Consider the following 57,671-nt stretch of genomic DNA (forward strand, 5'->3'; position numbering starts at 1 on the left):
GATTTATAGCTTAAAATAAGCAAAATCTTAAAGGTATTTATCATGATTAGAAAAATGAAAGTCACTGTCAGCCCTCTGCAAAAATTAGAATATGCCAAGCTGATGGTCGAACAGGGTTACACAAATAAACAAATCGATGACATGATGTCAGCGATACAATCTAACCTCGTTTCCAAAGGGACTTATCAACGATTAGTTGTTGCAGAAAAACCAAACAAAGTGGCTATTGTTGCCTACATCAGAAAGATGGTTATTAGCTTAAATTCGATGCTAAGAGATGGTGTTTTATGGGAAGCGCCAAAATCTTAAATTAACTATTGACGCCATAGTATCGTATTAATATTACTCTTTAATACGCCAACCTTTTGATTTTATACATGAAGCGTTTGCGCTAAAAAAAGATAAAAGTTGAATACTAGCAAAAGCGACTTCAAGCTCTTCTGAGTTTTCATTTAATGTTGCACTACTAACACCTTGCCTAGCTTCTAACACACAATCACTCGCTTCTTTTCGAAACAGTTCGTTGTCAGCTGACATCTCACCGTATTCGTTATGAACAACAATTGGTGGAGTCGTAGAGCATGAGCAAATCATAGACAATGTAAATGCCAAAGAAAGTATTCTTGTGTTTATAACCATAACTTTTCAACAAATCCTCGTAATGCTAACGTTTCACAGTAAAACACTTCTAGCTTTATCTCTTGCAATCTTACTCCCTCCCCTGAAAAAACTGCAATCCTATTATTAATCAAAAAGATAATCCGAAACAAGACTCTCAAATCAGCTTTTTGAATGCTTAAAATTGATAACTAACTTATTTACTTTGATTATCAAACAATATAACATCGAGAATTACTTGACGATCAAACTATTTTCTTATGAATAAAATTGCCGAAAAATATATCCACCAACACAATTTCACCTCCGTTAACGAGCAAAATGTCAAACGTACTTGGTATGTGCTTATTATCACAGTCATCACCATGGCAATCGAAGTGATAGCGGGTACGATATATGGCTCTATGGCCTTGCTCGCTGATGGCTGGCATATGGGGACTCACGCCGCCGCTTTTTGTATTACGCTATTCACCTATAGCTATGCAAAAAAGCATGCTAATAGTGACCGATTCTCTTTTGGCGTAGGCAAAGTCGGCGTTCTCGGTGGATATACAAGTGCAATCGCATTAGCCATTGTCGCTATTATTATGCTGGTTGAATCTCTACACCGTTTATGGTCACCTATTGAGATCCAATTTAACCAATCAATTCTTGTGGCTATCGTAGGCCTAGTCGTCAACATCGCCAGTATGTTTATATTGGGTCATGAACATCACGGCCATGACCACGGTGACCATAAACATCATAGTCATAAGCATGATGACCACAAACATCATAGCCATGAACATGATGACCACGAGCGTCATAGCCACGAGCATGATGACCACAAACTTCATAGCCACGAGCGTCATAGCCATGAACATGATGACCACGAGCGTCATAGTATCGAACATCATAGTCACGAGCATGATGACCACAAACATCATAGCCACGAGCATGATGACCACGAGCATCATAGCCACGAGCACCATAATGGTAACGACCACAATCTGAAGGCAGCTTACTTCCACGTACTCGCTGACGCATTAACATCGGTGTTAGCAATTTGTGCACTTTTGGTAGGAAAATTCCTTGGATGGTATTGGTTAGATCCCATCATGGGAGTCGTTGGTGCGGTGGTGATTACTAAATGGGCTCTAGGGTTAATGAAGCAAACGAGTCCTATTCTATTAGATGAAAATATCGACGAAGATTACCAATTAGACATTGTTAACACCATTAATGATGAACAAACCAAGGTCACCGATATTCATATTTGGAGAATTAGTGCCGACCACTATTCTGCCTCTATCGCAATCTGCACATCCACAGATACCAACGTTGAATCATTTAAACACTTATTGAATAAGTTTGATAAGCTAAGCCACTTAACTATCGAAGTGAATTACTGCTGAGGCCCTTTATGCATTCTTTGAATAATTTAATCATAGAGTTTTACGACAAACTGTCTTCTTGGGAGCAGTCTGTCGTTAAAGATACCGGTTATTCACTGGCACAAGTGCACACCATTGAGGTGTTAGGCTCTCACGGTTCCATGAGAATGAAAGAGCTAGCAGATAGGCTTGCAATTACCACTGGCACCTTAACGGTTCAGGTAGAGAAACTGGTAAATTTTGGACTCATTACTCGCTCTCCACATGAAGGCGATAGACGTTCAATATTAGTTGGATTAACAAGCGAAGGCATTGCGCTCCATAAGCACCACAATCGCATGCATATACAACTGACAGAAGATATTACTCGTCATTTAGATCAAAATTCGATAGATGTTCTGACCAAGAGTTTTGAAAAAATGAACCGAGAATTCTAATCTTCAAATTATAGAATATGAAGTTACAACGTCAAATGAAGTGCTAATAAGATAACGAATATATCTGTTATACATCAGCACATTGGGTGTAAAAACCAATTTAGCGAGTGCTTGTTTTTGAATCGATGTTAGTGTTAGATACACAAAGTTTGTGTCCAACACTATTTATTGAGTATTAAAATGCATTACTTTCAAGTTGTTGTGGCCAGTGCACCTATTACCCACTACCAACATCCGTTTGAAATATAACCTATTCCAACTTCCACATTAGTGGCTCTCGCAATATAAACGACTGTTGTACGGCTAAAGACAATGACTATGACTATGGTAACTAGCAAAAACCGTTAGTTTTATTGGGCTGAAATCCCACAGCACTCGTACCATATGCAAATAATCATCACTAAGGGTTACACAATGTTTTCATTTTTAAAGCCAGACCCAGTCAAAAAATTACGTAAAAGCTATGATTTAATACTCGAACAAGCCATGCAAGCCCAGCGTAAAGGCGATATTAAAACCTATTCATTACTCACGGCTGAATCAGAACAGGTTTGGGCTAAAATTGCCGCTTTAGAAGCTGCAAAATAAAGGTCATTTGTTTTGCTAACAAGGCGCAACGCCGTTAGCGGAACAAAGATCGGTTTGATAGTCGTTAATATTCTAAGCAGATGTAATTAAGTAATATGTGAACCACACTCAAGATTCGGCCCCCATTTAACGTTATGCTGCGTCAGTCAAGGTCAATTAATACGCTAGTAATACTGGCAATGATGTTATTGACTACGTTACTGATGACATTTGTTATCGCACGTTATTGAGGAGAATGGGTATGTGGTGGCGAGTAACCATTATTAGCTTGGCTTACCTATTATTGGGCGCACATTTCTTACGATTCGATCAGCATATAATGGCTATTATCGCCATTTGTTTGCCATTGCTGATGTTCATTAGACATTCATTTGTGCGTACATTACTCAAACTGGGGTTACTGATCAGCGTGATATTTGTGTGGGCGGTAACAACGTTCAATTTCATCGATATGCGCATTGCACTCGAACAGCCTTGGTTAAGATTGGCCATTATCATGATATCAGTGATGATATTTACCGTGTTTGCGGCATTTTCAACCAACGGCCTCGATCAAAGATTGAGGCGTTAGCCATAGCTTGGGTTATTTTTTCGGCTTCAACCATTTATAAATACTGTCTTTGCGGTAAAACAATAGCACCGCAAATAGCGCAATATAAATGCTAGGTTCAATAATTTCAGACTTTACCGACCAATAAAAGTGGATAGGTGCCAATATTGCAGCCAGATAAATCCAATTGTGCAATGATTGCCAGCGCTTACCCATACTGCGTTTAATCCGGTTCGGAGAAGTTATCGCCAGTAATAAAATGATAATCAAGGTCGCCGCGCCAACTAAAATATAAGGCCGCTTTATGACCTCTTCAAACAATAATCCCCACGCAAACAACAAATCTAAGCTAATAAATGCACTGATGTGCAGCAGCGCATAGGCGCACACATACAAGCCCACCAAACGACGAGTTTGTATCAGCGCTGCTATTTTAAAACGCTTGGCGATGGGCGAAATAAGCAACGTCACTAACAGGCTATTGATCGCGCCCATGCCTGTATAGTGAATAATATACTGCACCGGATCGCCGCCCGCATTGTCTGTTAACACTAGCGCCACGAGATAAAAGGCTGGCAATAAAAAGCTAATATGCAACAACACCTTTAACCAAAACAGACCTCGAGGGCTTATCCGCATTAGTAAAACTTCCTCAAATCGATATTTTTGTATAAATCGGCCACTGAATCGCCATAACCATTGAACATTTGCGTAGGAATACGTTTAGCAGAAAATAAGCCGCCTTCACCAATACTGCGCTCAGATGCTTGCGACCAGCGAGGATGGTCAACTTCTGGGTTTACATTGGCGTAAAAACCATACTCACTCGAGGCCAATTGGTTCCAGCTTGTCGGAGGCTGTTTATCCATCACCCGAATACGCACAATAGACTTAATACTTTTAAAGCCATATTTCCAAGGCACGACTAAGCGGATTGGGGCACCATTTTGTGGCGGCAAGGTTTTACCATATAAGCCTACGGCTAAAAACGATAAATCATTCATTGCCTCGGCAACCGTTAAACCCTCAACATACGGGTAATGGATCCCACCACCCATTAAGCGACTCTTTTGTCCAGGCATTTGGTCCGGGTCAAACAGGGTTTCAAAAGCAATGTGAGTCGCATTACTTTGCACGCCGGCTTGTTTAAGTAAGCTAGCTAACGAAAAACCGACCCATGGAACCACCATCGACCAAGCTTCAACACAGCGTAAGCGATAAGTGCGTTCTTCTAGGGCAAAACGGGTTGTCAGCTCATGTAAATCTAGGGTAATCGGTTTATCGACTAAACCATCGATGGTTAGCGTCCATGGATCAACCTTAAACCCCTGGGCATTATCAACTGGGTCCGATTTGTTGGTACCAAACTCATAGAAATTATTGTGACGAGTCACCTTGTCTTCAGGGGTTTTAGGATTAGGTAACACAAATTTGGCAGGTGTGGCGTATTGCAATCCTTGAGTGACAAAAGGATTTTGTGCTTTTTGCTCGCCAAACAAATCAAAAATACCGGCTTGAACCTGACCAGGTAAACTCGCTCCTAATGCACCTAACCCTAAGGCTTTAATAATGTTACGACGATCATTAAATACCGACTCAGGCGTAACTTGGTTATCAGGAATATGCCAAGAAGCACGTTTTTGTATGCCTTGAGTAAAACGTTTTTTACCGGTCATAAATCACCTCGTTAAAATATTTGTCGACAGCCAAGTGTCACTATAATCTGCCTTACGTCTCTCAATAGACAGGTAAAAAGCTATTTTTATTTCAGCTGATGGTTAAAAACAACTAAAAAACCGCTAACCTTTATCTATTCGCAAAATAGCACACTGAGCATGTCATCATAGTTGTCTGTACGCACCAATATTGCGAGTAGATTTAAATTTAATCATTAACAACAATATTTCATTAAATCCTTAGTTTACCCCTTGCAGCTGCTTATTAGCCGTGCGACCCTTAACCATTATTTTCTATCGGTTTTTGTTATGCCTTTTGCAGTGTCGTTAACTCCTCCTCAAATTGCAGCTGTGATTGCTGTCGCGTTTGTTGCCTTTTTAATTGGCGCCCTAATCAATCAACGATTAACTCGTAAACGATGGGAGCAGCTTAAACTTCAACATGAACAACAAACACTTCAACAGCTCAACGAAGTTCAAATAGAAATGTCGAGATTACAAGATAATCTCGATGATAAAATCGATCACAGCAATCATCTGCAAAGCAAGATAGAAGATTTGATTGGCCAACTTTCCAGCGCAGAAACCAAAGCAGACAGGGTTAACCTCGTCGAGCAACAAATGGTCGACACCCAACATCGTTTAATGGAATCGCAGCTCAACTTAGCCAAGTCAAACGCGGTGCAACAAACGATTTTGGTCAAAGCAGAAACTGAGCAAAAGTCATTACAAGATAAAATCGTGCTACTCGAGTCTGCTGAAGAACGCCTTAAACTACAATTTGAAAACCTGGCTAATCGAATTTTTGAAGAACGCAGTGAAAGCTTTAAACAACAAAATGTCTCGCAAATTGACGGTGTTCTCGGGCCACTGAAACAACAATTAGAAGGTTTCAGACGTCAAATTCAAGAGTCGTATACTCATGAGCAATCTGAACGTAGCGCATTGAAACATCAATTAGATAATTTGCGCGATCTCAACTTAAAAATGAGCCAAGACGCCATTAACCTCACCAAAGCACTTAAAGGTGACAACAAGCAGCAAGGTAATTGGGGCGAAGTTATTTTAGAGCGCGTACTACAAGAAAGTGGTTTACGCGAAGGTCATGAGTACCAAACCCAACAAGATTTAAAAGACGATAACGGCAAGCGTTTTAAGCCCGATGTGATTGTGCATTTACCCGAGCAAAAAGACGTAGTAATCGATGCCAAAATGTCGTTAGTTAGCTATGAACGTTACTTTAATAGCGAAGACAAAGTTATTCGCGACCAAGCCATAAAAGAACATGCATTATCAATTAGGCAGCATATTAAAGGCCTTAGTCAAAAAGATTATCATAAGTTGCATGGCCTTAAAAGCTTGGACTATGTGCTAATGTTCATTCCCATTGAGCCGGCATTTTTACTGGCCATTGAATACGACCCAAGCTTAGTCAATTTCGCTTTAGAGCAAAATATTATGCTGGTGAGTCCGACTAACTTATTAGTGGCTTTGCGTACTATCAATAATATATGGCGTTATGAGTACCAAAATCAAAATGCCCAAAATATCGCCAAACAAGCAAGTCGTATTTACGACAAATTATGCGGCTATTTGGAAGATATGGAAAAACTCGGGCGCGCCCTAGATACGGCAGATAAAAGCTATCAAAGTGCCATGGCAAAATTGTCTTCGGGCAAAGGTAACGTCATTAGACAAGCGCATTACATGCAGCAATTAGGCGTAGACACCAGTAAGCAGTTAGATAAACAATTGCTCAACCGTGCACTTGATGAGTCAGTCGAAAAGCACGCCAGTAATAGTTAATCGATAAAATGAGTGATGATTAATCTTTATTTAAGCAACAAGGTTAATAGTCACTCAAGCCGTAATATATTTATTTACAGCAACACTTATTAGCAATCATTTATCAAACACATACTGATAGCAAACGAAATACAGAGGCGGAGATTGTCATTTAAATGCGTAAAACTTGGGCGAACACTTTAATTACAGGCGCATTATTACTTAGTACATCATTGGCCTTTATTAGCCAAGCTAATGCGCTGACTTCACAACAGCAACGCTATCTTGATGCTCGCCAAGCTCTGGATAAAAAACAGCTCGACAAGTATCAAGCCCTTCGCAACCAACTCGGCGACTATCCATTAACGGTTTACCTTGATTACCACGCAAAAATCGACAGCATAGTGCAATCTCCTGGCGACAAAGCGCTCAATGCCATCAACCAATTTGATACCACGCCACTTTATAACAATGCGCGTTATCGCTACCTGCTCAATGCCGGTAAAAAACAGCGTTGGCAAGACTTTCTTGTGATAGCGCCAGACACTCCTAACGATGTGCGCTTACAGTGTTATTACTACCAGGCTCAACTTGATGCTGGTAACGAAACCATGGCTTACAAAGGCATAGAACGTTTATGGGTTCATGGCTATTCACGTCCCAATGAATGCGATGCGGTGATAAACCAATGGACTAAAGCGGGCTATCGCACCCAGGAGCTCATTTGGGCGCGGATGTTGCTCAGCTTTAATGCTAGTCAATCCAGTTTGCTGAGTTATTTATCGCAAAAAGTCACCCAACACGATAATGAAGCCAAACTACTATTGTCGGTTTATCGCGACCCTAATATTTTACGTCACATGAACAAGTTTTCCAGCTCTAAACCCATAGTGGGCGATATTGTTGATGCCGGCTTACGTAAGCTAGCGCAAAAGGATTTACATCAAGCGATTAAATTGTACGTTAAATATCAAAAAGCCAACCGCTTCAGCGACCTTGAAGCGCGCCAGCTCAATCGCTATTTAGTCCGCCGAGCGCTGATTAAGCAAGACGCCAAACTGGTGGCGCATATTGATACCATGCTGCCATTACTGAAATCGGACGATTTATACGAAATGCGCCTACGTTGGGCTATTCGTGAGCAAGACTTCAGCACAGTAGAAAAGTATTTAGCGTTATTGAGCGATCAAGGTAAGGTCGATTCTCGCTGGCAATATTGGCAAGCTAAAATGACCTCGCGCCATGACAAAAACCGCGCAACCCAATTACAGTCAACCTTAAGTGGTGAGCGTAATTTTTACGGTTTTAATGCGGCTGAAGCGTTAGGCAAACCTCTGGCGATGAACGACGACAATTTAGCCCCTAATCCAGCGTTGCAAGCAACATTAAACCAAGACCCTGGTTTGGCGCGCGTAGTCGAATTAATGGCTTTAGATAAGCAAATCGATGCTCGCAACGAATGGCTGTATTTAATGCGCCGCCACAACAGTGAAATGACCGCCCAATATGGTCTATTTGCCTTAAGCAATGGCTGGCATGCGTTTAGTGTTGAATCCAGTATTCAGGGCAAATTATGGAATTCACTTGTACTGCGTTTTCCTGAGGCGGCTAACGATGAGTTCCTCAAAGCCAGTAAAAAGTTCTCGGTAGACATTGACGAAATCCGCGCTATTTCTCGTCGAGAAAGTGCGTTTTATCTGTATGCCACCTCTGGTGTGGGGGCTAGAGGTTTAATGCAATTAATGCCTGCTACCGCCAAACAAACTGCCAAAAAGAACAAAATACCTTTTAATAACGTAAAAGACCTGTACGACCCTAAAGTGAACATTATGTTAGGCAGCGCCTATTACAGTGAGTTACTTAAACAGTTTGACCAAAACCGCGTGTTGGCAACAGCAGCGTATAATGCTGGTCCTGGCAGCGTGAGACGTTGGTTAAGACAGTCTAATGGCAGCTTAGATGTGATGAGTTTTATTGAAACGATTCCTTACACTGAAACTCGCGAATATGTTCAAGCGGTGTTGAGTTATCGAATGATATTCCAACAGCAAAAATCGTTAAGTGAAGGAATGTTTAGTTCAAAAGAGCTCAGCTACCTTTATTAAGCACGATTAATTGTTAGTTACCTTTTTAGTTGCTAGCAGTTAGTTTTTGTTAGCTGTTGTTATTCGTTTTTATTCGCAATAGCCGCCACGCTGTGGCGGTGTATTTTGTTTCACACCCGTCAGCAAGATAACGTATGCTTTAAATATGGTACAGACTGGCTGATTATTGAAGTCCACTTGTGGGTAAATGCAATAGGCCATATGGATCAGGCAATGCGCAATCGTGGCAATATATCAAAGTTAGAAACCGAAGCGCTAAAACATAACTAGAAATCATAGCGAGAAATGGCTTTAGAATAAAACGACAAACCGTCATTTACAATAAACCCACAACGGTTTATTACTAACAGTTGGAGTTTTCGTGTCGCAATCAACTATTCAAACATTACTTAACCAACTAAGCCAAGTATTGCTCGGTAAACCTGAGCAGATAAAACTTGCCGTCGCTTGTATCCTCGCCAAAGGTCATTTACTGATTGAAGATCTACCCGGCATGGGCAAAACCAGTTTGTCTCAAGGTATTGCCAGCAGTTTAGGCATGAGTTACCAGCGGATCCAATTTACCAGCGACATGCTACCAGCGGACATTCTTGGGGTGTCCATTTACAGCAAAGAACAACAACAATTTATCTTTCATAAAGGCCCAATATTTAATCAAATGTTGTTGGCCGATGAAATTAACCGCGCCAGCCCCAAGACCCAAAGTGCTTTGCTTGAAGCTATGGCTGAACAACAAATAACCATTGATGGCATCACCCATCCGCTGAGTTCACCGTTTTTTGTTATTGCCACCCAAAACCCCGTTGATCAAGCCGGCACCTTCCCGTTACCAGAATCACAACTCGATCGATTTATGATGCGTATTTCTATCGGTTATCCCAGCGCAGAAGCCGAGTTAGCCATGTTAAAATCGCGCACTCAAGCCAATAAACCAGCATCATTATCACAATGCTTAACGCCGCAAGAGCTAATGCTACTGCAACAACAAGTGGCGCAAGTGTCGGCATCGGATGCGGTACTGAATTATTTAATTGCCTTGGTCGATTTTTCTCGGCAACACAATGTCGCTAACGGGTTATCGCCACGAGCCAGTATTGCTTTGCTACAAGCAGCTAAAGCATGGGCTTTTATCAATCAACGCCAGTACGTGGTACCCGAAGATATTCAAGCGGTATTTGCCTCGGTTGCCGAACACCGCATTCGCAGCAGTAGTCAATTTCAAGGCCAAGCGTTGTCTGACACTATTCTCGCCAGCGTCAACCCAATACGTTAACGGCGCAGGCACATGGCTAAATCGACGACAGCAAACAAGCACTCTTCAGCAATCTATGCCAATGGCGCTATTAAGCCGTCTCGGTTACGTCGGTTAATTCCAGCATCGTTAACCCAACGCTGGTCAAGGTGGATAAGTAAGCGCCTGCCACCACAAAAGCAGATTACCCTCAGCCACAAAGGTATTTTTATTCTCCCCAGTGGTTTTGGATTAGTGTGGATTGGGTTGATCGTTTTACTGTATTTGTTTGGCACCAATTATCAAAATAACTTGGTGATTGGCTTAAGCTTATTGCTCGCCAGTGTGTTCCATACTTGCATAATTTACAGCTATAAAAACCTTGCAGGGTTAACATTTAATGCCGTCGCGCCACCGCAAGGTTATGCCCAAGACAGCATGCCATTTCCTATCATGTTAACTGGCCATACACGCCAAAATAATCCCGACACCACCCACCAACAAATTTGTTTGCAATTTAGTTACCAGCGCCATGTTCGGGTTAAACAAATGCACGAGCAAACTATTGCAATTGTGCCGTTTGAACAGCCTAAACGTGGCAAATTAAACCCTGGGCGAATCAAAGTTTCATCCTACTTTCCGTTAGGATTATGCCGCGCATGGTCCTATGTCGACTTAGATATTCATCATGTTATTTTCGCTAAACCAGAAATGTGTGATATCGAATTGGCAAGCCATATTAGCGATAATGATAACCACAATGAACATGGAAAATTGCGCCCAGGTGTTGACGACTACAAAGGCTTACGCAGCTATATTCCCGGTGAATCACTTAAACAAGTGGCGTGGAAAAAATGGGCTCAGGGCAAAGGCATGTTATCCAAAGAATTTGCTGAGCCAGAAGGATTACCCGTTTGGTTAACCTTGGCCAATACATCGGGCAATGACATTGAACACAGGCTCAGTAAACTCGCATGGCAAGTCGATAAGTTAAGCCAAACTCAGCAAATATTTGGCTTAATTCTGGACGACCATATTATTAACCAACAAACAGGCGAAGCCCATCGCGTGGCTTGTCATACCGCTATTGCAACTTATCATGCTCCCACAAATATGAATCCAGATTTTAATCCCAGTAATGTGGCAACATCATCCGTGGGTGAGCCATCATGACCGATAACTTTGATGCCATCATTAGCCGTAATACCTTGTTTTGGTTGTTAATCACCAATGTCGCCATTCTGAGCCCTTTGCATCAACAAGCCACTTTATGGAGCATTGGCATTTGTGCGATTTGCTTTGTTTGGCGAGTGGGAATTTTTCTCGGCAAAGTAGCCGCTCCGCCTAAACTATTGGTAACCACTTTGGCCATTGGCGCCGCAACCACCCTCGCCTTAGTGTCGAGTGAAATCGGTTTGCTCAATGCGTTGGTGAATTTATTAATTTTAGGTTACGCATTAAAATATATTGAAATGCGCGAACTGAGAGATGTTAAAGCCATTGTGTTAGTCGGCTATTTCCTTATCGGCCTGACCTTGCTTGATCAACAAAGCATGCTTAATACCCTGCACTTATTGGCGGTAGCGGTGCTCAATACCGGCGTATTAATCAGTGTTTACCAAGACAAATCGAACAAAGTCGCTAACCTCAGTTTTAGCCTTAAAATAATATTACAAAGTCTTCCGTTAGCCATATTACTGTTTGTGGTGTTTCCCAGATTAGGCCCGCTATGGTTAGTACCTAATATGAAAACGGCCAAGACAGGTTTATCTGATGAAGTGTCATTTGGTGACATTAGTAAGCTCACTCGCTCAGCAGAATTAGCCTTTAGAGTGGGTTTTGATAATCCAGATGGCAGCACCCTAGGACCTGCCAATCAGGATTTGTATTGGCGTACTCTGGTGATGGAAAATTATGACGGCAAAACCTGGCGTCAAGACCCCAGTATTCAACAAATTCAGCGACAAGCATACTTTAACAAGCCCATGCGCCAAACCCCTAATAACGTTGCTAATGCTAATCCTAATCCTAGCAGTAAAAAAATCGACTATGTGGTCATTAGCGAACCCAGTCATCAAAAATGGCTATATGGCTTAGATGAAGCGTTTAGCAGCAATGATCAAGTGGTTGAATTAGCAGATTATCGTTTGTATTCGTTAAGGCCTGTCGATCAGCGAATGAGCTATAGAGTGACCTCATATCCTGAGACGATCATGGGTCTCAAACTCGACTCAAATACCCAACAGCTAAACCTTGCGTTGCCAGCCAATAGCAATCCAAAAACCCGAAAACTCGGTTTGCAGTTCGCCAAAGATTATCCAGATCCACAAGCGCGTATTAATGCGATGATGAATTACTTTGCTGAACAAGCCTATTACTACACCTTGAGCCCGCCTAGTGTTGGCGAGCAACAAATTGATGATTTCCTGTTTGAAAACCGTGCAGGATTTTGTGCTCATTACGCCTCTGCGCTAGTGTTTATGGCACGCGCTAGCGGCATTCCGACTCGTATGGTGACCGGTTATCAGGGCGGCGATTATAATGCCAAAGCGGGTTATTACAGTGTTTATCAATACATGGCCCATGCATGGACCGAAGTGTGGTTTGAAGGCCAAGGTTGGCAGCGTTTTGACCCTACCGCAATGATTGCACCGCAGCGGGTATTAGATGGATTTGACGCCACCTTTGACAGCCAAAGCAGCTACTTACAAGACAGCCCTTTTAGCACGCTGCACATGAAACAATACCCATGGTTAAATGAATTGCGCCAACAATTTGCCAGTATCGATTACTACTGGAGTGTGTGGGTATTAGGTTTTGACGAGCAACGTAAACAGCAAGTGTTAGCAAAATTATTGGGTGATGTTAGCAGCACCAAAATCGCCTTACTAATGATTTTTAGCTTTATCATTATCGCACTGGTTATTGCCTATTACGCCGGTTTGTTCAATGTTGATCGCCACCAAGATCCGCTTAATAAACGCTATCAACTCATTTGCCAACGCTTAGCTAAAAAAGGCATCGCCCGTCAACAAGGTCAAGCAGCGTCTGATTACGCCGCAGCGGTTAACGCACATTTAAGCGCCCTTACCCCTCAAGTGGCAGCGGACTTTACTGCCCTAAGCAGTGCCTATGTAGCACTTAAATATCAACCACTGTCGGAATTACAAATCCAGCAACAGCAGCAACGCTTTAGGCAGTTATATCGCCGATTACGCTTACGGCTGTTACGCAATTGATCTTGCGCACAACATCAGCAATCATCCTGATTATTAACGGTTTTGATTGATGATTTAAGGCAGAGTCCATAGAATGAATTAATCTCAAATTAGCGGGTCGCCCATGCTTACTTTAATTCAATCTAATCAGATGGAAGTGTTATCTGAACAACTGGCCAAACTGTTGGCTATTCGTTTAGATAACGTTAGTTTATTAGCCAGTGAGCATGTGTTAGTTCAAAGCCCGGGGATGTCGACTTGGCTGCGTTTAGAAATCGCTAAACACAATGGTATCGCCGCCGCATTATCGTTCCCGTTACCCTCGAGTTTTACCTGGCAGTTATGCCATGATTTACTGCCCGATGTACCCAAAGATAACGCCTTTACCAAAGCGGCGATGACGTGGAAATTAATGGACTTATTACCAAGTCTGTTAGATAACCCTGACTTTAGCCCACTCAAACAGTACTTATCGCCTCAAGTTGATACCACAACTGATATCGCTGATACCGATGTTCTTGATACAGATGTAAACGCAAATACTGAAACTGATACCGATACTAATACTAATACTAATACTAATACAGCAAACACCCACGCCATATTGCAGCTCAATCAGTCACATGACGCAATTAAACTATTTCAACTGTGTGGCCGCATTGCCGATATTTTTGACCAATACTTAGTCTATCGCCCTGAGTGGATTTTAGCGTGGGAGCAAAACCAGCCATTATCGAGCCTAGACAACCGCTTGGCGTTAGATGAAAACCAGCTATGGCAACCGATCCTGTGGCGAGCATTAATCGATTATAACCAACATCATTTGCACGCCAGCCATTATCATCGCGCCAATTTACATGCCGATTTAATTGCAACCCTGGCTAATCCAGATACCGATTTATCGATGTTGCCCGCGCGGTTATACGTGTTTGGTATTTCATCCATGCCGCCACAAACCCTCGATGTGCTGTACCATTTAGCCAGTCGAATTGATGTCATTATGTTATCTCTCAGCCCTTGCCAGCATTATTGGGGCGATATTATTGAGCCGAAAACCCGCGCCCGCATGGCACTGCAATATGCCAATAAAAAACAACTCGACCAAGACTGGGAAGACAAGCTCGAAGTGGGTAACCCTATACTGGCCAATAATGGTCAAATGGGCCGCGAACTGCTGGATTTATTACTGTCTCTGCCGCCAGAACACACCGACTTTGGTTACGACTGTTATGTTGAGCCTGAGCCGAATAATCTGCTGCACGGGGTGCAATACGATATCTTACAAATGGAAACACTCGGCCAGCCATTAGGGCCAAACGCCAGTTTGTATCAAGACATTCATGCCCGCCGCACCTTATTGCCAAGTGATGACTCAATTACCTTACGCAGTTGCCACAGTGCCCTGCGCGAAGTTGAAACCTTACATGATCACCTTTTAGAATTGTTATCAAGCAACAGCGACTTAAGCCCTAAAGACATCGTGATCATGATGCCCGATGTTGCGGCGTATGCTCCGTATATTGATGCGGTATTTGGCACCGCCAACAGTCAGTATTTTGCCGACAAAAATCCGCAAAAAGGCGATTACTACATTCCCTACGCCATTGCCGACAGGGGCGCAGCGCAAGAGTCGCCGCTGATTAATAGTTTTTTAAGCCTGCTAAATATCAATCAAAGTCGCTTTGGCCTCACTGATATTATCGGTATTTTAGAAGTGCCTGCTATTTTGCGTCGCTTCCAACTCGATGATGACGAATTGTCATTAATCCGCCGCTGGCTAGACGATGCGAATGTCCGTTGGGGCCGCAGTGAGCAAACTCGTAGCCAACTAGGTGTGCAGCCTTTTACGCAAAACTCATGGGCATTTGGTATTAAGCGTTTAATCCTAGGCTACGCTTTTAACGACGATGCCGATATTTATCGCGATACTTTAATGGTACAAGGCATTGAAGGTCAATCATCGCAGGCATTAGGTAAGTTGCTCAACTTTTTAGAAACCATCGACACTTATTTTAACTTATTTGCCAATGACTACAGCACCGCAGAGCGCCTTAAACAATTACAACAGCTACTCGCCGATTACTACGACACCACAGATGATGAGCGTGAACAAATTCAAGCCATTCGAGATGCATTAGTTACCCTAGACACTGAGCTTGAAAGCGCCGGTCATCAAGGCCAAGTCGATATTGAAGTCCTAAAGCAGTGGTTTAATCAGCGCTTAACTGAATCTCGGGTCGGCCAGCTTTACCTTGCTGGTAGTGTGAATTTTTGTACCTTAATGCCAATGCGCTCAATCCCCTTTAAAGTGGTGTGCTTGCTGGGAATGAATGACGGCGTTTACCCGCGAGTTCAACATCCTGTCGGGTTTGATTTAATGGCGCATTTTGGCCCTAAAAAAGGCGATCGCTCGCGTCGATTAGACGACCGCTACTTATTTTTAGAAGCATTACTGTCGGCCAGGGAACAACTTTACATCAGTTATATTGGCCACAGTGAGCGCGATAATGCTGAGCGCATTGCCTCAATGCTAGTGTCTGAATTGGTCGAGTATTGCCAACTCAGCTACCTACCGCAATCCTTACAGCAACAGCTTGAACAACAAGCCGAAATCAACCTTGATGATGCCGATAAAACCGTACTGGCACAGCTTATTCAAGCACAACCTTTGCAGCCTTTTGACGCTAAACTATTTCGAGAAACACCACAATCTGCGCATACCGTGACTAAGCTGCAACACAGTTATAATGCCCAATGGTGCCCGCCACCAGCCAATGCGACCATTAACAATCACTTTTTTGAGCAAGCATTACCCTTGTCGGCTGAACAGGCGGATGAAGTGTTTGCCCATACTCATATTAATAGCGAAGGCATTAAAGTGGTCGAACTCGAATTGTCGGCATTAATCCGTTTTTATCGTAATCCAGCGCAATTCTTTTTCAACCGCAGTTTAAAAGTCGATTTATCACTGGATATTCAAGCCGATGACAATGACGAACCGTTTAGCTTAAATGCACTCGAGCGTTATTTATTGCAATCACGCATGCTCGACAATGCTATTGAACATCAACTCGACAGCCCAGATCTCGAATTACTCAGCAAACTCAAAACCAGCGGTGAATTGCCAATGGCGCCGTTCGACAACTTGTTAATTAATCAATATTTACGCGATATATCGCCGTTGATTAATCGGGTGCAGTTTTTACAAGACCAACAAACCATGCACACGCTGAATGTTGATCTTAACTTTGATTTACCGATGCAGGATTTTCCAGCGCATGCTCTATCTGTGCAGGGTTTACCAGAACAAGCAGATACAACCCATTCGTCCACCGTGCGAGTCAATCTTGTCGGCCGTATTGACGACATTCTGCCTAAAGGCTTAGTCAATTACCGCCCCGGCACTGCCCACGGACGAGATTTTATTCGGGTGTACTTACGTCATTTATGCATCAACGCCATGGCCAATTCGTCCACCTCGGGCATGGGTAAAAATCAATTCAGTTACTTACTCGACATTGGCCATTTTCATGCATTTTCGCCTATTACTGCTGAACAAGCGCAGGCACAACTCATGCGCTTTATCAGTGGTTTTATTCAGGGGCAAACTCAACCCTTGTGCTTTATGCCTAAAACGGCTTTCGCCTATGTTGAAACCGATGGCGACCATGAAGAAAAGCTGCTTAAAGCCCAGCAAAAATGGGATGACGGCCAAAACCAATTCGGCGAAGGGCACGATCCACATAACCAGCGTTTATTCCATTTCCCAGAAGACTTTAGCGAAGCTCGGTTTGGGGCATTAGCCATCCATTTGCTGCAACCCATGTTAAGCCAGTATCACAAAGATAAATTGGCAGAATTAGACACTTTTGTCAGTGGCACCGCGGTCGATATTCAAGCGCAACTCATCGCCAACGCAGCTAAACTAGGAGCGCATTAATGGACGCTATTACCGTGACACCGCTTAATGCCCTCACCTTACCTTTTAGCGGTTCCAGCTTAATTGAAGCCAGTGCTGGTACAGGGAAAACCTATACTATTTCCGGTTTGTATTTACGTTTATTGTTAGGCCATGGTGGTAAAGCACCGTTAAGTTGTGAGCAAATTTTGGTGGTAACCTTCACCAACGCCGCCACCGAAGAACTCAGAGACCGAATTCGTAAACGGATTAACTTAGCGTTTAAACGCTTTTTAGGTTTAGCCGTAAACGATGAGTTTATTGAACAGCTTTACCAAGACATCTCGGAAGATGAACGTCCTATTGCGTTAAGACGCTTAGACTTAGCGTTAAAGTCGTTAGATGAAGCGGCCATTTTTACTATTCACGCCTTTTGCCAACGCGTGTTGTCAGACATGGCATTTGAGTCGTCATTGCTATTTGAGTCCGAATTTACCCTCGACGACAGTGAGTTTTTACACCATGCAGTGCGCGATTTCTGGCGTGAAGTCTGTTATCCATTACCGCCCTTTTTAGCCCAAGCCATTAGTGATGTGTTTGCCGAACCTGACGTGTTAGCGCAAAAGCTGCGACCGTTATTAGGTGCAAGCCAAGCGGTGTTGTCAAAGCAGCCTCTGGCCTTTGAAACCCTGCAACAACAGCTAAGCCAAAGTATCAGCCGCTTTACCTTATTGTGGCAAAGCCTGCACGACAGCACCCTTGAATTATTGCAATCGCTGCCATTAAACGGTCAACGATTTGGTAAAGGCGCCGACGGCTACCCTAAACTTAGCCAACTGTTTGATAGCATTAGTAACTGGGTGAAATTCGGTCAAGGATTACCGCCAATAAAAGCGCTGGAGCAATTGGCATTATCAGAGCTTAAACTCAATAAAGGGGGCGTTATCCCCAGTGCTGCTGAAGCGCCGTTACTTGAGCATATTGAGCGCTTACTTGAGTTGATTAATCAGCTTATTCCGTCATTTTTAGTGCGCGCCCGTGAGGGAATTCGCCAACGCTTTGCTGGCCAAAAACAGCAACGCAATTTAATGACACCCGATGACCTATTGCTCAGCTTAGCCATGGCGCTCAGCCAAAATCCAATCACCCTAGCCCATGCTATTGCTAAGCGTTTTCCGGTCGCATTAATTGATGAGTTCCAAGACACCGATCCACTGCAATTCACCATTTTAAATCAGGTGTATCAACAGCCGTTAGCATCACAGCTGGACTTAGCCGCTGATACCACTGTGCACAGCCAAAATGATGACAGTAAAAGTAATGACGACATTGGTAATGACAACAACGATGATGATGCTAACAAGGGGCGCTTAAGTTTATTAATGATTGGCGATCCTAAGCAGGCTATTTATGCTTTCCGTGGCGCCGATATTTACACTTATATTGCCGCGCGCCAACAAACACAGGCCCATTATAATCTTGACACCAATTACCGCTCATCGACTCAATTGGTCAATGGTGTTAATCAGCTTTTCAGCCAACACCAAGACCCGTTTATTAGCCAAGCTATCCCCTATGATATTGTTAAAACCCCATCATCGGCAGCCAATAAACACCTGAGTGAAGCCACAACCAATCCAGCGGCGTTGCGGATCCGCTTATTAGCCGAAGACGATGTAAATGGCTTAAACAAAACTACCGCAAGACAACGCCTAGCAGCTGATGCTGCCAGTGAAATAAAGCGCTTACTCACCGAAGCGCAACAGGGATTATGCCGAGTTAATACCAGCCTTGAACAGGAAGCTAAACCGCTCATTGCCAAAGACATTGCCATATTGGTGCGCGACCGTAACGAAGCGGCCGTGATGAAAGCGGAATTATCAGCACGTAAAATTGGTGCGGTATTTTTAAGCCGAGACAGTGTATTTAACACCATTGAAGCCCGTGAAATGGCTATTTTATTGTATGCCTTAGCCACGCCTAAAAATGAACGTGCTATCCGCGCCGCGCTGGCCACTGAGCTTGTTGGTTTTAATGCCCAGCGGATCCATCAATTTAACCAAGATGAAGAACAACGTCAGCAGGTATTAGATCAATTCACTCATTGGCATCAGTTGTGGCAACAACGCGGCGTTATGCCTGCGCTGCTTAACTTTGCCAGCGAAACTAAACTGATCCATCGTTATCTGTCGCAATCTGTCACGGCTGACATCAATAGTGTTGATAAACATAACGCTAATGCTCACCGTGATAGCAGCAATAATGACAACAGTTATAGCAGCAATAGTGACAACAGCTTTAATGATGCTGATGACGACAACGCAGCAGATCTTAAAGCCTCAGGAGAAAGACGCTTAACCGACTTTAGGCATTTAGCCGAATTACTGCAGCAAAAGGCCACTGAGCTAGATGGTAGCAGCGCCCTTATCAATTGGTACGAACAACAACTGATTGGTAACAATGGCGGTGATGAGCAGCAATTGCGCTTAGAAAGCGAACAGAACTTGGTGCAAATTGTCACTATTCATAAAAGTAAGGGCTTAGAATATCCGGTCTGTTTTGTGCCGTTTGTCAGCTTAGCCCGCGGCAATAAAAAACGCCCTGCGCCGATGATGTACCATAAAAATGAGCAGCTCATTTGGGATATCGACGCCACCGACGAAGGCTGGGAACAACTCAAACAAGAAACCCTCGCGGAAGATTTACGCTTATTGTATGTGGCGTTAACACGGCCGGTTTACGTGTGTTATTTGTATATTGCCAACCAAAGCCGCCAATTAAAGGCGGGGATCAGCAGTCAATTGCATGAAACAGGTATCGGTTATCTGTTGGGTATTACCGACAAGAAAACCGACTTTGCTCTTATTCAAGCCAAAGTGAATGCCATTGCCACCTTACCAGCGATGAGTGTGGAATGTTTAAGTAATGATGTTGACGATTCAGTGCTCGCCGATATTAACGACAATAATGACATTCTAGCGGCCAAAAAAGTCACTCGAGTACAGAGCCTTGCGTGGCGAGTGGGCAGTTATTCTGGCTTGGTGAAACATCTGCCTCACGAGAGAGTCGCACCCGGTGCCGACGATGAAGACTTCACCGATGAGTTAATCCAATTACAGTTACAAGATGAACTCACCAGCGAACCCGTACTTGATCGCTTTACCTTCGAGCGCGGTGCCAATGCCGGTAGTTTTATGCATTTAGTGTTAGAACTGTTTGATTTTACCCAAGCAGATACTGAACTGACGCCTGCGCTAACAAAAGCCATGAAACAATATGGGTTTGACGAAGCCCTATGGCAACAACCGCTAATGGACTGGTATCAGCAAATATTGGCCGCGCCGCTGTTTATCAAGCCATCGTCAGAGGACACATCACTGATATTAAGCCAATTAGGCATGAAGCAAAAAATGGTCGAAATGGAGTTTTACTTGCCTATTTCAACCTTACAAGCATCGCAATTAAATCATATTTTGCAGCAGCACGGTTATGTCGCCGGACTCGACTTTGATACCTTAAAAGGCATGTTAAAAGGCTTTATCGATTTAACCTTTGAGCACCAGGGCCAATTTTATATTGCCGATTATAAGTCTAACCATTTGGGCGATAACTATAGCGACTACACTCGCTCAGCCATGGCTAAAGCCATTGATGCTCATCGCTATAATTTACAATACATCTTGTATACCTTGGCGTTGCATCGTTACTTATCGCTTAGATTACCAAACTACAATTATCAGCAACATATTGGCGGCTGCTATTACCTGTTTTTACGCGGCATGCATCCTGAGCATCCTGGCGCGGGGGTGTTTTATGACAAACCACCGCAAGCATTAATCGAACAACTCGACCGCTTATTTTCAGGTAATACAGACAATCGTGCGCCGGAGACGTCATCATGCTAATACTCACCCATCCAATCACTGAGTTATTGCACCTTTGGCAAGAACAGCGGCTCATTACAGCACTCGATCGTCATTTTGCTTTAGAGCTGGCCAGTATTGAAACCATCAATAACGATCCCGCAATAAGCGAACAACAGCCGCAACTGTTCTTGCTTGTTTGCGCCATGCTTAGCCAGCAATTGTCGAATCAGCACAGTTGTTTAGTCATCGAGCAAATTGATTTAGCCAATCCCATGGCAGAAGACAACCGCGGCAACGCTGAAATCAATTGTCGGATTGAGCTTAACCATCAACAATTAATTGAACAAATCGCGCTATTTGATGCCGTCGGCCAGCCTGGTGACAATAAACCGATGATTTTTGAACATGGACGCTTATATTTAAATAAGTACCACTTCTTTGAAACTCAAGTGGCGGCTAAGTTGACCCAATTAGCCAATCAACAGATTGAAATCGACCTAGCTAACAGTAATCTGCCGCAACTCATTGAATGTTTATTTACCGCAGAAGACAGCAATAGCAGCCCGTTTAACTGGCAAAAAATAGCCACTGCAACAGCGTTGGCCAAAGCATTAGCGGTGATCACCGGCGGCCCAGGAACCGGTAAAACCACCACAGTAACTAAACTATTATTGTTACTGTTAACCCAATCGCCGCTAACCATCCGTTTAGTCGCGCCCACAGGTAAAGCTGCAGCAAGGCTGAGTGAATCGATCAAGGCGTCTAAACATCGTTTACTGCAACAGCTAACCCAAGTGAGCGACCCTGCATTGGCGAAAGTATTAACTGATTCGCTAAAACAAATACCTGAAGAAGCCTCAACATTGCATCGATTATTGGGGGTTATCCCAAACTCGTATCAATTTAGGCATCATCAGGATAATCCGTTGCGCTTAGATTTACTGGTGGTTGATGAAGCATCGATGGTCGACTTACCCATGATGTATAAATTACTCAGCGCCCTGCCGTCTCATGGCCGTTTGATATTGTTAGGCGACCAAGATCAACTCGCATCAGTAGAAGCTGGCGCAGTGCTGGCGGATATTTGTGTTGGCTTAAAACAAGCTAATCAGCATGAGGCATCGCCATGGTCAATGCGTTACAGCGCAGCACAGGCAAAGCTCATTGAGCAATTAACCCAACAAGATGTCAGTCAGTTTATTCATCAACAGCCTAAAATTGGTGACAGTTTGTGTATGTTGATGCACAGCCATCGTTTTAAAGGTGATGCAGGTATTGGGTTATTAGCCAATGCGGTTAATCAATCAAATGTGCATGCGATTCGTCAAGTATGGCAACATGATCATGCCGAATTGAATTGGTTTGAACATCAGCATAATGCCCAGGGAGATAACACAGGTAAACAAGCGTTATTGGCATTATCGGTACAGGCTTATGGTGAGTATCTAAGTTTGGTACAGGAAAATCAGCAAAGGATAAATCAACAGGCCATTATCGATCAAGCGGATCGACAGGACTGCGCCATAACATTGCCGCATTCTGAACAAACCATCATCGACAGCTTTAACCAATATCGAGTCTTGTGTGCCATGCGAGCAGGTGAATTTGGGGTTGAGGGCATGAATATCGCCATCACCGACAGCCTTAAACACGCCAAACTGATTAATCCTCAAAATGAGTTCTATTTAGGCCGACCAATCATTATTCAAAGTAACGATTACAACTTAGGCTTATTTAATGGCGACATTGGTTTAATCTTGCAAGACAGCACTAAGCCAAGTCGCTTAATGGCCCATTTTGTTATGGCCGATGGCAGCCTGCTTAAAGTATTACCCGCACGCTTACCCAGCCACGACACTTGCTACGCCATGACAGTACACAAAAGCCAAGGCAGCGAGTTTGATAAAGTCAGCTTTGTATTGCCACATAAACCCAGCTCCGCCCAATGGCAGCTACTCAGTAAAGAACTGCTTTACACCGCCATCACCCGCGCTAAAAACCATTTTTATTGTTTAGGCACGAATATGATATTTGAAAAAGCCAGCAAACAAGCCACATCACGCGCATCGGGGCTAGCTTGGAGATTGTGGGGGTGATTGTGTGGCTTATTGTAGAGCTGCTTGCGGAGCTGATTATAAAGATAGTAGTGAGCGCTATTTCAGGGTAAGCAAGTGCTCAATAACAAACAGATAATGACGACATAATATTGATGACAACGGGAAACTCATAGTGCCGATGATTAAGCGAGACGCTGGCGGTTGATTTTCAAAATCAGCTTCCATGTGAGCTTAGCCAAAACATCCATGTTTTGGATACTCGCTAACTCATCGGCATCTATCATTTTATTATCTTCGATTTGGCTTTTTGTGACTAACTTAGGTAATTTGTTATGCTCCTTACAAGCTAGTGTAGCTATCATTAACTTCAACGTTGATATACCTCTGCTTATTATCCAATACAATTGAAATAGTAATAGCATGTAAGCTTAAGCTTTCATCTCGAATTATGCCCTGAAATCTATTGGTGTATTTGTCATAAGTGAAAGAGATATTTTGGGAGTTAAGATAATTCTCAATAGCTTTAGCATCATCTCCAACTTTCAAGCTTTGAACAATATTTCTCTCAACCTGTTCCGAAGTTGATTCAGCTTTTTGTCCACATCCAAATAAAGAAGCGATAAAGAATAAGACGATGTAATAATTACGCAAAGCTTGAGCCTCTCTTTGGCACATAACGTTTTAGCATTTGTGCGATGTGCACTTTGCATGCCGCAAACAGCTTGGTAGACTTGCCCTATGCCGAGTCAAGGTTAACTGATAAGTTTTATACTAAAGGAGTTTTCTTTTTTGACATCGGCTCTGGGCTGAAGAGCAATTTTGAATTGATTACAAGGCTTGATTTGTACGTATTTCATTGAAATCACCTTGCCATTGTGGTGTTCCATCACATCTTTTCTAAATCTAGTTGATTCAATAACTGTAGTTCAATCCATTGAAGTATCATTTTGCTCCGCGCAACAGCTTAGTTCAACACCAAATTATGTTGCTAGTTTGAAGAAACATACATAACCCACGAACCAAGAGCAAAAATACTGCCAGAAATGGTTAGTATTGAACAAATTTTAGCTAAAACTGACCATATTTTTTTCCCTTGATATGTACTCGCAGACTTCCAGACTGCAATACTAATCAAGATAAAATAAACGGACTTTAAACAATCTCCGATAATTAGCGACTCTACCGTTGTTAATTTTGAAACAATTAAACTAATAATTACACTTATTAAAACGAATCCAGCCCAAAAGACATCAACTAATCTAAAACTACCGGAAAATAGTTTTTTAACAAAATGTTGTTTTTCTTCTAATGCAACATCATTCATTTCGAATCTTCCTTTTGCAACAAGGCAAATCTATGCCATTCATTTTAAGACAATTAACATAACTGCTTTTAGCGTTGATTGCGATAGCTTTCTGACTATTCAAATGTACAAATTGAACGCAAATCATCAACAAACTGAGAGATAGTGGGAAATGGTGAGCAATGAGGTAAACCCAACGCAGCACTAGCAGCTTAATTGATATTAAGCGGGAAAAAATATTATTGTTTTAGTGCTAGATCCAACAATTATGAGTGGCCATTCTTTAGTACTCTTATGTCTAAATACACGACGAATTGATTGCTAACCAGCATACGAAGTAGATGGATTTGTTGATTGATTTAAATTTGACTGCAAAAGCAGCCAAATAAGCTAAGCTCGCCTATTGAATGGCGGGAGGCTCATATATGTTATATTTTAATTTACTTTAGTTGCATTAATAACGATTGAACTACAATCACCGGTAACATATGGGCCAAGAACAAACTTTAACGATGAAAAATGATACTCTAAATCACAATGTTCATATATTGATTCCAGCTGTGAATTTTTTGTATAAAACCGTGCAACAATAAGTTTTTCATTTTGTTGAAGAACTAAAGCTGAATTAGACAATAAAGAACTTTTCACATCTTCTTGTTGTGTCCCAACCTTAGGTTTTGGTGCTTTAACAAAAGTGGCAATTAAAGCATCTTTTACCTTTAAAGGGTTACTTTGCTCAGTTTTCATCACGTCTTTGACTTCAGGCTCGCTGATAGATGAACATGCACTGATTAACAATATCAATATCGTCGCCAATCCAACTCTACTTTTTTTCACTGAACGCTCCTTAAAATATAACGTTTTAGTATTTATGCGTTGCGCTGTTTGCAAGACATAAATCGCTTGTTGGACTTGACCGATGACTAGTCCAAGTTAATGGGCATGCTTCATGCTATAGGAATTTGCTTTTTTTGATGCTAACTCTGGGCTACAGAGCAGTTTCGAGTCAATTGATATCGAGTAGTAGATAAGTTTTTCATTGAAATTCCTTTTCATCGTATTTTCATACATCTTTAAGCTTGGCTGGTTCAATGAGGGTTATACACTCAATTGAAGGCTCCGCGCAGCGGCTTAGTTCAACAGTTTTTTGACAAAAATCAATCAAGCCACCCATTTTTATTGCAAATAATCGGGTGGCTTTTTTTGCTTCCATTCTTGATCTGTTATTTAGTGGATAAAGAGTAATATCCCAAGTATTAAGGCTGGTTCAACACTTGGGATAAGGACGCAGCTTAACGCAGCCGATCCCTATTTGTTAGGTTGTTAGGCTGTTAAAATAACCAACCAGTAGGGTTCTCAATTGGTTTTTCCAGTTCAAGTGCTTTCATGCCCTTGAGTGAGCGAATTATTAGCCAAACCGCCCAGAATAAGAGTACAAACCACCCAATGATAACTAAGGATAAAATTGAGCCTAAGAAGATATAAATAGCACCAATCCAAAAAGTCCTAATTTGAAACTGATAATGGGTTTTTAACCACTCAGGGGCATCACCTTTATTGATGTAAGCCATTACTACACCGATTATACCTGTAATACCAAACAGTAAACCTACCATGTAAAGTAAGTAAACTATTTTGGCTTGTTCCTTAGTCGTTGGAACATTTTCTACTACTTCACTCATCTATTTGATCCTTTAATTGTGATGAATTTTATAATTGATTCTTCAATATTTGCTGAACAAGAAACTATGCCTCTCATTTTTAAGACAATTAACATAACTGCTTTTAGCGTTGATTGCGATAGCTTTCTGACTATTCAAATGTAAAAATTGAACGAAAATCATCAACAAACTGAGTGGCATATGGAAAAGTATGCACAATTCGGTAGAGTTAAAGCATTCGCGGCTTGGTTGATATCAAGCACAAAATGAGGTTATTGTTTCAGTCTGAGCTCTAGTTTTAAAGGTTAAGTCTTAAGCACACAACCCGCGTTGGCAGTTCGATGATCCTTGTGCTCGCTTTCGCTCTAGATGTTCGAAATATTCTGTTAAAGCTGGTAATGCCTCGAAAAAAACTTTAAATAATGAGCCAAACTCAGTGGTGATTTTTAGCCCGTTTTAAGCGGAAATATTAAGTCTATTGAGAATGTCTTGGCTACCTGAGCTAATAGCACTGCGCTTATCCTCTCGAATGATACAACCCGTATCTTCCGCCAGTACACTTATCTTCTTTGTTGGCCATTCGTGCAATCTGCTCATTAAAAGAGGGCATAAACCAACTGATATCGACTAGGCGTTGGCGATATAGGGCAATGCAATCATTCACAGTTTTTCATTTCAAATTCGTTAAAGTCTTCACCTTTAATAAACTATAGGATTAAGAGCCTACAGAGATAAGTCTTTGAGGTTGCTGAAGTCTCACTGGCTAGCGGGAATAAACACGTTGCAATATTTAATCAGGGAACCACAAGCATGCTATTAGATTCGTGAGGATCCCTCAGCCTCCAAAGTGAGATATAAACCTACAAACGGAATTACATCTAGTGTTTGTACAATAAACACAAAAATAATTATTTTTAGAAAAATGTTGAATCTTGATACTTTAACAGACTATAGTAATAGTCATAAGTACAATTAGTGGTTGTGATAATTAATCATAGAAAAACACTGTCCAACTGAATATTACTATCAACTGTTTCGATTGGATTTTCAGGATACATGAAACCAAATGGATAAAGCAAAACTAGAATCAGACGGTAATATTCTGTCAGACGTTTACGTAGTAAATAACGAAAAATATTATTCACCATGCTTTACAGATCCTTTTATGGTTTAGCTTGCCAAGATTTATCTGGTCAAAACTTCATGCTGATTTTGATTAATTGAAGAACCAAGAAAATGCCTAAAAAGATAACTTAGTAATTCGTGCTATTTCAATAAAAATAGTTATAGTCACATATACAACATAAAGGAAAGGTCATGATAAAGTCGTTTGTAGGGATACTCATAGTATTAATCACGTTGTTATCATTTAACAGTCAAAGCGCTGAACCAAAATTTGATATAGAGAAAGATTTACTATTATTAAATTTCGACCTAAAAACCGATGTTGATGATGTGCATACCGTTGCAGCATTAGATTTAATATTGAAATCAAAAGCATTTAAAAAACTTAACTATTATGCTATCAGCGGAACCTACGGCATACAATCTGGCGCTTATGTACCTGCTAACGAACTTTTTAATATGGTATTCGACCAACATTGGACTGATGCTCATAATTACAGACAAACATCTATAGATAAAACCATACAAAAAATAAACAAGACATTATCTTTAGGTGGAAATATTTGGATGGCGGAAGTAGGACAAAGCGATTTTACCCAAGAATTATTAGAAGCTCTTAGCAAAAACAATATCTCATTCACGAAAGATCAAATCATTGTAGTTCAACACGCTGATTGGAATGAACAAGAAACCAGCGTGGATGCCTTAAATTATGTAAAACAAGAAACAACTTATATAAGAATTACCGATGGAAATAAAACCGGTAACGGAACTCCTGGTTTCAACGATCAAACTTATTCAACAAAAAATCTTGAAGATAAGCGCTTAATATCGTCAAAAGTATGGGTTGAAGCTAATAAAATATGCACAAAATATAACGGTATTAACGGACGTTACAATAACAAAGCTATTTCAGGTGGCGGTGCAGACTTTTCTGATTTAGTTGAAATAACCTACATTTTAGATATTCAAAACACACCAACAGTCGCTGATTTTTTTACTACATTTAACAAAGCTATTACAGAGAAATAATAATGGAACACCTATCAATTTCATCACTTTTCTATACTGCTTTTATCTCAGCTTGTGTTGTATTCAACGCAGCCGCAGAGACAACTTGGCAAGAAATAGAAACCACAAAATCATTCTCTGTGCGACACGAAGCGGGTTTTGTTAAATTTGAGAATAAAGGCTATTTAATTGGTGGTAGAGGAATAAAAGCCGTTGATACATTTGACCCAAATTTATTAACGTGGCGTCCTCTACAGCAATCGCCTATTGAACTGCATCATTTTCAGCCAGCTGTATGGAAAAACAGAATTGTTATTGCAGGTGCTCTAACGGGTGGTTATCCCACTGAAACACCTGTTCAGAATATCTATTATTTTTACCCCAATGAAAATATATGGGAAAAAGGTCCCGCTATTCCCCAAGCAAGATTAAGAGGTAGCACAGTTACAATTATTAAAAACGACGCGCTTTATCTTATTGGCGGTATTACTAATGGTCACCTAGATGGTAATGTTAACTGGGTAGACCGATACGACTTTATCACCAACACTTGGACTATTTTAAATGATGCACCTCACTCACGTGACCATGCTCAAGGTGTTCTTATCAATAATAATATTTATGTTGCTGGCGGACGAAGAACACTGGGTAAACAAAATAAAGTATTTGAGTTAGTTGAAGGGAAGCTTGATATATTTAACATTGACACTAATCAATGGCAAATTGCAGCACACGAATTGCCGATCCCTAGAGCTGGCATTGCGACTTTCGCTTACCAGAATAATTTTATAGTGGTGGGAGGAGAAAGTGCCAATCCGAATAAAGCTCATGAAGAAGTTCATCTTTATAACACTGAATCAAAGTTATGGTCACAAGCCCCTGCGTTAACTCAAGGTCGACATGGTAGCGGTGTCATCGAAATGAATGGGGTTTTATGGATAGCCTCTGGCTCTGGTATGCAAGGTGGTTCACCAGAATTACATTCTGTTGAGTCTATTCAACTTAACAAGGTATTCGTTCTCAAATAATTGAATATAAAACTTAGCCTGAAAATCAATATTTTAAATGCCATCTGACCTGGTCAACTGAATTCGGTCCCCCGAGTTAAGTTCGTTAAACGACTTCTTTTATCGGCTTATCCATACGTTCAAATTCATTGGGACTTTGGTATTACCCTTGATTGATATCAAGTACAAAATGAGGTTATTGTTTCAGTGTGAACTCTAGTTTTAAAGATTAAGCCTTAAGCACACAACCCGCGTTGGCAGTTTGATGAGCCTTGTGGCCGCTTTCACGCTAGATGCTCACAATATTCTGTTAAGCAGGTAGTTTCCCCCGACAGCACCTTTAGATATTGAGCCAAACTCAGTGGTAATTTTTAGCCAGTGTTCAGCTGAGATGTTTAGTCTATTTAGAAGATAATTTCCCATATATGACCGTAGTTTTTGATTGTTCAGTCTTTATAGCTGATTTGATTTATATCTGGATATTTGTACAGCCTGAAGTTTAAGGAGTTGAAGCTATTCAGGCGCTAAACTCAACCTATTGTTCAAAAGTAGTTGACCACTACAACATAGCCTCTAGCGCTTTAATATATAAACACCTATTGGGGTTTTTAGATGCAAATTCAAACTATCTAATGATTGTATCTTCCATTCAATAATTTCATCACCTGAAGTCACATAAAGGATATTATTATCCCTATAATAACTATAAGCTTTACGACTTTGATTTGAGAAAATTTCGATTATTCTAGTATCTTCAATGACGACAACATTACCACCGTCTAAAAAGTTAGAAATATCATCTTCGTACTGCACTTCGGTTAATTGCCATTTGCCATTAATTTCATCTTTATTCGCCGAAGACTTAGGTATATAGCCCAGAGAAAACATTAAAAACAAAAAAGTAACACTTAACATTTTTAAAATAGATTTCATTTTATAAAAAATCCGTTGAAGTTATTTTAGATGGGGCACTTGCAAGCATTCAACCTAAACCATCAGCCCCTGATAAATAACAGCACACAAGCCTGGACGTTCTGTTTTGAGTAAATAACGCTCCGTTATATGCGTTTAATTCCAACATTCACTGCAATTTCAGCCACAGATTTTAATATTTAACAGTTTTCCAAAAATGGCTAAAGCAAATTTCCTGCATTTTAATAGTTAGTATTATATGAGTTAACAACATAAATCCAAACCAACTGTTTTTGTCCTTGTTTATTGATTCTTAGGTTTTTGTCAGTTCATATGCACGGGAGATAACTAAAGGAAAAAGATCTCCTTCCAAAATAACAGCCCATTGACCATCACCAAAACGTTCAACCCTATTAACATCCATTAATACATTACACAGATCATCAGCAGATGCCGTGGTTATGTTGGACATAATATTCTTTATTTGTCGAGGATCGTAAGCAATTTTTCCCCATGGAGGGCAACAAAGAGCCCTCATAAATTTAGAGATAACTGCTGGATAGTTGGGATAACCACTAGATCTATCAATATCAGGTAATGCCTGTTTGGCTAGCATATAGCCCTCTTCAAGTTTTTCTACATCATTTTTTAAAAACATACTTACTCCATAAAACCTACACCACAGCAACTGGCTAAGTATTCATAGCTAAAATAGTGAGTAACGAATGCTCGCCAAATGTTACTTGTTAACAGTGTATTGATTGACATAAAATTCAGGTAAAAATGACGCTGTAGCAGCGTCAAATAAAAACGTCGACATGGTGGATTAAACATATAAAAGCATACATTTGCAACAAGAGCAGTTTACTGGCCATGAGGTTTTAAAAAGGCAAGTGATTCATTTTTATCACGCCTTAACAGACATTCACTACACTCAATCAATAGGTTGAGTTGGGCGTACTCTCAGGGTTAACTTCACCATAAACTTCTTCAGGATCAACATCATTAATCAGTAATATTTCCCTAACGGTTTCAATGTGATCTAATATTTTTTGGTAGCTGTCACCATACTCATATTTAGTCACTTCAATTGATTTAGGCATATAGGTAAACGCAATTTTCAATGCGTTTAATGCTGATTCACTCATTTTGTCACTCTTAACTTCACTATTTACTTCACTCATAACTTCCCTCATCTGATTACTTATAACTTCCCCCATACAAACAGTCCTTATCTAATTGTTGGAATTAATAACATCTTACTTAACTATTCTGCCATAAGGTAGAGTTGCGATTGATTGTGTCAATAAACACATAAGCAAGGTAGGAGTTCAACTATGCTCCCCTCTTTTATAGCTAATCAACTTAACCTCTTTAGACTCAGATTACGATAGGTTTTATGATTGTTTATTAATGTATTAGTTAATTTAATCATGGTGTTGGGGGTTAATTGCATACAAAACACTCAGAAGCATAGCGGCCAAGCAAACTTATTGCTCTGCAAAACACCAATACTATAGTCACCTTTAAATAACAATAAAATCAGCAGCTTGATTATATGCACATAAAACCTAAACGCTCTTGTAACCAAATTGTAACCGAAGTGTTACTTAACGTTCATTGTAAACCTCTATGTTATGGCCAGGTTCTCAAATAACTTAACTACAACATAGGGTAATATGAATATGCTCAAACAAGGCTTATCAGTGGTTATCGCTAGTATATTGTCATCGGCAACATACGCAGGTTCTGCAACCGCAGCGACAACGACTGACACACAACTCAATAATGCTTGGTATAAAGACGGCCAAGCAACCATCACTGAAAAATTACAACAATCAAGATCAACAAGAGCAAAAAATGTCATCTTGTTTGTTGGCGATGGTATGGGGATTTCTACACTTACCGCAGCTCGGATTTTAAAAGGGCAATTAGCCGGTAATTCTGGTGAAGAAGGTTATTTAAGCTTTGAAACATTTCCTTATTCAGCTTTAGTTAAAACCTACAATGTAGATGCACAAACACCAGATTCAGCAGGCACCATGACAGCCATGATGAGCGGCTTAAAATCAGACGCTGGTGTTCTGGGTGTTGATGAAGACGTCGTTCGTGGTACTTGTGCCTCAGTCAAAGGCAATGAAGTGGTCACGGCCTTGGAGTTAGCCGAAATAAAAGGCTTATCTACGGGTGTGTTATCGACCGCACGTATTACTCATGCTACGCCAGCCGCCACTTATGCAAAGTCAGCAGACCGTAACTGGGAAGATATCTCAGACATGGATATTGACAATAATGCTGAACGTGCAGATTGCGAAGATATCGCATCACAACTGGTTAACTTTGAAAAAAATCTAGAACAACGTTACACCGGAGTTGATGTAGACGGCATTGATGTTGTGATGGGCGGTGGTCGTCGTCATTTTTTACCTAAAGATGCCGCATTTAATAGTGTCGATGCCGTTAGCGCGATTGAAGGTGACCGTACCGATGGCCGCGATTTGACCGCAGAATGGAGTGCTATGTATCCAAATGGTCAATACGTTATTGACCAAACTGGATTTGATGCCATTGATACAGAATCCACTGAACGTGTTTTTGCTTTATTCAATGAGTCGCATATGCAATACGAAGCCGACCGAGCCAATGATATTGCAGGCGAACCCAGCCTGTCTCAAATGACAGAAAAAGCCATTAAAATACTTGATAACAATCCAAAAGGTTATTTCTTAACGATTGAGTCTGGCCGAATTGACCATGGTCATCATGCTGGTAGTGCAAGCACAGCACTAAATGATGCTATTGAGTTTTCCAATGCCGTTCAAGCGGCATTAGATGCAACAAATGATGAAGAAACGCTAATCATTGTCACTGCCGATCACAGCCATGTGTTTACGATTGCTGGCTACCCAAAACGTGGTAACCCTATTTTGGGTAAGGTGGTTGGTATTGGTGCGACTGAGCCTAGCGAAGATTCAGCCGGTAATCCTTACACTACATTAGGTTATAGCAATGGACTTGGTTTCAGAGACTTAGGTGCTGAAACAGATGGCGACGCATCTTATGCTGCTGCAGCTGTCGCAGGCCGTCAAGACATCACCGCAATCGATACAACAACCTCTGGTTATCACCAAGAAGTGACGGTGCCATTAGATAGCGAAACTCACGCGGGAGAAGATGTGGCTATTCATACATCAGGCCCAGGTGCGCACTTAGTTCAAGGTACAGTTGAACAAAGCGTTGTATTCCATTTAATCAATCGTGCTCTTGGTTTAGTTGGTCAATAGACCCTATAAGGTTTTTATGATGAATAAATTTATATTATCAACATTAACAGTTTCTTTGGTTTTGGCATTATCAGCTTGTGGCGATAACGGTGACAATGGCACCGATGGTACTAACGGCATCAATGGATCTGATGGCTCAAATGGCTCAAATGGCACTAATGGTACTAACGGAACCAACGCATTAATTACCCAAACCCCCTTAGCGGTAGGTAATGCTAATTGTCTCAATGGTGGTGTGCAAATCGACTCGGGTATCGATGCAAATGCTGATACCGTTTTAGATGCGTCTGAAATAACATCAACTCAATATGTATGTTCACCTGCTGCGACCACAGTAAATGATACCGAACTATTAACCAGTTTAAATAACTCATGGTTTAAACAAGGCGCTGCCGAAATAGAAACGGCAGACGATGTTTGGAATAAAATTGATAGCCAATTAGCAAACAATGCCAACGTATCGATTGCAACTGCATCTACCGCAGCAGAAATAACCGCACTTAAAGGCTCAGCTAAAAATGTGATTTTATTTGTTGGTGACGGTATGGGTGTTTCAACGGTAACCGCAGCGCGTATTTTAGATGGTCAGAATAAAGGCATGATGGGTGAAGAAAACCAATTAAGCTTTGATAAGTTTCCATTTTCTGGTTTAGCAAAAACCTACAACGTTGATGCACAAACACCAGATTCTGCAGGAACAATGACAGCGATGATGTCGGGCGTTAAAACAGATGCTGGCGTGTTAGGTGTTGACGAAGATGTGGTTCGTGGCAATTGTGCTAGCACTAAAGGCATTGAGATGATCACTGCCTTAGAATTAGCTGAGATTGCAGGTAAATCAACGGGTGTTATCTCAACCGCACGTATTACCCACGCGACACCTGCTGCAACTTATGCAAAGTCAGCAGATCGTAACTGGGAAGATATCTCAGATATGGACATTGCCAACAACCCTGAGCGCGCTAATTGTGAAGATATTGCATTACAGTTAGTCAATTTTGAAGCCAACTTAGAAGCTCGATATGCCGGTGTAGATGTTGATGGTATTGAAGTGGTTATGGGGGGTGGTCGCCGTCATTTTTTACCTAAAGATGTAGCATATAACAGCAATGACGCTGTCAGTACTATTGAAGGTGACCGTACTGATGGCCGTGACTTGACCGCAGAATGGCAAGCGAAGTACGCAACAAGTGCTTATGTATTTGACCAGGCTTCATTTAATGCTATAGACACTGAAACAACACCGCGGGTATTTGGTTTATTTAACGAATCGCACATGCAATACGAAGCTGACCGTAAAAATGATATTGCCGGTGAACCTAGCTTGTCAGAAATGACCGCTACTGCCATTAAGGTGCTTGATAATAACGACAAAGGTTTCTTCTTAACGGTTGAATCTGGTCGAATTGACCATGCTCACCATGCCGGCAATGCTTATAACGCGCTAAATGACGCGATTGAGTTTGCTAAGGCTGTGCAAGTCGCGGTTGATGCAACAAGCCAAGAAGACACCTTAATTATTGTTACTGCTGATCACAGCCATGTATTTACCATAGCAGGCTACCCAAAACGCGGTAACCCAATCTTAGGTAAAGTGGTTGGTATTGGTGCGACTGAGCCAAGTTTAGCCTCAGACGACATGCCTTATACCACAGTAGGTTATACCAACGGCCTTGGCTTTAGAGATTTAGGCACACAAACCGATGCTGATGCCAGTTATGCAGCTGCTGCAGTAACAGGCCGCGTTGACTTAACCGATATTGATACATCAACCGCAGGGTTCCACCAAGAGTCGCTAGTGCCACTCGATAGTGAAACACATGCGGGTGAAGACGTTGGTGTTTTTGCTGTAGGACCTGGCGCTCACTTAATTACAGGAACTAACGAGCAAAGCTTAATATTCCATGTGATGGATTACGCTGGCAATCTTTCTGGTACCCCCCAGTAAAGTCAGCTAAATAACCTGAACGTGAGATAAATAAGTAAAAAGTCATCAATAAAGAATAGGGGCTTGCCCCTATTCTTTAACTTTTAGCTTGCGCCTTGATACTTGACCAGCCAATAAGACAAAACACATGAAAACTCTATTGTTACTAACCGCTATCACTTTCCCGTTATTTGCATCAGCAAGTGACACTTGCCAATCAACTGCCTTCATGGCGACCTATAACATTGAACAAACGACTCACGATGCAGCATCAAACAAACAAAACCAACTGGTATTATTAAGAGCCCAAAATTCTGTATTTCATATCAACAATCAACAAGTCGCAACACAATGGACCACACTGCCACATAATCACATGAAAAAAACCTCATACTTCATCGATGACAAACGCGCCATTGAATATGAAGCAACCAAAACGATATCTAATCAAGCATGGCAATATCATGCACAATTACTCCATCCATTATTTCAAAAGCAGTCAACACTCATTGAAACTACTGGACAAGATTGCGATAAACTAGAACATTATCAACAACAAACAAATACAAAAACGGTTGATATATGGTGGTTTCCAGCAAAAAAACTAGTACAACGCATTAGTACTACATTGTCAGATAAAACTGAATCTGCAGATAAAGCCGTAAATTGGCAATTAACTGAGGTGACTTACGACAACAAAATGATTCAACAACAGCTAGATACATTCTCTGCGTACCAATCTACTGACTTTGCTGATATTGGCGATAATGAATCTGACCCGTTTTTTAGAAAAATGATCAACTTAGGTTTTATTGAACACAGCGCTTCAGGATTTTATGACAGCGAAGGAAATTCATTATCGTCAGCACATCAGCATTAACATTGGCCATCGTACTGATGAACTTATGGGCTTCATTTATCTCCGCCCTCCCCGCTTCTATATAAGATAAACAAAGCAATAGCCATGTTATTTTGTCTCGCCATCACAGGGAAGTGAAGCGTTACCCTTAATGCAGCTGATTCAACGTAACGCTGTAGCAAAGTGATGAGATAAGGCTTACTCACTCACATGTTGACCACATTTTCTAGAAGTTGCGATGTTAATGAACAAGCAAATATGACCCCATCACTGTCTGTGTCTGTGTCTGTGTCTGTGCAATGTTTATCACTGCATAGACATTGTTTTACCCCAAATATATCAACACACTTGATTGCATCTGCTAATACCTTATGGTTTCTACCCAACTTTATCACCTGCCGAAAAATTGAATATTTCTCATTGATAGGTGTAAAATCAGTGAGTTAATGTTATTTTGCTTCGCACAAAGGATTTTCACCGTAAAAGCCAAACCAATTAAAAGGATGTTTCTTAGTATGAAAAACAATAGTACGAAAAACAAAATCATCGCGTTATCTCTGGCACTCGCTATTGCCCCTTCTGTTTCTTATGCCCGCGACGATGTCGGCAGTTATTCGGTAGCAGATGCGCTGAGTACAGAACACGCAAAAAATAAACTTGGCAGCAATGTAGCCTTTTATTTTGGTGATCAAGCTTATTCTGAGCCAGTAAAAATTATCGGTGAATTCAGTGCTAATAAAAAGACTAATGCTTTTAATAAATCTGATATCGAAGCTTGCCATTGGGTATTTCTATCGGCAATGATCGCGCTAAAAGAGCGAGCGATTAAAGAAGGCGGTAATGCTGTTGTTGAAATCAAATCAAATTATAAAAACAATCTTACTAGTAGCAATGACACTTTCCAGTGCGGTGCTGGCAATATTGTTGCAGGCGTAGCACTAACCGGTAAAGTGGTTACGTTATAATTTTCAATAGCCAAGCGCTCATTGAGTTAGCTTGGCAAGTCCAATCTCATGAATATTTGTGCTTTGATAACGTCAACACCGCTAAATTACGGTATCCTTAGCCCAAATGTTCAACTGCAGCCCTTAAATGCCCACCAATATCATTACCATGTTCCCTGAGTCGTCCGATAAATCATCGACTCCCGCATCGATAAGCGCTGTAGAGCAACCAGCAGCTGTGACCTGTTCAAATTGCCAAGCCTGTTGTTGCCGTTTAGAAGTAATGTTAATAACCGAAACCGGTGTGCCTAAAGTGTATATAGCCAAAGATAATTGGGGCGGAGAAGTGATGCGCCGACTTGATGATGGTTGGTGTGCAGCACTAGACCGAGACACTATGATGTGTTCGATTTACGAAGTTCGGCCACTGATTTGCCGTGAATTTGAAATGGCTGAATACGAATGTGTTTCTGAACGCGAAGCCTTTGGTATTTAACCGCCTAAGAATACGATGTTAAATGCAATGCAATGCAATTACATTTAACATCGACAAACTGCTCGATAAAACCAAGCTGCCCCAAAGACTACAATCGTTTAGTTTGATGACTGATAAAATGCATCAGGTAACTTCCAGCTAATGACTTGCTGTTGCCCCTGCCAATTTTCAATGGTTAACCAAGCCTTGTGTTCTGCTGTTAATACTTCTGGCGCAATAGCATGAACTTCTTGTCCATGCTGACTGCCATGCAAGATACCTGCATCGCCCATTTGCAGTGTTTCTAATGGTAAGGGCTCTGTGCCAATGTTGAAATATGCTTGACGGATCTTGTTTACCTGCCCCTGACTAAACAATAATAAAAAATCTTTAGTGTAGGTACCATCGTGAAGATATGGCGGATCAAGATTATACGGCATAGGTGTTATTTCAAAAGCGCCAACCGCTTGAGTTTCCCATGCATCAGGGAATTGCGGGAATAAAGACTGATATAAAAAATAACAAACTAGCACTAGCATTAAGCCATTTATTTTATACTTGTAACGATTCCATATGGTGTTTTTAATGCGGGCCATTAGTTACCTTCCTGCTCGACTAGCTGTGAGTTATGCATTGCCAACGGATCATCTAGGTCGGTTCTGGCGGCTTTTACGGTTCGACTTCCCCACATTAAAAATCCTGTGATAGACATCCCCGTTAGAAAAATGCCGAAGATAAACCAAATCACTTTTGTCCACAGCCCGCCTATTGTGCCGTAATGCAGTGGATCAGCAATATGCGAAAGCGTTTGTAAGGTGGTCATTGCCGCTGGCGATCTTTCACTTTCAATGGTGCCGCTCCATGGATTCACTGTCACGCCATAAGCGTACTGGTCATAGAAAATATGATCTCCCTGGCCATACACCTTGTAAGTATCTCGTTGGTGCTCAGGAAGCATAATGTAGGTACTTTTAAAGCCTGGGAATTTTTGCTCGGCCACTTGCAGCGCATCAGATAATGTATACGGTCTAATGGGGGCTCCATTTGATGATGCTGGCACTTGGCTTGCCTCAATTAAAGGCGCATGTGGCTCCAAATCTATGTGGTTGTGCCACAAAATCGCTTGGGTTAAATACCATAAACCGGTAATGCTCATCAGCATTAAAAACCACATTGACCACACACCTGCCAATCGATGTAAATCTGCAAGCAATGTTTTTTTACCTTGATTGATACGTAATTTAGGCTGGATAAATGAACGCCAAAACTTTTTATAAATCACCAGTCCAGATATCAACGCCCCCAACATAACGATGGCCATAAAACAGACAATGTAATAGCCGACACTGTAATTAACATGCCATGGAAACAGTAACCAACCGTGTAAGGAGCGCATAAAATTAGTGAAAGTCATACCAAGATTGATTGCTTGAATTTGGCCGGTGTATTGATTGACATAAGCAATAGCAAAAGGCATGTCACTATCGTTAAAAATAACAGCATTAACCAGATAAGACTCAAAGCTCATCACTGTGGTGATGTTTGCTGTTGGGTGCGCTTGTTGCACAATTTCAACAAGTTCCGACATCGGCTTTTCAGCCAGATTTTGCGGGTTACTTGCACGAGCGTCAGGATTAGTGAGCCAGGTTAATTCATGGCTTATCACTGAAATTGTCCCCGTTAGGCACACAAAACAAAAAATTATCCATACGGGTAATGAAAACCAGCCATGAAGCTTAAACCAAAATCGATTACTACGTTTTGCCATCTGATGTCCAAATTTGTCCGCTGTCTTTATAGATATTAATTTTCCACACATGCTAATACGATTGATAACCAATCTCAACAACTATTGAGTGATAATTATTATCAATTGTAAATTTTGCGTTAATGCTCACATTTCAATCAATCTAGCCTCGGTCGTGGTTGCTAATGATAATCATTAGCAATAAGATTAGCGTCTGATAAGCGCTATGGTTCGCCGTTAATAATATTCATCATTAGAAAAAGACACAGATAAGGCACAACATGAAACCTAAACATACCTTTGCACTTTCATCATTAGTTTTGGCAATGGGCTTTCTAGTACAGCCCATTGCCCTTGCAGCAGAACAACAACAAAATGCTGACAACAATGATCAAAACATAGAAAAAATTCAAATCTTGGGTGTTCGTTATAAACGCGTTAGCCAAGGCGCGACTGGGTTAACTATGGAGATTGATGAGACACCGCAGTCAATCAGTGTGGTTACCAACGAGCAGATAACTAATTTTGGGGCCAATAATCTTAACGACGTACTTCGTCTTGCGACGGGTATTAATGTTGAAGAATGGGAAACAAACCGCACACAATATACTTCTCGCGGCTTTGAAATTAAAAGTACCCAAATTGATGGCGTCGGTTTGCCCAATGACTGGGGGATCGTCACTGGTGCAATGGAAGCTTATGGTTATGAAAAAATTGAAGTTATTCGTGGAGCTAACGGGCTACTAACCGGAATAGGTAATTCTGCTGGTACCATTAATTATGTGCGTAAACGCCCGACTAACGAAAATGAAGGTGAAGTAGGCATCTCATATGGCTCAGATGACTTTAAGCGCGTACAAGCTGATTACTCTGCCCTGTTAACAGAAAGCGGTAGTTGGGCTGGTAGAGTTGTTGCGGTAGTAGAAGACAAAGGATCATACTTAGATGGCCTAGAAAACGATCGTGGTTATATTTACGCTGTCGTTGATGGTCAATTAACAGATAACTCAACGCTAACATTAGGGTTTTCATACCAAGATGCCAACACAGACGGTAATACCTGGGGCGGATTAGTATTTAACTATACTGACGGCACCCAAGCTGAATGGGATACCAGCGCTAGCACCACACAAGAGTGGACTATGTGGGACACCATCAATACAACCGCATTTGTTGAGTATACTTACATAATGCCTAACGATTGGGACCTTAAAGTTGCCTATAATCATCAAGGATTAGAAGATGAAAGTAAGTTATTTTATGCTTCTGGAACCATTGATAAGGACACAGGCTTAGGATTAAATGGTTGGCCTGGTCGTTACGACACTGAGTTTTCAGCCGATATTTTGGACATCACCACAATTGGTCATTATGGCTTATTTGGTCAAGATCACGAACTGACCTTAGGGTTAAGCGGTTCTCAAAGTAAAAAATACATGTACCAACACCCATTTGATTTTGCAGCGACTCCTGCATATGGCCCAACCCCAGCCTTCCCTTACGATCTCAATGCGATCCCTGAGCCTGAATGGGGCGATAAAGTGGAGTACTCTGACATCGATGTAAGCTTACTTCGCGCCTATGGTTCGACTAAGTTCAATATTAATGACAGCCTATTCGTAGTTGCAGGCTTTAATGCGATTAAATATACCCGCGAAGGTATTAATAGCGGCGTTGATATCGACAACGACGAAAGCGAGTTTAGCCCTTATGCTGGTGTGGTTTACAGCATCACAGAGGATATCAACACTTACTTCAGTTATTCAGACATTTACCAACCGCAAGAGCAGTATGATTACGATGGGTATTTTTTAGACCCCACTAAAGGCGTCAATTACGAACTTGGGCTTAAAACCCTATGGCTTGATAATGATTTAATGGCTACCTTTGCACTATTTAGTGCTGAGCAAAATAACCTCGCTAGCTACGCCGGCCTTAATGCCAACGGAAATTACTATTATAAAGGTGCCAATGTCGAATCGAAAGGCTTTGAAGTCGAAGTCACTGGACACATAACAGACAATCTCAATGCCGTATTAGCTTATACGCTGCTAGATGTAGAAGATGAAGATGGCGCTGAGGCAAATGAATGGGCAGCCCGAAACGTTGTTAACTTTTCGATGGATTATACCATCCCACAATTGCCAGAAGTAAGCGTTGGATTGGGCGGCAGATGGCAATCTGAAACCAAAAATGTTGATTCTAATGTAGAACAAGATGCCTATTTAGTCGTTAACGCTTTCGCAAGTTGGAATATTTCTGAAGACCTAAATCTGAGAGCTAACATTAATAACCTCACCGATGAAAAATACATTAACAGCTTGGCCACTATCGGTTATTACGGCGCGCCTGTGAATGGTTCGGTGAACTTAACTTATCGCTTCTAGGTAAGATTAAAATATTACACCGCAGAGACTAAGATTGAAGCAATAAGCTTAAGTATTCTACTGTCATACGTTTGTTAGTACATCAATATAATCAATGTAGTTGACCACGATAGCAGACATTATATTGATTGATTAAAAACCTCTTTTTTATGAAAATAAAAAGAGGTTTTTCTTTTTTACGGCTGATGCAGCAAAGATAACGCTGAGATTGTCGACAACAAAACGACAGTGTATGACGCCACCCAGCATATTATGGCCACTTAGAACGGATGTGACTAACCAAGACGGATGCCACTAACGCTTATGACATTGCCAATTAATACAATCGCTTCGTGAGGTAATGGAGATGTGATAGCTGTTTATTATCTCGTTGAGGTTATTTAATCGCATTAACGTCGGAAATAGACATAAATAGCTGAAATATTATTAACTCTTACTTGCACTGTATGGCTGTGGGTCTTTATCATAAGCATTACTTTTTTAGGGCTAATCTAATTCAAATCTAGCCCATTTTTTGGGTCTTTCAGGAGCAACCATGCCAAAGATTAATCTGCTGTTATTGTGCGGCGGTGGCGGTGCAGAACACGATATTTCGTTAATGTCTGCACGTTTTTTTGAGTCATCACTGGCAAAGTCAGATAAATTTTCGGTACTTAAGTTAGTACTCGATAAACACGGTCATTATCACACTGAAGACGGTAAATTATGCGACCTGACTAATCGCCGTGAAATTCGTTTTGAAGATAACAATACGCCAGCATGGTCAGTTGATTATGTGATCCCGTGTATTCATGGATTTCCGGGTGAAACCGGTGATATTCAATCGTACTTTAACTTAATCCAACTGCCCTACTTTGGTTGTGAATCTGAAGCCTCAAGCAATAGCTTTAATAAAATCACCGCTAAAATGTGGTTTTCAGCTTTAGGCGTACCAAACACGCCTTACATCTTTTTGCACCAACTAGATGATGATGCAATCAAGCAAACTGAAACGGCATTTGATCATTGGGGATCTGTTTTTGTAAAAGCGGCATCACAAGGATCGTCTGTGGGATGCTATAAAGTCGATGTTAAAGCCAATATCGCTAACGTACTTAAAGATGCGTTTAGTTATGCTCCATATGTGGTTGTTGAGCAAACCATCCATGCGCGTGAATTAGAAGTCGCCGTATACCAATACCAAGGTGAAGTGGTAGCTACCTTACCGGGCGAAATTATTTGCGACAGCAATACCTTTTATTCATTTGATGAAAAGTACGCTAAAAATAGTAAGGCCCGTACCGACGTTGTTGCTGATAACCTCAGCCCTGAGATCAGTCAGCTGATCCGGGATTACGCAATAAAAGCCTTTAAAGGGATGAAATTACGTCACTTGTCGCGCATTGATTTCTTTTTAACTGATGATAATCAAATCCTCTTGAATGAAATCAATACCTTCCCTGGGTTAACGCCTATTTCAATGTTTCCGAAAATGTTGCAAAACCATGGCCATGATTTCACTGAATATTTAATTGATGTGATTGGACAACAGGTTGATTTAACATAAACAACTTTAGTTCGAAATGCATAAAACAAAAGGCCAGCAAATTTGCTGGCCTTTTCTATACGCTTACAATATTAACCGGTTTAGAACCCTTCTACACCCGCCATATCAGGTAATTGGTGTGCAATACCTTTATGACAATCGATACAGGTTTTTTCGCCGCTAGCCAGTGATGTTGAATGCATTTGTGATGCACGCTTAGACTGACGAGTGAAATCCATATAGTCGAAGTTATGACAGTTACGGCACTCTAACGAATCGTTGGCTTTAAGGCGTTCCCATTCATGTTCCGCCAGCTCGCGACGTTTACCTTCAAACTTTTCTCGCGTGCTAATAGTACCGAATATTTTGCCCCACACTTCCTTAGAAGCTTGCATTTTACGAGCAATTTTATCGGTCCAGTTATGTGGCACATGACAATCAGGACAGGTTGCACGCACACCACTTCGGTTAGTGAAGTGAATAGTCGTTTGCAGTTCCTGATAAACATTGTTTTCCATTTCATGGCAACCAATACAGAATTGCTCGCGGTTAGTCAGTTCCAAGGCGGTGTTAAATCCGCCCCAGAAAATCACCCCAGCGATAAATCCACCAATGGTTAAGAAGCCAAGACTGTAATGGACACTCGGACGACACAGCACTTTCCACACTATTTTTAGTTGCTCAAACAATTTTGCAATCATAGTGACTCCTAGTGCTTAACTGGGGCTTTCGCCTTCATTAAGTGATCAATATCGACAAAGTCATTTTCAACTAATAACTTGGCATCTAACTGCGGTGCATGGCACTGAGTACAAAAATAACGACGTGGTGATAAATCAGCCAAGAAATTATTATCACGGTCCATATAGTGAGTCACGCTCACCATTGGAGCCTGTGAATGACCAGTACTAGTACGGGCATGACACTGGATACACTTGTTCACTTTAAGATCGATTTGATAACCATCAATCTTGTGCGGGATCACCGGTGGCTGCATAGGGTAATTACGTACCTGCTTAACATCGGTATTGATCACCGCTTGCATCGCAGGCGGTGTCGGTTCTACATTAATTGGCGCTAAACGTAATGTGTCGATTTTGTCTTCAGGTATGCTGGTAGCCATTACACTTACAGAGAAACCTAATAACGCGATAATCGATAATAATTTACCTGTTTTCATGGTCTGTCTCCTTAAGCCTTAACAATCTTTACAGCACATTTTTTATAGTCAGTTTGTTTTGACAAAGGATCTGTCGCATCTAACGTCACTTTATTAATGAGCTGGCTGGCATCAAACCAAGGCACAAACACTAAGCCAACAGGCGGCTTATTACGTCCTCGCGTTTCAACACGGGTTTTAATTTCACCACGACGAGAAACAATTCTAATTTCATCACCACGACGTAAACCGCGCTTTTTAGCATCTTCAGGATGCATAAAACACACTGCATCAGGGAAGGCTTTATAAAGTTCAGGTACACGTTGTGTCATTGAACCAGAATGCCAATGTTCAAGCACACGACCCGTTGATAGCCAAATATCGAACTCTTCATCTGGTGACTCTGCAGCAGGCTCGTAAGGCAATGCGAAAATAACTGCACGGCCATCTGGCTTACCGTAAAACTCAAATTCTGTACCCGCTTTAACGTATGGGTCTGACCCTTCACGGAAACGCCATTTGGTTTCTTTGCCATTAACCACCGGCCAACGTAAACCGTGCTCTTTGTGGTATACATCAAAGTCAGCTAAATCATGACCATGACCACGTCCAAAGGTGGCATATTCTTCAAATAAACCTTTTTGAACGTAAAAACCAAAATGCTTAGCTTCATCATTTAAGTATTTTTGATCAGCATCTGCCAATGGAAATTTATCAACATTGCCATTGAGATAAAGCACTTCATATAAGGTTTTACCTTTAAACGAAGGGTTAGCAGCTAACACTTCTGCAGGCCAAACTTCGTCAGTAGTGAAACGCTTAGAGAATTCCATTAACTGCCATAAATCAGACTGTGACTCTCCTGGTGCTTTAACCATTTGATGCCAAAATTGAGTACGACGTTCAGCATTACCGTAGGCACCTTCTTTTTCGACCCACATTGCTGTTGGTAAAATTAAATCGGCTGCTTGGGTGGTAACAGTTGGATATGCATCAGACACTACGATGAAGTTTTCAGGATTACGGTAGCCCGGTAAACCTTCTTCGTTAATATTGGCGCCTGCTTGGATATTGTTGTTCACTTGTACCCAGTAACAATTTAAATCGCCATCTTTTAAGCGACGGTTTTGCTCTACTGCATGGTAACCAGGTTTTGGTGGAATAATACCACTCGGAATATGCCAAATCTCTTCGGCGCGCTTTCTGTGTTCAGGGTTAGTCACTACCATGTCCGCAGGTAAACGATGTGAGAATGTACCCACTTCACGTGCTGTACCACAAGCAGACGGTTGACCCGTTAATGAGAATGGGCTGTTACCTGGAGTAGAGATTTTACCGACTAACAAGTGAATGTTATAAATCAGATTATTACACCACACACCACGAGTATGTTGGTTAAAGCCCATGGTCCAGAATGAAGTCACTTTACGATCTGGATCTGCATAAAGCTCTGCCAACTCAATAAGCTTATGTTCTGGTACACCAGACAACTTACTGACAGATTCAACATCATAGTCAGCCACAAATTTAGCAAATTCGTCAAAATCAATCGGGGTAGAGTCACCTGCAGTGGCAACGTTTTTGGCTTTCATTTCTAATGGATGCGTTGGACGTAAACCATAGCCAATGTCTGTGGTTCCCTTGCGGAAATTAACATGCTTTTTGATGAAATCTTTATTCACTTTGCCATTTTGGATAATGTAATTGGCAATAAAGTTAAGCATTGCTAAATCGGTTTGTGGCGTGAATACAATGGGCAAATCAGCAAGGTCGAATGAACGATGTTCAAAGGTAGACAACACGGCGACTTTAACGTGTGGCGCGCTTAAACGGCGATCGGTTACACGAGTCCATAAAATAGGGTGCATTTCTGCCATGTTTGAGCCCCAAAGCACAAACGCGTCAGCCGCTTCCATATCGTCATAACAACCCATTGGCTCATCAATGCCGAAGGTACGCATAAAGCCACCTACCGCAGATGCCATACAATGACGAGCGTTTGGATCGATGTTATTTGAACCAAAGCCAGCTTTCATTAACTTAACCGCTGCATAACCTTCCCATACGGTCCACTGACCAGAACCAAACATACCGACGGCTGTTGGACCTTTGGCTTTAATGGTCGCTTTCCAACGCTCGGCCATAGTGTCGAACGCTTTTTCCCATGTAATAGGAGTGAATTCGCCATGCTTGTCATATTTGCCATCAGTCATACGCAACATTGGCGTTTGCAGACGATCACGACCGTACATAATTTTAGAAAGGAAATAGCCTTTAATACAGTTTAAGCCACGGTTAACTTCGCTGTTGGCATCACCATGAGTCGCAACAACTTTACCGTCACGGGTGGCTACCATCACTGAACAACCTGTTCCGCAAAAACGACAAGGTGCTTTGTTCCATTCTAATTTGGTTTGTTCTGAGCTAGTGATCAGGTTGCTTGCACTTGTAGGTAGTGCTAATCCTGCAACACTTGCCGCTGCGATAGCGGCATTGGCCTTCATAAAATCGCGTCTATTCATTTTCATACTTCACCCTCTTCAAGCTCTTCACTTTGGTGATACACCATGGTGGCAGTCAACACACCCGGAATGGCATTAATAGTTGATATATCATCCATCAACGATCGTTGGCTCGGACCTTCAACGACAACAACTAACTTAACGTCATTATTAGCTGACAACTCAGCATTTTTGATGGCCATAATTTTTTGTCTTACTTCAGCCATTTGCTCAGGGTGTACTTGGACAATTAGGCTGGTTACGTGAAGTTCATTGCTCATACATCGTTCTCACATTGTTTATTATTTTTAGGATTAGCCCGCGCCTGGAGGCCCAGTTAAAATTTGGCTAAACCAGATAGTAAAACCTAGTGCGCTAACCAGTAATACAGATAAAATTGGGGCTAGAAAGACGGTCAAAAAAATAAAAATCTTTAGCTCTAAACCCTTTTTGCTTTCGGTTTCATTACTCATGGACCCTCCAAGAGTGGGGATAAAAACAATAAATCATCATCGCTTTATTGCTTCTTTATTACGACTCGGTGAATTTTATCGTTAATGCAGTAACAATCTATATACTCACAAATTGGTAAAACAAGGTTAATATGATCTAGATCATCAATTTTAATAAATCATTAGCTAGATCAGGGTTATCGGTCATAAATACCGATTAAAAGAAGGATTATTTAACGATTATTTGAACAGGTATTTCCTTGGTTAGCATTAAGTATAAGCCACTAAAAACAACTTGCGCGGCGAAGATGTCATTAAGGGGTTAATCGTGAGGTATGTCTTGGCATTTTTTACAGGCATAAAAAAACCGACAGTCACATGACTGTCGGTTTATTTGTAACGCGTTAATAAATTAGCTCATGCAGTAACGTAATACTTTTAATGATTTCTGTTCATCTATATCGGCAAAAACGGACGGATTAGCAATTCGCTCAACATAAGTTAATTGTGGCGCAGTATTAGCCACTTGTTGCATCAAAAAATCACAACCAAGCTCTGGGGCATTTAAGCACAGCAACACTTCACCTTGTGGTGCAAGTAAGTCAGGCAGACGTTTCAATAAGCGCTCATAATCTTTAGTGGCCACAAAACTGCCACGTTGATTACTCGGTGGATCGGCCACAATCAAATCATACGGTCCAAGCTTGGTTAATTTACCCCATGATTTAAAAATATCGTGGCCTAAATAACGCGCTCCTGCGGGTAAGTCATTTAATACATGGTTTTGCTTACCAATGCTTAACGCACCTTTACTCATGTCCATGTTGACCACTTCATCTGCGCCGCCTTGCAAAGCCACTACCGAAAAGCCGCAAGTATAAGCAAATAAATTAAGTACCTTTTTATGTTTTGCGTGTTGTTTCACCCATGCTCGGCCGTTGGCCATATCTAAAAATAAACCGTGGTTTTGTCCGCGTAATAAATGGACTAAAAAGCGCGCACCATTTTCGATCACAATATGCTGTTCTGGTACTTCACCATGCAATAACTCACTGAATGTTTGGCCACCTTGACGGTATTGGTAAACCAAATTAAGTGTTTCAGTTGGTCGTTGTTGCTGCCAAAGTACCTTTACTGCAATCACTAATTCATTGAGTTGCTCGGTTTCAAGCATCTTAAAACTGGTGAGCAATAATACTGGTTTATACCAATCTAAACACAGGTGTTCATCGCCAGCGAATAAGCCGCCGCGGCCATGAAATAAACGGCAAACATCATCACCGAACGTCAAATTTGGAACTATTTGTAAAAAACCTTTCATACACTCTCTTAACTCAATAAACTAAATACAATCAATAGGGTTATGCATTTGTGGTTGATGACTTAGCTTTAGTGTCACTGCCCACGCTATGATCATTATCTACGTCGCTACTGACTCCACTATTAACGTCATTATTAACCTGTTCGTCATCGTCGTCTCTGTGGCAATCTTCAGCTGCAATTTCGGCTTCTGCTTTAACATTATTGGCAGATTCATTGGGTGAGTCATCATTATCATCCGACAATAAAATTGCCAGCCAATTGCCCGAGTCGCTCGATTCAAGACCAATTTTAACAATCATGGTTAAGGGTACCGACAGCAACATGCCGACAGAGCCAAGCAGCCAACCCCAAAAAATCAATGATAAAAAAACCACTAAGGTAGACAAGCCTAAACCTCGGCCCATAAAACGCGGTTCAACCATATTACCCATCACCATATTGGTACCCACATACAATAAACCGGTAATACCTGCAGCCCCTGGGCCCATTTGGATAAAAGCCAATAACACAGCCGGAATAGCGGCAATAATAGAACCAATATTAGGAATATAATTAAACAGAAAAGCGATGACTGCCCATAACAAAGCATAGTCAACGCCAATGATTGTCAAACCGATACCAACAACCACTGCTGTCGCTAAACTGACAAGGGTTTTAATCACCATATATTGATTAACCGACTGCAAGAATTTATCGATTTGCTGTAAACGCTTATCTGGAGCATCGAGGGCTAAATGAAACTTTCTAGGCATTGATTGCGCCTCAAATAACATAAATACGATAGTCAAAATAATCAGGAATAAATTAGCCATCACATTGCCAACACCAGACAACATATTGGTGGTCATGGATAACGCCATGCCGGGGTCAAAATAATCGAGTACTTTTTGTTGAGAAATCTGGATATTAAAATCTTGCAGTTTTTCAAGGATCCACGCAAATTGTTCAATCAATTGCTCCCGATACTTGGGCATTTCTTTGGAAAACTCAGTTACCGAACTACCCACTAAACTGGCCAGCCACAAGCCCATTAACACAATAAATCCCATCAATAAGATGATCGATAACCATTTAGGAATACGATAGCGCGTCATCAATACAATGGCTGGATTGCAAATTACCGCTAAAAATGCAGATAATACAAAAGGCACCACAATTGGGCTGGCCGTTTTGATTCCCGCTAGAATGATCACCACACAGGCCATCACCACAAAACTACGGACAGCCATAGGCGATTGTTGTAATCCTTTCATAGAACTAAAAATCCTTATTATTGCTTATTAAAATGATTCTGTATGCTAAGCTAAACTCAGTAACATATTGCAAACTAAGTTAAATATTTTTGTCGATTCACATATAAGTTGATGACAATATTGGCTTACAACAACTTTTAGGGATCCACTCACTCAATATGAAACCAGAAACCGCTATTATACGCATTAAAAACTTACGTTTACGCACCTATATCGGCATTAAAGAAGATGAAATCAATAACCAACAAGATGTCATCGTCAATGTGGTGATCCATTATTGTGCCGACAAAGCGCGAAACAGCAACAATGTCACTGATGCGTTGAATTATCGCACCATTACTAAAAATATCATTGCTTTGATTGAAAATAATCGTTTTTCATTACTCGAAAACCTAACCAATCAAACTCTCGCCATTGCCAGTGAACATGATTGGGTTGAATTTGCCAGTGTCGAAATTGATAAACCCCATGCACTTCGCTTTGCAGACTCTGTGTCGATGGAATTATGCTATCAAAAGCCGTAATAACAAGTATGTTGCGTGCAGAATTTGTGATCATTTCTTAAGGTTACCATCGTATATTGTTCTACTGAGTAGAAGGGAGTTTAGATGAGAATATTAATCACTGGTGCAACGGGGTTTGTTGGCAAACGCTTAGTTAAATCGCTTAGCGAACACCAACTGATCATATTGACGCGAAATATTAATAACGCAAAAAATAATCTTGGCAGTCACCATCAATACTGGCAAACCCTTACTGATAAACCACACCTTAACGACATAGATGCCGTAATTAACCTTGCAGGCGAACCGATAGTCAGTAAACGTTGGAGCAACAAACAAAAAAAACTAATATGCGACAGCCGTTGGGACATCACCACGGAATTAACTCAGCTTATTAGTAAAAGTACTACGCCGCCACATACGTTTATTAGCGCCTCAGCGGTGGGTTACTATGGTCGACAAGACCAGAGTCCAGTCGATGAGACAAGTGGATTTCATACTGAATTTAGCCATGATATATGCCAGAAATGGGAAGACCTCGCACTTCAAGCCCAGTCACAACAGACCCGAGTGTGTATTACTCGAATAGGTATTGTGCTCGGGAAGAATGGCGGCGCATTAGCAAAAATGCTACCTCCGTTCAAGCTTGGTTTAGGCGGCCCAATAGGCAGTGGCGAACAAGGTATGAGTTGGATCCATGTTGATGATTTAATTGGACTGATTAACTATTTGCTGAGCAACACCAACTTACAAGGTATTTACAATGCTACTGCACCTCAGCCTGTTAGCAATGCAACATTTGCTAAAGCATTAGGCAGTGCGTTAAATCGTCCGGCAAAAATAACCACGCCACCATTAGCGCTAAGACTGGCAATGGGTGAAATGTCAGAGTTGCTCACTACCGGCCAATTTGTACTACCCACAAGGACTTTAGCGGCTGGCTTTGAGTTTCAATACACTGATATCAACAGTGCATTACAACACATTATTAATTCTAAGAGCTAACTCAGCGAGCTAACTCAGAGCACTAAACCACCGAGAAAATTCACCGGGCTAACGGGCATCACTTCACCAACTGTTTAATTTTATTGATTATCGGTCCATAACGACGTGCAAGTGGCCGATGTTTTTTGTAAATGATAAACAAGGGCTCACTGACCACCACATTGTTGGCTTGCTCGGTGGCAAAAGATGCTATGCGGATATGCTGTTGTTGGGCAAAATTATCAACTGCAAATTGTGGTAGCACAGCAAATGCCAGCCCTTTAGCCACGGGAACAAGAATTTGGTTCAATTGGTTAACGTAACTGCGAATAGGCACCTGCAACGCTAACACCTGTTTTTCAATAAAATACTGGCCGACTATTTGCGACCAATAATGCATCGCATCTGGATGGCTCACCATTCCAAGTTCCATGAGTTGTTCAAATGTAACCGATTGATGTGGGTACGACTGCGGTAACACCAGACACAGAGACTGTGCAGCTAATGGGGTCACCACCAGCTCATCCATGTTAATCGGCTGCGTAATGATGCCCACATCAACGGTATTGGCCATAACACTATCAATAATGCGTTTATTAGGCGCCGCTTCCAGATGGATTTGTAATTGACTATATGGCAACTGATAGTCAATAAGGTGAGGATATAAAAGCAACGCCATCGATCCCGAACACGCTAAACGACAAACGCCTACATGCTCATCATCAACCGCTAATTGCGACAAAACTTGTTGCTGTTGCTGCTGCCAAACTAATGCTTGTTGATATAACACAATTCCAGCTTCAGTTAGCTCAAAGCTTTTTCCTATTCGAATCAGTAAATCAACGCCCACTTGCAGCTCAAGCTTTTTAATGTGTTGACTCACGCCAGGTTGCGTCATAAAAAGCTGCTCTGCCGTGTGAGTAAAATGCCCTACTTCGACAAGTTTAATAAATGTGGTTAACCATTGTTGATTTAACATGCTGCGCCTCTATTATGCACTGAACACTTCATTGCATCGACAATGAACATCTCTTATACGACATCGATTATGCGGACACTAACGTCACCGCCGATAATGGCACAATGATAACAAAAAGTTATTGTTTTATGTATTTTTAATAACCTTACCCACTAACGTTAGCTAAAAGGACAATATAACCAGAAAGGTGTCATTCCAGCTCAAACCCGTGGTTAATACGATTTACTTTTTGCCATCCTCACACACTCCCGTAAAACGGCCAGGTTAACATGCCGCATTGTAGAGTGACTTGACTCTACCTGATTCCTTACTATGATTAAATTGTACAAAAAACGAACAAAATAATTAATTATTAAAAAGGATAATAAAATGAAAAAATTATTAATTACATTAGCTTGCGTTGTATTTAGCTCCGCATTATTTGCCAAAGATAGATTGGAGATTTACCAAGATTACGATCTCGGTACTGAAATAATGGTAATGACTACCGTTAAAGTAGATCCTAATATGGCGGATATATATTTGGCAGGTTTGAGTAATAGCTGGGTTAAAGCGGTTAAAATTGAAAAGGAACTTGGTTATATCAAAGACTGGAAAATCTATGCAAGTGATTTACCAGTGAGTGGTGATTTTAACATGTTATTAGTCGTTACTATGGCTAATGGCGCAGACATAGAGCCTAACAAAAAGAAGTATGAAGCGTTCATGAAAAAGTGGAGCGAGGCTGATAAAAAAATGTCTAATGAAATTTCAGCCAAATACCCTGAAGTAAGGACATTAACGGGTGAATATCGCATGCGTGAGGTCATGATAAAATAATCAATAAAGCGCTTTTTACACAAATACTAAGGGGCGCTGAATTTAAAGCTTATTTAAAAGTATATGACTAAATGAACCAATTTCTACATCGGTTAAATAACGCCATTCACCTATTGCTACATCCAGTTTAACCGCACCAATACTTTCTCGATGCAGCGACACCACTTTATTACCTACGGCAGCAAACATGCGTTTAACTTGATGGAACTTGCCTTCAGTTAAGGTCAGTAATACTTCTTGTGGTGTGATAATGTGCAACTGTGCCGGTAATGTCAGCTCTTGCTCCCCTTGCAAAGCAATGCCTTGTAAAAAAGACTCTCCGGCATCTGCTGCTATCGGCTTAGCTAATTTAACCCGGTAAACTTTATGGCATTGCCCAGACGGAGACGTGATAGCAAATGTCCAACGACCATCATCGGTAATAAGCACTAATCCGGTTGTGTCGGCATCTAATCGTCCGGCAATATGCAACTCAGATGGTCGTTCGGCGTCAATTAACGAGAATAGCGACGGATAGACACCATCGACATTCGAACAAAGGGTATTGGCAGGTTTATTGATTAACATATAACGAAACGCTCGAGCAGCAAGCTTTTGACCGTTTAAGCTGATGTCATTATTTTCATGAACTTGAACAGCTTCATCCCTGACAACTACACCATTAACGAGCACAGCCCCGTTATGGATATGTTGAATAACCTCATACTTTAATAATTCAGTACTTTTACAAACAAATCGATCAAGACGCATAAATAACCTTAACTTGGGATAATCATTTATTATTGGCTACTTAAGCGGATATTATGCTTTGTCTCGTCAGATATGCAGTCAATGGTGGGGGGTATTATGCCACAGACGTAAAGTGCAGTTTGTATTATTAGAGAGAATAGCAAACACATTACTCAAGCAAAAAAGAGCAAAAAAACGTAGCACCGACACTTAATGCAAACCCCAAAAACATCATTGCAATAAAAATCCATTTGTGAGAAAAATTGCTTCCTTTAAACATCAAGTACGATTTACTGATGGTGTTACCGAGTAAAATTAACAACAATAAATTTATTAAATCAATATCCTGTGGATTCATAGACCATTCGCTCATCACCGATACAAGAATGGCATGAGCTTCAAAAAATGATACCAGCAACGTACTGATCCCTCGCGATAAACCAAGTTCACTGCCGATAAAATGCATGGCATATACAAGTCCGAGGATAAAAATAGATAGCTTAGCAACATTTTTCCAATTTATCGGATGATCAATTAATAGCTCAATATCAACTGTTGGTTGCCCTGACTGGTTACTTAAAAAAAGTAAATTGGATTGCATCTGCACATATATTATCGCCGTAATAAAAAACAATAATTGCGTGACAAAGGGGATATAAAAAATAAAGGCTAATTGGTCTGCCAAAAAAAAGATAATAAATAGACATTCCAGTAACATAGAACATAAAGCAAACAACAATGTCAGTAGCAAATCACGTTCACTTGTTGATGCAAATTTTTTATCATTTAATATTTGTAAAAAAACTGCCGTACTGGAAATAAATCCTCCCAGAAAGCCCTGTAACTGGAATCGACTGCGTTTTGCTAGTAAGTGAAAACTAAAAAAGCTGAATAACTCTAGACAGGCAACTAAAGGCACAATTTTTAATAGAGGAACGTAGGCTGCAACAACAAACAATGCTACAAGCATGGTCATGTCAAACCATATATGTTTGTCTTTAAAATGATATGAGAGTGGTGTTTTATGCTCCATCGACAATATTTGCCTCTACAACTATGTATCCTGGTGGACTAAATCATAAATTATTCAGAACTAACACTTTTCATCACAACATTAACCACTACATTTATCGTGATCGGCACCGAGCACTTTTTAATATAGCTTAATTATACAGCAAGCCAACTTAAAACGATTTAGTGATTAGACAAATGCTTGTCCAATCTCGTAATCGACAGCTAAGGTGGCTTGATAAATTTTATAGCACGACTTGGCAGGGGGAAATACTATAAAATGTACCGCACTCATCATTGGTAATGAGCACTCACCCTGTGGTGCCGGCATTTAACCGTCCGCCAATAGGATGATCAGATAATTGTTCAGCATCCACTAATGAAAAAAATATAGGCCAATAAAACTTGTCTCTATATTTTAACGTATTCATCTGCCTTAAACACAAATCCTTAATACACTAATCTAAACGCTGATAACTAACGTATTAGAGCGCAAACCCAATAAACATTATCAAACTCAATGCTATCACCGCACGATACCTCAAGGATCATTGAAATGGCATGGGAAGACCGCACGCCATTTGAAGCTATTGAACATCTTTATGGCTTAAACGAATCAAATGTGATTAAACTCATGCGCTCATCACTCAAACCCAATAGCTTTAAGTCTTGGCGAGCCCGTGTTAGTGGCCGTAAAACCAAGCACCTTAAATTGCGACCTGAAGGTATTGATAGAGCGTATTGTCCAACCCAATATAAAATGCGTCAAAAGTAATCACATCAGTGATCAACTAAGGTAAAAAGGCAACATAAAAAAGGGAGATGACAATGCATCTCCCTTAATATTTGTAAGTACTTTAGCCCTCTTTTAACATGTCACTGCACGACTTATTGAGTAACTGACGACAACGCCAAATCCCTAAGATTGCCACAATTAGCGCGCCTGCGATTGGAGTGATGCCCCACCATGGCCAATGCATGTATACCACTAACTCAAACACTTGAGTTTTTAGCATGTATAAAGCAAACTCAGCCACAATCACCGCTAATAAACCAGCAATTGCACCAAGCAAAGCAAACTCAATTCCAGTAGAAGCACGAAGTAACCAACCGGATGCGCCAAAAGTTCGCAACACTGCGAGTTCTCGTTGTCGAGTCGCCATGCCAGCCTCAGTTTGCGCAATCAACACCAAGGCACTGGCCAACAACACTAATGCCAACACTAGTGATAGTGATAATGACACTTGATCGATTATTTGCCGTAGCTGCTCAACCATCGCCCCAACATCAATAATCGATATCGTTGGAAATTGTTGGATCAGTTGCAATACCACTTGATTGGCGCTCAGCAAGCTACCATCCGCCGCTAATTGCGCATCATTAAGGTGAAAACTGGCCATCGAGGTATAGGCAAATGGCGCCAACGCTTCAGGGGTAAAAATCATGAAAAAGTTAGGTTGTAGGGTTTCCCACTGAACCTGTCTAATACTGGCAACTTTCACCGAAAAGGATTGATTATCGATGCTATAAGTGAGCTTGTCGCCAAGTATAACGCCTAGTCTATCTGCGACACCGGACTCAACCGAAACATCATCCGCAGCTTGATTAAACTTGCCCTCAAGCAGCTTATTATTTGGCGGTAAAGTATCTCGATAGGTTAAGTTTAGTTCGCGAGAAATCCCCACTCGCCCTTCAGCTCCGCTTTCAGCTTGTTTGCCCGAAATCAACTCCTCGTCGTTAATATGAGTGAGTCGACCACGCACCACAGGATAAATATCGGTAGCGTTAATATGATTTAGGCTTAAAAAGTCATTTAATGGCTTAGCATCCTCAGGGGCTATATTCACTAGAAAGTAGTTAGGTGCATTTTCAGGTAACTGCTTTTGCCATTCATTAAGTAAATCTTGACGCAAGGCCAAGATGGTGAGCAATAATACCAATGCACTGCTAAATCCAACCAATTGCACAGCATTTTGACGAGCACGACGGCGAAGCCCAGCTAATGCTAGTTGGAAAGGATTGGTGGTTTTCATGCCAATGCCATGACCGAAACGGATCATCACAAAGCCCAGCACACTGAGTAAAAAACCTAACAACAGCACCGCAAGTACCACTGTCATCGTCAATGCTAAACTTCTTGAATACAAATACCCCAACAAGGCCATTGCGGCCAAGCTTAATAGTAAATGGAGCCACATGCCCAGCTGCAGGCCTTCTAATTGGCGCTGCAATACTCTTAACGGCGGAATGGCTAACAGCCGCATTAACGGATAAGCAGAAAACATAAATGCACTGATTAGCCCCGTGCTTACACCTAATAAAATAGGCCGTAAATACGGTGGAGAATAAGCGGCTATCTCTGGTGGTAAAAATGCCGTAATGCCAATGT

At 41.3% G+C, this 57,671-nt stretch carries 48 protein-coding genes and 1 pseudogene (1 of these 49 running past the window's edge); 26 read left to right on the plus strand and 23 right to left on the minus strand.

What is annotated here, in order from left to right:
- Positions 1 to 141: 141 nt before the first annotated feature.
- Positions 142 to 309: pseudogene (locus tag AAEY98_RS11610) on the plus strand (IS110 family transposase); the annotation flags it as partial.
- Between the two features lie 33 nt (positions 310 to 342).
- Here the strand turns inward: AAEY98_RS11610 and AAEY98_RS11615 are convergent.
- Entirely contained in the window at positions 343 to 639 is a 297-nt protein-coding gene (locus AAEY98_RS11615) for a hypothetical protein (RefSeq protein ID WP_351017040.1), read from the minus strand.
- A gap of 239 nt (positions 640 to 878) precedes the next feature.
- On the opposite strand from AAEY98_RS11615, the gene AAEY98_RS11620 reads away from it, so the two are divergent.
- The 4 genes from AAEY98_RS11620 to AAEY98_RS11635 all read left to right on the plus strand — a co-directional run bounded on the left by AAEY98_RS11620 (position 879) and on the right by AAEY98_RS11635 (position 3,587).
- Complete coding sequence (locus AAEY98_RS11620; protein WP_351017043.1) at positions 879 to 2,012, plus strand: cation diffusion facilitator family transporter; 1,134 nt, start codon at positions 879 to 881, stop codon at positions 2,010 to 2,012.
- An 8-nt stretch (positions 2,013 to 2,020) separates the two neighbouring features.
- The gene (locus AAEY98_RS11625; RefSeq protein WP_351017046.1) at positions 2,021 to 2,428 is read left to right on the plus strand and encodes a MarR family winged helix-turn-helix transcriptional regulator; all 408 of its coding nucleotides are present in this window, start codon (positions 2,021 to 2,023) and stop codon (positions 2,426 to 2,428) included.
- Positions 2,429 to 2,842: 414 nt separating this feature from the next.
- Positions 2,843 to 3,016 carry a DUF6435 family protein gene (locus AAEY98_RS11630; RefSeq protein WP_157822828.1) on the plus strand — a complete coding sequence of 58 codons (174 nt, stop codon included), beginning with the start codon at positions 2,843 to 2,845 and terminating at the stop codon, positions 3,014 to 3,016.
- 241 nt (positions 3,017 to 3,257) lie between these two features.
- Positions 3,258 to 3,587: a hypothetical protein gene (locus AAEY98_RS11635; RefSeq protein WP_351017049.1), complete on the plus strand. Its 330-nt coding sequence runs from the start codon at positions 3,258 to 3,260 to the stop codon at positions 3,585 to 3,587.
- A 12-nt stretch (positions 3,588 to 3,599) separates the two neighbouring features.
- Here the strand turns inward: AAEY98_RS11635 and msrQ are convergent, their stop codons facing one another.
- Positions 3,600 to 4,205 (minus strand): protein-methionine-sulfoxide reductase heme-binding subunit MsrQ, encoded by a 606-nt coding sequence (msrQ, locus tag AAEY98_RS11640; RefSeq protein ID WP_101087974.1) that lies wholly within the window; start codon positions 4,203 to 4,205, stop codon positions 3,600 to 3,602.
- Positions 4,205 to 5,242: a protein-methionine-sulfoxide reductase catalytic subunit MsrP gene (gene msrP / locus AAEY98_RS11645; protein WP_101087972.1), complete on the minus strand. Its 1,038-nt coding sequence runs from the start codon at positions 5,240 to 5,242 to the stop codon at positions 4,205 to 4,207. Before msrP ends, msrQ begins: the two co-directional genes overlap by 1 nt.
- Before the next feature lie 309 nt (positions 5,243 to 5,551).
- Between msrP and rmuC the strand changes: the two genes are divergently transcribed.
- From rmuC to recD, 8 genes are all read left to right on the plus strand, one after another.
- Positions 5,552 to 7,048, plus strand: coding sequence for a DNA recombination protein RmuC (gene rmuC / locus AAEY98_RS11650; RefSeq protein ID WP_101087970.1), 1,497 nt, complete (start codon positions 5,552 to 5,554; stop codon positions 7,046 to 7,048).
- A gap of 155 nt (positions 7,049 to 7,203) precedes the next feature.
- Positions 7,204 to 9,132: a transglycosylase SLT domain-containing protein gene (locus AAEY98_RS11655; RefSeq protein WP_101087968.1), complete on the plus strand. Its 1,929-nt coding sequence runs from the start codon at positions 7,204 to 7,206 to the stop codon at positions 9,130 to 9,132.
- 361 nt (positions 9,133 to 9,493) lie between these two features.
- Complete coding sequence (locus AAEY98_RS11660; RefSeq protein ID WP_101087966.1) at positions 9,494 to 10,405, plus strand: AAA family ATPase; 912 nt, start codon at positions 9,494 to 9,496, stop codon at positions 10,403 to 10,405.
- A gap of 12 nt (positions 10,406 to 10,417) precedes the next feature.
- A complete protein-coding gene (locus tag AAEY98_RS11665) occupies positions 10,418 to 11,536 on the plus strand; it encodes a DUF58 domain-containing protein (RefSeq protein WP_351017052.1) in 1,119 nt (372 codons plus the stop codon).
- Positions 11,533 to 13,602, plus strand: a complete 2,070-nt coding sequence (locus AAEY98_RS11670; RefSeq protein ID WP_351017055.1) for a transglutaminase TgpA family protein — start codon at positions 11,533 to 11,535, stop codon at positions 13,600 to 13,602. The genes AAEY98_RS11665 and AAEY98_RS11670 overlap by 4 nt, the downstream gene beginning before the upstream one ends.
- Positions 13,603 to 13,705: 103 nt before the next feature.
- Entirely contained in the window at positions 13,706 to 17,521 is a 3,816-nt protein-coding gene (recC, locus tag AAEY98_RS11675; RefSeq protein ID WP_351017058.1) for an exodeoxyribonuclease V subunit gamma, read from the plus strand.
- The gene (locus AAEY98_RS11680; protein ID WP_351017061.1) at positions 17,521 to 21,384 is read left to right on the plus strand and encodes a UvrD-helicase domain-containing protein; all 3,864 of its coding nucleotides are present in this window, start codon (positions 17,521 to 17,523) and stop codon (positions 21,382 to 21,384) included. The genes recC and AAEY98_RS11680 overlap by 1 nt, the downstream gene beginning before the upstream one ends.
- Positions 21,378 to 23,441, plus strand: coding sequence for an exodeoxyribonuclease V subunit alpha (gene recD / locus AAEY98_RS11685; protein ID WP_351017064.1), 2,064 nt, complete (start codon positions 21,378 to 21,380; stop codon positions 23,439 to 23,441). Before AAEY98_RS11680 ends, recD begins: the two co-directional genes overlap by 7 nt.
- Positions 23,442 to 23,741: 300 nt before the next feature.
- Here recD and AAEY98_RS11690 read toward each other — a convergent pair whose 3' ends face one another.
- The 4 genes from AAEY98_RS11690 to AAEY98_RS11705 form a co-directional block, all read right to left on the minus strand.
- Complete coding sequence (locus AAEY98_RS11690; RefSeq protein WP_182771104.1) at positions 23,742 to 24,077, minus strand: hypothetical protein; 336 nt, start codon at positions 24,075 to 24,077, stop codon at positions 23,742 to 23,744.
- Between the two features lie 313 nt (positions 24,078 to 24,390).
- A complete protein-coding gene (locus tag AAEY98_RS11695; RefSeq protein ID WP_351017067.1) occupies positions 24,391 to 24,726 on the minus strand; it encodes a hypothetical protein in 336 nt (111 codons plus the stop codon).
- Positions 24,727 to 25,140: 414 nt separating this feature from the next.
- Entirely contained in the window at positions 25,141 to 25,542 is a 402-nt protein-coding gene (locus tag AAEY98_RS11700; protein WP_351017069.1) for a hypothetical protein, read from the minus strand.
- A gap of 494 nt (positions 25,543 to 26,036) precedes the next feature.
- The gene (locus tag AAEY98_RS11705) at positions 26,037 to 26,387 is read right to left on the minus strand and encodes a DUF4870 family protein (protein ID WP_162022753.1); all 351 of its coding nucleotides are present in this window, start codon (positions 26,385 to 26,387) and stop codon (positions 26,037 to 26,039) included.
- A 1,296-nt stretch (positions 26,388 to 27,683) separates the two neighbouring features.
- Between AAEY98_RS11705 and AAEY98_RS11715 the strand changes: the two genes are divergently transcribed.
- A complete protein-coding gene (locus tag AAEY98_RS11715; protein WP_351017071.1) occupies positions 27,684 to 28,523 on the plus strand; it encodes a hypothetical protein in 840 nt (279 codons plus the stop codon).
- Between the two features lie 2 nt (positions 28,524 to 28,525).
- A complete protein-coding gene (locus AAEY98_RS11720) occupies positions 28,526 to 29,530 on the plus strand; it encodes a Kelch repeat-containing protein (protein WP_351017074.1) in 1,005 nt (334 codons plus the stop codon).
- A 552-nt stretch (positions 29,531 to 30,082) separates the two neighbouring features.
- Here AAEY98_RS11720 and AAEY98_RS11725 read toward each other — a convergent pair.
- The 3 genes from AAEY98_RS11725 to AAEY98_RS11735 form a co-directional block, all read right to left on the minus strand.
- Positions 30,083 to 30,442 carry a hypothetical protein gene (locus AAEY98_RS11725; RefSeq protein WP_351017077.1) on the minus strand — a complete coding sequence of 120 codons (360 nt, stop codon included), beginning with the start codon at positions 30,440 to 30,442 and terminating at the stop codon, positions 30,083 to 30,085.
- A gap of 292 nt (positions 30,443 to 30,734) precedes the next feature.
- A complete protein-coding gene (locus AAEY98_RS11730) occupies positions 30,735 to 31,079 on the minus strand; it encodes a hypothetical protein (protein WP_351017080.1) in 345 nt (114 codons plus the stop codon).
- A 280-nt stretch (positions 31,080 to 31,359) separates the two neighbouring features.
- A complete protein-coding gene (locus AAEY98_RS11735) occupies positions 31,360 to 31,605 on the minus strand; it encodes a penicillin-binding protein (protein WP_182771100.1) in 246 nt (81 codons plus the stop codon).
- A 495-nt stretch (positions 31,606 to 32,100) separates the two neighbouring features.
- Here AAEY98_RS11735 and AAEY98_RS11740 point away from each other — a divergent pair, with 495 nt between their 5' ends.
- From AAEY98_RS11740 to AAEY98_RS11760, 5 genes are all read left to right on the plus strand, one after another.
- Positions 32,101 to 33,705: an alkaline phosphatase gene (locus AAEY98_RS11740; protein ID WP_351017083.1), complete on the plus strand. Its 1,605-nt coding sequence runs from the start codon at positions 32,101 to 32,103 to the stop codon at positions 33,703 to 33,705.
- 19 nt (positions 33,706 to 33,724) lie between these two features.
- Entirely contained in the window at positions 33,725 to 35,653 is a 1,929-nt protein-coding gene (locus AAEY98_RS11745) for an alkaline phosphatase family protein (RefSeq protein WP_502959643.1), read from the plus strand.
- Between the two features lie 127 nt (positions 35,654 to 35,780).
- Entirely contained in the window at positions 35,781 to 36,512 is a 732-nt protein-coding gene (locus tag AAEY98_RS11750; RefSeq protein ID WP_101087938.1) for a hypothetical protein, read from the plus strand.
- 494 nt (positions 36,513 to 37,006) lie between these two features.
- Positions 37,007 to 37,456, plus strand: coding sequence for an excinuclease (locus AAEY98_RS11755; RefSeq protein ID WP_192115990.1), 450 nt, complete (start codon positions 37,007 to 37,009; stop codon positions 37,454 to 37,456).
- Positions 37,457 to 37,604: 148 nt separating this feature from the next.
- A complete protein-coding gene (locus tag AAEY98_RS11760) occupies positions 37,605 to 37,931 on the plus strand; it encodes a YkgJ family cysteine cluster protein (RefSeq protein ID WP_049763595.1) in 327 nt (108 codons plus the stop codon).
- A 98-nt stretch (positions 37,932 to 38,029) separates the two neighbouring features.
- Here AAEY98_RS11760 and AAEY98_RS11765 read toward each other — a convergent pair whose 3' ends face one another.
- On the minus strand, positions 38,030 to 38,506 hold the full coding sequence (locus tag AAEY98_RS11765; protein ID WP_351017090.1) for a PA2404 family protein: 477 nt from the start codon (positions 38,504 to 38,506) through the stop codon (positions 38,030 to 38,032).
- Complete coding sequence (locus AAEY98_RS11770; protein WP_351017093.1) at positions 38,506 to 39,678, minus strand: PepSY-associated TM helix domain-containing protein; 1,173 nt, start codon at positions 39,676 to 39,678, stop codon at positions 38,506 to 38,508. Before AAEY98_RS11770 ends, AAEY98_RS11765 begins: the two co-directional genes overlap by 1 nt.
- Before the next feature lie 260 nt (positions 39,679 to 39,938).
- Here AAEY98_RS11770 and AAEY98_RS11775 point away from each other — a divergent pair, with 260 nt between their 5' ends.
- Together AAEY98_RS11775 and AAEY98_RS11780 are read left to right on the plus strand one after the other, a co-directional pair.
- Positions 39,939 to 42,044, plus strand: coding sequence for a TonB-dependent siderophore receptor (locus tag AAEY98_RS11775; protein WP_351017096.1), 2,106 nt, complete (start codon positions 39,939 to 39,941; stop codon positions 42,042 to 42,044).
- A gap of 535 nt (positions 42,045 to 42,579) precedes the next feature.
- Positions 42,580 to 43,590: a D-alanine--D-alanine ligase gene (locus AAEY98_RS11780; RefSeq protein WP_351017099.1), complete on the plus strand. Its 1,011-nt coding sequence runs from the start codon at positions 42,580 to 42,582 to the stop codon at positions 43,588 to 43,590.
- 80 nt (positions 43,591 to 43,670) lie between these two features.
- Here AAEY98_RS11780 and AAEY98_RS11785 read toward each other — a convergent pair whose 3' ends face one another.
- The 7 genes from AAEY98_RS11785 to AAEY98_RS11815 form a co-directional block, all read right to left on the minus strand.
- On the minus strand, positions 43,671 to 44,270 hold the full coding sequence (locus AAEY98_RS11785) for a cytochrome c3 family protein (protein WP_101087918.1): 600 nt from the start codon (positions 44,268 to 44,270) through the stop codon (positions 43,671 to 43,673).
- Positions 44,271 to 44,278: 8 nt separating this feature from the next.
- Positions 44,279 to 44,749 (minus strand): nitrate reductase cytochrome c-type subunit, encoded by a 471-nt coding sequence (locus AAEY98_RS11790; protein WP_101087915.1) that lies wholly within the window; start codon positions 44,747 to 44,749, stop codon positions 44,279 to 44,281.
- Positions 44,750 to 44,760: 11 nt separating this feature from the next.
- Entirely contained in the window at positions 44,761 to 47,250 is a 2,490-nt protein-coding gene (napA, locus tag AAEY98_RS11795) for a nitrate reductase catalytic subunit NapA (RefSeq protein WP_101088208.1), read from the minus strand.
- A 2-nt stretch (positions 47,251 to 47,252) separates the two neighbouring features.
- A complete protein-coding gene (locus AAEY98_RS11800; protein ID WP_011638005.1) occupies positions 47,253 to 47,510 on the minus strand; it encodes a chaperone NapD in 258 nt (85 codons plus the stop codon).
- A gap of 33 nt (positions 47,511 to 47,543) precedes the next feature.
- Positions 47,544 to 47,702, minus strand: coding sequence for a periplasmic nitrate reductase, NapE protein (locus AAEY98_RS11805; protein ID WP_011638006.1), 159 nt, complete (start codon positions 47,700 to 47,702; stop codon positions 47,544 to 47,546).
- 391 nt (positions 47,703 to 48,093) lie between these two features.
- A complete protein-coding gene (locus tag AAEY98_RS11810) occupies positions 48,094 to 49,002 on the minus strand; it encodes a class I SAM-dependent methyltransferase (RefSeq protein WP_101087912.1) in 909 nt (302 codons plus the stop codon).
- A gap of 40 nt (positions 49,003 to 49,042) precedes the next feature.
- Positions 49,043 to 50,257, minus strand: coding sequence for an AI-2E family transporter (locus tag AAEY98_RS11815; RefSeq protein ID WP_182743739.1), 1,215 nt, complete (start codon positions 50,255 to 50,257; stop codon positions 49,043 to 49,045).
- A 158-nt stretch (positions 50,258 to 50,415) separates the two neighbouring features.
- Between AAEY98_RS11815 and folX the strand changes: the two genes are divergently transcribed.
- Both folX and AAEY98_RS11825 read left to right on the plus strand, forming a co-directional pair.
- Complete coding sequence (folX, locus tag AAEY98_RS11820; protein ID WP_101087907.1) at positions 50,416 to 50,781, plus strand: dihydroneopterin triphosphate 2'-epimerase; 366 nt, start codon at positions 50,416 to 50,418, stop codon at positions 50,779 to 50,781.
- A gap of 84 nt (positions 50,782 to 50,865) precedes the next feature.
- On the plus strand, positions 50,866 to 51,765 hold the full coding sequence (locus tag AAEY98_RS11825) for a TIGR01777 family oxidoreductase (RefSeq protein ID WP_351017101.1): 900 nt from the start codon (positions 50,866 to 50,868) through the stop codon (positions 51,763 to 51,765).
- 58 nt (positions 51,766 to 51,823) lie between these two features.
- Here the strand turns inward: AAEY98_RS11825 and AAEY98_RS11830 are convergent, their stop codons facing one another.
- The gene (locus AAEY98_RS11830; protein WP_101087901.1) at positions 51,824 to 52,723 is read right to left on the minus strand and encodes a LysR family transcriptional regulator; all 900 of its coding nucleotides are present in this window, start codon (positions 52,721 to 52,723) and stop codon (positions 51,824 to 51,826) included.
- 369 nt (positions 52,724 to 53,092) lie between these two features.
- Here AAEY98_RS11830 and AAEY98_RS11835 point away from each other — a divergent pair, with 369 nt between their 5' ends.
- Entirely contained in the window at positions 53,093 to 53,542 is a 450-nt protein-coding gene (locus AAEY98_RS11835; RefSeq protein WP_350996205.1) for a hypothetical protein, read from the plus strand.
- Positions 53,543 to 53,584: 42 nt separating this feature from the next.
- Here AAEY98_RS11835 and AAEY98_RS11840 read toward each other — a convergent pair whose 3' ends face one another.
- Together AAEY98_RS11840 and AAEY98_RS11845 are read right to left on the minus strand one after the other, a co-directional pair.
- Positions 53,585 to 54,292, minus strand: coding sequence for a pseudouridine synthase (locus AAEY98_RS11840; RefSeq protein WP_350996208.1), 708 nt, complete (start codon positions 54,290 to 54,292; stop codon positions 53,585 to 53,587).
- A 148-nt stretch (positions 54,293 to 54,440) separates the two neighbouring features.
- Positions 54,441 to 55,304, minus strand: coding sequence for a DUF4010 domain-containing protein (locus AAEY98_RS11845; RefSeq protein WP_351010493.1), 864 nt, complete (start codon positions 55,302 to 55,304; stop codon positions 54,441 to 54,443).
- Between the two features lie 498 nt (positions 55,305 to 55,802).
- Here AAEY98_RS11845 and AAEY98_RS11850 point away from each other — a divergent pair, with 498 nt between their 5' ends.
- Positions 55,803 to 56,057 (plus strand): TIGR03643 family protein, encoded by a 255-nt coding sequence (locus AAEY98_RS11850; protein WP_101087889.1) that lies wholly within the window; start codon positions 55,803 to 55,805, stop codon positions 56,055 to 56,057.
- 82 nt (positions 56,058 to 56,139) lie between these two features.
- On the opposite strand, the gene AAEY98_RS11855 is transcribed toward AAEY98_RS11850, so the two are convergent.
- On the minus strand, positions 56,140 to 57,671 hold the 3' portion of the coding sequence (locus AAEY98_RS11855) for an ABC transporter permease (protein ID WP_350996212.1). Its footprint extends 952 nt past the window's final position; only the last 1,532 of its 2,484 coding nucleotides appear in the window; its start codon lies beyond the right edge, outside the window; it ends in the stop codon at positions 56,140 to 56,142.

It is taken from the genome of Shewanella sp. AC91-MNA-CIBAN-0169 (genome assembly GCF_040310165.1).
GTDB lineage: Bacteria > Pseudomonadota > Gammaproteobacteria > Enterobacterales > Shewanellaceae > Shewanella.

Excerpts from the sequence above, each read along its gene's own strand:
- AAEY98_RS11845 (WP_351010493.1), bottom strand. The coding sequence starts at position 55,304 with ATGGAGCATAAAACACCACTCTCATATCATTTTAAAGACAAACATATA.
- AAEY98_RS11805 (WP_011638006.1), bottom strand. The coding sequence starts at position 47,702 with ATGAGTAATGAAACCGAAAGCAAAAAGGGTTTAGAGCTAAAGATTTTT.
- AAEY98_RS11725 (WP_351017077.1), bottom strand. The coding sequence starts at position 30,442 with ATGAAATCTATTTTAAAAATGTTAAGTGTTACTTTTTTGTTTTTAATG.
- AAEY98_RS11730 (WP_351017080.1), bottom strand. The coding sequence starts at position 31,079 with ATGTTTTTAAAAAATGATGTAGAAAAACTTGAAGAGGGCTATATGCTA.
- AAEY98_RS11775 (WP_351017096.1), top strand. The coding sequence starts at position 39,939 with ATGAAACCTAAACATACCTTTGCACTTTCATCATTAGTTTTGGCAATG.
- napA (WP_101088208.1), bottom strand. The coding sequence starts at position 47,250 with ATGAATAGACGCGATTTTATGAAGGCCAATGCCGCTATCGCAGCGGCA.
- AAEY98_RS11825 (WP_351017101.1), top strand. The coding sequence starts at position 50,866 with ATGAGAATATTAATCACTGGTGCAACGGGGTTTGTTGGCAAACGCTTA.
- AAEY98_RS11615 (WP_351017040.1), bottom strand. The coding sequence starts at position 639 with ATGGTTATAAACACAAGAATACTTTCTTTGGCATTTACATTGTCTATG.
- rmuC (WP_101087970.1), top strand. The coding sequence starts at position 5,552 with ATGCCTTTTGCAGTGTCGTTAACTCCTCCTCAAATTGCAGCTGTGATT.
- AAEY98_RS11690 (WP_182771104.1), bottom strand. The coding sequence starts at position 24,077 with ATGTGCCAAAGAGAGGCTCAAGCTTTGCGTAATTATTACATCGTCTTA.
- AAEY98_RS11850 (WP_101087889.1), top strand. The coding sequence starts at position 55,803 with ATGCTATCACCGCACGATACCTCAAGGATCATTGAAATGGCATGGGAA.
- AAEY98_RS11630 (WP_157822828.1), top strand. The coding sequence starts at position 2,843 with ATGTTTTCATTTTTAAAGCCAGACCCAGTCAAAAAATTACGTAAAAGC.
- AAEY98_RS11810 (WP_101087912.1), bottom strand. The coding sequence starts at position 49,002 with ATGAAAGGTTTTTTACAAATAGTTCCAAATTTGACGTTCGGTGATGAT.
- AAEY98_RS11695 (WP_351017067.1), bottom strand. The coding sequence starts at position 24,726 with ATGAATGATGTTGCATTAGAAGAAAAACAACATTTTGTTAAAAAACTA.
- msrP (WP_101087972.1), bottom strand. The coding sequence starts at position 5,242 with ATGACCGGTAAAAAACGTTTTACTCAAGGCATACAAAAACGTGCTTCT.
- AAEY98_RS11755 (WP_192115990.1), top strand. The coding sequence starts at position 37,007 with ATGAAAAACAATAGTACGAAAAACAAAATCATCGCGTTATCTCTGGCA.
- AAEY98_RS11720 (WP_351017074.1), top strand. The coding sequence starts at position 28,526 with ATGGAACACCTATCAATTTCATCACTTTTCTATACTGCTTTTATCTCA.
- AAEY98_RS11750 (WP_101087938.1), top strand. The coding sequence starts at position 35,781 with ATGAAAACTCTATTGTTACTAACCGCTATCACTTTCCCGTTATTTGCA.
- msrQ (WP_101087974.1), bottom strand. The coding sequence starts at position 4,205 with ATGCGGATAAGCCCTCGAGGTCTGTTTTGGTTAAAGGTGTTGTTGCAT.
- AAEY98_RS11735 (WP_182771100.1), bottom strand. The coding sequence starts at position 31,605 with ATGAGTGAAGTAAATAGTGAAGTTAAGAGTGACAAAATGAGTGAATCA.
- recC (WP_351017058.1), top strand. The coding sequence starts at position 13,706 with ATGCTTACTTTAATTCAATCTAATCAGATGGAAGTGTTATCTGAACAA.
- AAEY98_RS11760 (WP_049763595.1), top strand. The coding sequence starts at position 37,605 with ATGTTCCCTGAGTCGTCCGATAAATCATCGACTCCCGCATCGATAAGC.
- AAEY98_RS11740 (WP_351017083.1), top strand. The coding sequence starts at position 32,101 with ATGAATATGCTCAAACAAGGCTTATCAGTGGTTATCGCTAGTATATTG.
- AAEY98_RS11770 (WP_351017093.1), bottom strand. The coding sequence starts at position 39,678 with ATGGCAAAACGTAGTAATCGATTTTGGTTTAAGCTTCATGGCTGGTTT.
- AAEY98_RS11840 (WP_350996208.1), bottom strand. The coding sequence starts at position 54,292 with ATGCGTCTTGATCGATTTGTTTGTAAAAGTACTGAATTATTAAAGTAT.
- AAEY98_RS11665 (WP_351017052.1), top strand. The coding sequence starts at position 10,418 with ATGGCTAAATCGACGACAGCAAACAAGCACTCTTCAGCAATCTATGCC.
- AAEY98_RS11705 (WP_162022753.1), bottom strand. The coding sequence starts at position 26,387 with ATGAGTGAAGTAGTAGAAAATGTTCCAACGACTAAGGAACAAGCCAAA.
- AAEY98_RS11745 (WP_502959643.1), top strand. The coding sequence starts at position 33,725 with ATGAATAAATTTATATTATCAACATTAACAGTTTCTTTGGTTTTGGCA.
- AAEY98_RS11800 (WP_011638005.1), bottom strand. The coding sequence starts at position 47,510 with ATGAGCAATGAACTTCACGTAACCAGCCTAATTGTCCAAGTACACCCT.
- AAEY98_RS11765 (WP_351017090.1), bottom strand. The coding sequence starts at position 38,506 with ATGGCCCGCATTAAAAACACCATATGGAATCGTTACAAGTATAAAATA.
- AAEY98_RS11635 (WP_351017049.1), top strand. The coding sequence starts at position 3,258 with ATGTGGTGGCGAGTAACCATTATTAGCTTGGCTTACCTATTATTGGGC.
- AAEY98_RS11670 (WP_351017055.1), top strand. The coding sequence starts at position 11,533 with ATGACCGATAACTTTGATGCCATCATTAGCCGTAATACCTTGTTTTGG.
- AAEY98_RS11715 (WP_351017071.1), top strand. The coding sequence starts at position 27,684 with ATGATAAAGTCGTTTGTAGGGATACTCATAGTATTAATCACGTTGTTA.
- folX (WP_101087907.1), top strand. The coding sequence starts at position 50,416 with ATGAAACCAGAAACCGCTATTATACGCATTAAAAACTTACGTTTACGC.
- AAEY98_RS11620 (WP_351017043.1), top strand. The coding sequence starts at position 879 with ATGAATAAAATTGCCGAAAAATATATCCACCAACACAATTTCACCTCC.
- AAEY98_RS11655 (WP_101087968.1), top strand. The coding sequence starts at position 7,204 with ATGCGTAAAACTTGGGCGAACACTTTAATTACAGGCGCATTATTACTT.
- AAEY98_RS11680 (WP_351017061.1), top strand. The coding sequence starts at position 17,521 with ATGGACGCTATTACCGTGACACCGCTTAATGCCCTCACCTTACCTTTT.
- AAEY98_RS11785 (WP_101087918.1), bottom strand. The coding sequence starts at position 44,270 with ATGATTGCAAAATTGTTTGAGCAACTAAAAATAGTGTGGAAAGTGCTG.
- AAEY98_RS11835 (WP_350996205.1), top strand. The coding sequence starts at position 53,093 with ATGAAAAAATTATTAATTACATTAGCTTGCGTTGTATTTAGCTCCGCA.
- AAEY98_RS11830 (WP_101087901.1), bottom strand. The coding sequence starts at position 52,723 with ATGTTAAATCAACAATGGTTAACCACATTTATTAAACTTGTCGAAGTA.
- AAEY98_RS11790 (WP_101087915.1), bottom strand. The coding sequence starts at position 44,749 with ATGAAAACAGGTAAATTATTATCGATTATCGCGTTATTAGGTTTCTCT.
- AAEY98_RS11780 (WP_351017099.1), top strand. The coding sequence starts at position 42,580 with ATGCCAAAGATTAATCTGCTGTTATTGTGCGGCGGTGGCGGTGCAGAA.
- AAEY98_RS11625 (WP_351017046.1), top strand. The coding sequence starts at position 2,021 with ATGCATTCTTTGAATAATTTAATCATAGAGTTTTACGACAAACTGTCT.
- recD (WP_351017064.1), top strand. The coding sequence starts at position 21,378 with ATGCTAATACTCACCCATCCAATCACTGAGTTATTGCACCTTTGGCAA.
- AAEY98_RS11815 (WP_182743739.1), bottom strand. The coding sequence starts at position 50,257 with ATGAAAGGATTACAACAATCGCCTATGGCTGTCCGTAGTTTTGTGGTG.